56 protein-coding genes, 1 tRNA gene and 1 pseudogene are annotated in these 53644 nt (G+C 66.7%); 28 read left to right on the top strand and 30 right to left on the bottom strand.

Translation table 11 applies throughout. The features are described from left to right. Positions 1-30 precede the first annotated feature (30 nt). On the bottom strand, positions 31-1707 hold the full coding sequence (locus AVAK2825_RS22110) for a hypothetical protein (protein WP_284402590.1): 1677 nt from the start codon (positions 1705-1707) through the stop codon (positions 31-33). 209 nt (positions 1708-1916) lie between these two features. Here AVAK2825_RS22110 and AVAK2825_RS22105 point away from each other — a divergent pair, with 209 nt between their 5' ends. Then, on the top strand, positions 1917-2849 hold the full coding sequence (locus AVAK2825_RS22105; protein ID WP_284402589.1) for a M14 family metallopeptidase: 933 nt from the start codon (positions 1917-1919) through the stop codon (positions 2847-2849). Between the two features lie 80 nt (positions 2850-2929). Here AVAK2825_RS22105 and AVAK2825_RS22100 read toward each other — a convergent pair whose 3' ends face one another. From AVAK2825_RS22100 to AVAK2825_RS22090, 3 genes are all read right to left on the bottom strand, one after another. After that, positions 2930-3187 (bottom strand): hypothetical protein, encoded by a 258-nt coding sequence (locus AVAK2825_RS22100; RefSeq protein WP_272564030.1) that lies wholly within the window; start codon positions 3185-3187, stop codon positions 2930-2932. Positions 3188-3322: 135 nt separating this feature from the next. Then, positions 3323-4228 carry an MFS transporter gene (locus tag AVAK2825_RS22095; protein ID WP_502870589.1) on the bottom strand — a complete coding sequence of 302 codons (906 nt, stop codon included), beginning with the start codon at positions 4226-4228 and terminating at the stop codon, positions 3323-3325. Positions 4229-4294: 66 nt separating this feature from the next. Continuing rightward, positions 4295-4831: a RidA family protein gene (locus AVAK2825_RS22090; protein ID WP_284402588.1), complete on the bottom strand. Its 537-nt coding sequence runs from the start codon at positions 4829-4831 to the stop codon at positions 4295-4297. 114 nt (positions 4832-4945) lie between these two features. Between AVAK2825_RS22090 and soxR the strand changes: the two genes are divergently transcribed. Continuing rightward, complete coding sequence (gene soxR, locus AVAK2825_RS22085) at positions 4946-5554, top strand: redox-sensitive transcriptional activator SoxR (protein WP_284402587.1); 609 nt, start codon at positions 4946-4948, stop codon at positions 5552-5554. 71 nt (positions 5555-5625) lie between these two features. On the opposite strand, the gene AVAK2825_RS22080 is transcribed toward soxR, so the two are convergent. The 4 genes from AVAK2825_RS22080 to pdxR all read right to left on the bottom strand — a co-directional run bounded on the left by AVAK2825_RS22080 (position 5626) and on the right by pdxR (position 8864). Then, entirely contained in the window at positions 5626-5769 is a 144-nt protein-coding gene (locus tag AVAK2825_RS22080; RefSeq protein WP_272564027.1) for a hypothetical protein, read from the bottom strand. Positions 5770-5830: 61 nt separating this feature from the next. Further along, entirely contained in the window at positions 5831-6334 is a 504-nt protein-coding gene (locus AVAK2825_RS22075; RefSeq protein ID WP_272569737.1) for an MgtC/SapB family protein, read from the bottom strand. A gap of 183 nt (positions 6335-6517) precedes the next feature. Next, positions 6518-7288: a pseudouridine synthase gene (locus AVAK2825_RS22070; protein WP_284402586.1), complete on the bottom strand. Its 771-nt coding sequence runs from the start codon at positions 7286-7288 to the stop codon at positions 6518-6520. Positions 7289-7367: 79 nt separating this feature from the next. Continuing rightward, positions 7368-8864, bottom strand: a complete 1497-nt coding sequence (gene pdxR / locus AVAK2825_RS22065) for a MocR-like pyridoxine biosynthesis transcription factor PdxR (RefSeq protein WP_284402614.1) — start codon at positions 8862-8864, stop codon at positions 7368-7370. Between the two features lie 83 nt (positions 8865-8947). Here pdxR and AVAK2825_RS22060 point away from each other — a divergent pair, with 83 nt between their 5' ends. Then, positions 8948-9577 (top strand): FMN-binding negative transcriptional regulator, encoded by a 630-nt coding sequence (locus AVAK2825_RS22060; protein WP_284402585.1) that lies wholly within the window; start codon positions 8948-8950, stop codon positions 9575-9577. 128 nt (positions 9578-9705) lie between these two features. Beyond that, positions 9706-9924 carry a hypothetical protein gene (locus AVAK2825_RS22055; RefSeq protein ID WP_272564024.1) on the top strand — a complete coding sequence of 73 codons (219 nt, stop codon included), beginning with the start codon at positions 9706-9708 and terminating at the stop codon, positions 9922-9924. 32 nt (positions 9925-9956) lie between these two features. Here AVAK2825_RS22055 and AVAK2825_RS22050 read toward each other — a convergent pair whose 3' ends face one another. Continuing rightward, positions 9957-10592 (bottom strand): glycine zipper family protein, encoded by a 636-nt coding sequence (locus AVAK2825_RS22050; protein WP_284402584.1) that lies wholly within the window; start codon positions 10590-10592, stop codon positions 9957-9959. Between the two features lie 161 nt (positions 10593-10753). Here AVAK2825_RS22050 and AVAK2825_RS22045 point away from each other — a divergent pair, with 161 nt between their 5' ends. Continuing rightward, positions 10754-11689 carry a DHH family phosphoesterase gene (locus AVAK2825_RS22045; protein ID WP_284402583.1) on the top strand — a complete coding sequence of 312 codons (936 nt, stop codon included), beginning with the start codon at positions 10754-10756 and terminating at the stop codon, positions 11687-11689. Between the two features lie 94 nt (positions 11690-11783). Here AVAK2825_RS22045 and AVAK2825_RS22040 read toward each other — a convergent pair whose 3' ends face one another. The 5 genes from AVAK2825_RS22040 to AVAK2825_RS22020 all read right to left on the bottom strand — a co-directional run bounded on the left by AVAK2825_RS22040 (position 11784) and on the right by AVAK2825_RS22020 (position 18400). Next, positions 11784-13019: a Fic family protein gene (locus AVAK2825_RS22040; RefSeq protein WP_284402582.1), complete on the bottom strand. Its 1236-nt coding sequence runs from the start codon at positions 13017-13019 to the stop codon at positions 11784-11786. Between the two features lie 361 nt (positions 13020-13380). After that, a complete protein-coding gene (locus AVAK2825_RS22035) occupies positions 13381-14649 on the bottom strand; it encodes a DUF1501 domain-containing protein (RefSeq protein WP_284402581.1) in 1269 nt (422 codons plus the stop codon). Positions 14650-14761: 112 nt separating this feature from the next. Then, positions 14762-16345 carry a DUF1800 domain-containing protein gene (locus AVAK2825_RS22030; protein WP_284402580.1) on the bottom strand — a complete coding sequence of 528 codons (1584 nt, stop codon included), beginning with the start codon at positions 16343-16345 and terminating at the stop codon, positions 14762-14764. Between the two features lie 235 nt (positions 16346-16580). Beyond that, entirely contained in the window at positions 16581-17861 is a 1281-nt protein-coding gene (locus AVAK2825_RS22025) for an MFS transporter (RefSeq protein ID WP_284402579.1), read from the bottom strand. A gap of 110 nt (positions 17862-17971) precedes the next feature. Continuing rightward, positions 17972-18400 (bottom strand): thermonuclease family protein, encoded by a 429-nt coding sequence (locus AVAK2825_RS22020; RefSeq protein WP_502870588.1) that lies wholly within the window; start codon positions 18398-18400, stop codon positions 17972-17974. A 412-nt stretch (positions 18401-18812) separates the two neighbouring features. Between AVAK2825_RS22020 and AVAK2825_RS22015 the strand changes: the two genes are divergently transcribed. Further along, positions 18813-19511: a hypothetical protein gene (locus tag AVAK2825_RS22015; protein ID WP_284402578.1), complete on the top strand. Its 699-nt coding sequence runs from the start codon at positions 18813-18815 to the stop codon at positions 19509-19511. Between the two features lie 63 nt (positions 19512-19574). On the opposite strand, the gene AVAK2825_RS22010 is transcribed toward AVAK2825_RS22015, so the two are convergent. The 4 genes from AVAK2825_RS22010 to AVAK2825_RS21995 all read right to left on the bottom strand — a co-directional run bounded on the left by AVAK2825_RS22010 (position 19575) and on the right by AVAK2825_RS21995 (position 22646). Then, positions 19575-20510 carry a tetratricopeptide repeat protein gene (locus AVAK2825_RS22010; protein ID WP_284402577.1) on the bottom strand — a complete coding sequence of 312 codons (936 nt, stop codon included), beginning with the start codon at positions 20508-20510 and terminating at the stop codon, positions 19575-19577. Positions 20511-20647: 137 nt separating this feature from the next. After that, the gene (locus tag AVAK2825_RS22005; RefSeq protein ID WP_502870587.1) at positions 20648-21331 is read right to left on the bottom strand and encodes a pseudouridine synthase; all 684 of its coding nucleotides are present in this window, start codon (positions 21329-21331) and stop codon (positions 20648-20650) included. A gap of 82 nt (positions 21332-21413) precedes the next feature. Next, complete coding sequence (locus AVAK2825_RS22000) at positions 21414-21602, bottom strand: hypothetical protein (protein WP_284402576.1); 189 nt, start codon at positions 21600-21602, stop codon at positions 21414-21416. Positions 21603-21713: 111 nt separating this feature from the next. Then, positions 21714-22646, bottom strand: coding sequence for a M23 family metallopeptidase (locus tag AVAK2825_RS21995; RefSeq protein WP_284402575.1), 933 nt, complete (start codon positions 22644-22646; stop codon positions 21714-21716). Positions 22647-22935: 289 nt separating this feature from the next. Here AVAK2825_RS21995 and AVAK2825_RS21990 point away from each other — a divergent pair, with 289 nt between their 5' ends. The 4 genes from AVAK2825_RS21990 (at position 22936) to AVAK2825_RS21975 (ending at position 26859) form a co-directional block, all read left to right on the top strand. Continuing rightward, positions 22936-24165, top strand: coding sequence for a GGDEF domain-containing protein (locus AVAK2825_RS21990; RefSeq protein WP_284402574.1), 1230 nt, complete (start codon positions 22936-22938; stop codon positions 24163-24165). A gap of 121 nt (positions 24166-24286) precedes the next feature. Next, positions 24287-25570, top strand: a complete 1284-nt coding sequence (locus AVAK2825_RS21985) for a phospholipase D-like domain-containing protein (RefSeq protein WP_284402573.1) — start codon at positions 24287-24289, stop codon at positions 25568-25570. Positions 25571-25669: 99 nt separating this feature from the next. Beyond that, positions 25670-26374 carry a hypothetical protein gene (locus AVAK2825_RS21980; protein WP_284402572.1) on the top strand — a complete coding sequence of 235 codons (705 nt, stop codon included), beginning with the start codon at positions 25670-25672 and terminating at the stop codon, positions 26372-26374. Then, positions 26374-26859, top strand: coding sequence for a hypothetical protein (locus AVAK2825_RS21975; protein WP_284402571.1), 486 nt, complete (start codon positions 26374-26376; stop codon positions 26857-26859). Before AVAK2825_RS21980 ends, AVAK2825_RS21975 begins: the two co-directional genes overlap by 1 nt. Positions 26860-26888: 29 nt before the next feature. On the opposite strand, the gene AVAK2825_RS21970 is transcribed toward AVAK2825_RS21975, so the two are convergent. The 3 genes and pseudogenes from AVAK2825_RS21970 to AVAK2825_RS21960 form a co-directional block, all read right to left on the bottom strand. Further along, on the bottom strand, positions 26889-27785 hold the full coding sequence (locus AVAK2825_RS21970; RefSeq protein ID WP_284402570.1) for an alpha/beta hydrolase: 897 nt from the start codon (positions 27783-27785) through the stop codon (positions 26889-26891). A 172-nt stretch (positions 27786-27957) separates the two neighbouring features. Next, positions 27958-28235: pseudogene (locus AVAK2825_RS21965) on the bottom strand (DUF2322 family protein). Between the two features lie 176 nt (positions 28236-28411). Continuing rightward, positions 28412-30223, bottom strand: coding sequence for a glutamine--tRNA ligase/YqeY domain fusion protein (locus AVAK2825_RS21960; RefSeq protein WP_284402569.1), 1812 nt, complete (start codon positions 30221-30223; stop codon positions 28412-28414). A gap of 166 nt (positions 30224-30389) precedes the next feature. Between AVAK2825_RS21960 and AVAK2825_RS21955 the strand changes: the two genes are divergently transcribed. From AVAK2825_RS21955 to hmuQ, 8 genes are all read left to right on the top strand, one after another. Next, positions 30390-30761 (top strand): hypothetical protein, encoded by a 372-nt coding sequence (locus AVAK2825_RS21955; RefSeq protein ID WP_284402568.1) that lies wholly within the window; start codon positions 30390-30392, stop codon positions 30759-30761. A 137-nt stretch (positions 30762-30898) separates the two neighbouring features. After that, positions 30899-31342, top strand: coding sequence for a type II 3-dehydroquinate dehydratase (aroQ, locus tag AVAK2825_RS21950; protein WP_272564006.1), 444 nt, complete (start codon positions 30899-30901; stop codon positions 31340-31342). A 2-nt stretch (positions 31343-31344) separates the two neighbouring features. After that, a complete protein-coding gene (locus AVAK2825_RS21945; RefSeq protein ID WP_502870586.1) occupies positions 31345-32280 on the top strand; it encodes an alpha/beta fold hydrolase in 936 nt (311 codons plus the stop codon). Then, complete coding sequence (arfB, locus tag AVAK2825_RS21940; protein WP_272564004.1) at positions 32277-32696, top strand: alternative ribosome rescue aminoacyl-tRNA hydrolase ArfB; 420 nt, start codon at positions 32277-32279, stop codon at positions 32694-32696. The genes AVAK2825_RS21945 and arfB overlap by 4 nt, the downstream gene beginning before the upstream one ends. 118 nt (positions 32697-32814) lie before the next feature. Beyond that, complete coding sequence (locus AVAK2825_RS21935; protein WP_284402567.1) at positions 32815-33657, top strand: DODA-type extradiol aromatic ring-opening family dioxygenase; 843 nt, start codon at positions 32815-32817, stop codon at positions 33655-33657. A gap of 81 nt (positions 33658-33738) precedes the next feature. Further along, positions 33739-34416, top strand: a complete 678-nt coding sequence (locus AVAK2825_RS21930; RefSeq protein ID WP_284402566.1) for an alpha/beta hydrolase — start codon at positions 33739-33741, stop codon at positions 34414-34416. A gap of 225 nt (positions 34417-34641) precedes the next feature. Beyond that, positions 34642-35529, top strand: a complete 888-nt coding sequence (locus AVAK2825_RS21925) for a DUF3014 domain-containing protein (protein WP_284402565.1) — start codon at positions 34642-34644, stop codon at positions 35527-35529. Positions 35530-35660: 131 nt separating this feature from the next. Further along, a complete protein-coding gene (gene hmuQ / locus AVAK2825_RS21920) occupies positions 35661-35963 on the top strand; it encodes a heme-degrading protein HmuQ (protein WP_272564000.1) in 303 nt (100 codons plus the stop codon). Positions 35964-36047: 84 nt separating this feature from the next. On the opposite strand, the gene AVAK2825_RS21915 is transcribed toward hmuQ, so the two are convergent. The 6 genes from AVAK2825_RS21915 to AVAK2825_RS21890 form a co-directional block, all read right to left on the bottom strand. Continuing rightward, positions 36048-36869: a M90 family metallopeptidase gene (locus AVAK2825_RS21915; protein ID WP_284402564.1), complete on the bottom strand. Its 822-nt coding sequence runs from the start codon at positions 36867-36869 to the stop codon at positions 36048-36050. A 53-nt stretch (positions 36870-36922) separates the two neighbouring features. Further along, positions 36923-37711, bottom strand: coding sequence for a UDP-2,3-diacylglucosamine diphosphatase (locus tag AVAK2825_RS21910; RefSeq protein ID WP_284402563.1), 789 nt, complete (start codon positions 37709-37711; stop codon positions 36923-36925). Positions 37712-37748: 37 nt separating this feature from the next. Continuing rightward, positions 37749-38255 (bottom strand): peptidylprolyl isomerase, encoded by a 507-nt coding sequence (locus tag AVAK2825_RS21905; RefSeq protein WP_284402562.1) that lies wholly within the window; start codon positions 38253-38255, stop codon positions 37749-37751. Positions 38256-38315: 60 nt separating this feature from the next. Continuing rightward, positions 38316-38900: a peptidylprolyl isomerase gene (locus tag AVAK2825_RS21900; protein WP_284402561.1), complete on the bottom strand. Its 585-nt coding sequence runs from the start codon at positions 38898-38900 to the stop codon at positions 38316-38318. Further along, positions 38897-40180 carry a L,D-transpeptidase family protein gene (locus tag AVAK2825_RS21895; RefSeq protein ID WP_284402560.1) on the bottom strand — a complete coding sequence of 428 codons (1284 nt, stop codon included), beginning with the start codon at positions 40178-40180 and terminating at the stop codon, positions 38897-38899. Before AVAK2825_RS21895 ends, AVAK2825_RS21900 begins: the two co-directional genes overlap by 4 nt. Positions 40181-40280: 100 nt before the next feature. Beyond that, entirely contained in the window at positions 40281-41375 is a 1095-nt protein-coding gene (locus AVAK2825_RS21890) for a L,D-transpeptidase Cds6 family protein (RefSeq protein ID WP_284402559.1), read from the bottom strand. A 213-nt stretch (positions 41376-41588) separates the two neighbouring features. On the opposite strand from AVAK2825_RS21890, the gene cysS reads away from it, so the two are divergent. The 8 genes from cysS to AVAK2825_RS21850 all read left to right on the top strand — a co-directional run bounded on the left by cysS (position 41589) and on the right by AVAK2825_RS21850 (position 50000). After that, complete coding sequence (gene cysS, locus AVAK2825_RS21885; RefSeq protein WP_284402558.1) at positions 41589-42968, top strand: cysteine--tRNA ligase; 1380 nt, start codon at positions 41589-41591, stop codon at positions 42966-42968. A 62-nt stretch (positions 42969-43030) separates the two neighbouring features. Beyond that, positions 43031-43690 (top strand): DNA-3-methyladenine glycosylase family protein, encoded by a 660-nt coding sequence (locus AVAK2825_RS21880; RefSeq protein WP_272563992.1) that lies wholly within the window; start codon positions 43031-43033, stop codon positions 43688-43690. An 88-nt stretch (positions 43691-43778) separates the two neighbouring features. After that, the gene (locus AVAK2825_RS21875) at positions 43779-44756 is read left to right on the top strand and encodes an acetyl-CoA carboxylase carboxyltransferase subunit alpha (RefSeq protein WP_272563991.1); all 978 of its coding nucleotides are present in this window, start codon (positions 43779-43781) and stop codon (positions 44754-44756) included. Positions 44757-44863: 107 nt separating this feature from the next. Continuing rightward, positions 44864-45814: a tRNA lysidine(34) synthetase TilS gene (gene tilS, locus AVAK2825_RS21870; protein ID WP_284402557.1), complete on the top strand. Its 951-nt coding sequence runs from the start codon at positions 44864-44866 to the stop codon at positions 45812-45814. A 97-nt stretch (positions 45815-45911) separates the two neighbouring features. Continuing rightward, entirely contained in the window at positions 45912-47180 is a 1269-nt protein-coding gene (locus AVAK2825_RS21865) for an aspartate kinase (RefSeq protein WP_284402556.1), read from the top strand. 42 nt (positions 47181-47222) lie between these two features. Then, positions 47223-47315 (top strand) — tRNA-Ser (locus AVAK2825_RS21860). A 223-nt stretch (positions 47316-47538) separates the two neighbouring features. Continuing rightward, positions 47539-48669, top strand: a complete 1131-nt coding sequence (locus tag AVAK2825_RS21855) for a tyrosine-type recombinase/integrase (protein ID WP_284402610.1) — start codon at positions 47539-47541, stop codon at positions 48667-48669. 248 nt (positions 48670-48917) lie between these two features. Then, on the top strand, positions 48918-50000 hold the full coding sequence (locus AVAK2825_RS21850) for a plasmid recombination protein (RefSeq protein ID WP_284402555.1): 1083 nt from the start codon (positions 48918-48920) through the stop codon (positions 49998-50000). A gap of 368 nt (positions 50001-50368) precedes the next feature. On the opposite strand, the gene AVAK2825_RS21845 is transcribed toward AVAK2825_RS21850, so the two are convergent. After that, on the bottom strand, positions 50369-50608 hold the full coding sequence (locus AVAK2825_RS21845; RefSeq protein ID WP_284402554.1) for a helix-turn-helix domain-containing protein: 240 nt from the start codon (positions 50606-50608) through the stop codon (positions 50369-50371). Positions 50609-51103: 495 nt separating this feature from the next. Beyond that, positions 51104-51745 carry a hypothetical protein gene (locus AVAK2825_RS21840; protein WP_284402553.1) on the bottom strand — a complete coding sequence of 214 codons (642 nt, stop codon included), beginning with the start codon at positions 51743-51745 and terminating at the stop codon, positions 51104-51106. A gap of 566 nt (positions 51746-52311) precedes the next feature. Here AVAK2825_RS21840 and AVAK2825_RS21835 point away from each other — a divergent pair. Together AVAK2825_RS21835 and AVAK2825_RS21830 are read left to right on the top strand one after the other, a co-directional pair. Further along, positions 52312-52743, top strand: a complete 432-nt coding sequence (locus AVAK2825_RS21835; RefSeq protein WP_284402552.1) for an STM2901 family protein — start codon at positions 52312-52314, stop codon at positions 52741-52743. After that, entirely contained in the window at positions 52743-53111 is a 369-nt protein-coding gene (locus tag AVAK2825_RS21830; RefSeq protein WP_284402551.1) for a DUF1493 family protein, read from the top strand. Before AVAK2825_RS21835 ends, AVAK2825_RS21830 begins: the two co-directional genes overlap by 1 nt. A gap of 138 nt (positions 53112-53249) precedes the next feature. On the opposite strand, the gene AVAK2825_RS21825 is transcribed toward AVAK2825_RS21830, so the two are convergent. Next, positions 53250-53399, bottom strand: coding sequence for a hypothetical protein (locus AVAK2825_RS21825; RefSeq protein WP_284402550.1), 150 nt, complete (start codon positions 53397-53399; stop codon positions 53250-53252). Positions 53400-53644 lie beyond the last annotated feature (245 nt).

Here is a 53644-nt window from a genome sequence, read left to right as displayed (position 1 = left end):
TGCCTGTATTGCTATTAAATATATAGCAAATCAGGCGGTATCACGGTTCTGCGCCGTACCCCCGTGCGCCGCATGCAGGCGCTGCTCCAGCACTGTGAACCAGCGCAGCAGGCGCGCCGCATGGTCCACGGCGTGGCGCGGCAGCGGGTGGCGCGGATCGGACTGCCGCTGGGCGCAGGTGATGCGCACCACCGGCGGCGCGCCGGGGGCGGCGGCCTCGATCTCCAGCTGGTAGGCGGCGTGCGCGTCGTCGGGCGCGTCGCCCGGCGCCTCGGTGCCGTTGCGCCAGCTCAGCTTGAGGGCCAGGCCCCAGGGCTCGCCCTGGTGCATGCAGGGCTGGCGCACGCCGACCCACACGTCGCCCTCCCACCAGCCGTTGCGCTCGGTGCCCCACCAGTCGTTGTATTGCTCGGTGAACACCGGCAACTGCGCCAGTGCCTCGATGCGCGCGGGGGACAACGCCGCCTCCAGCCGCCGCCACACGGGGTGGCCGGCGCGTGACTGGGCCGCGGCCCGGCGGGCGTGGTCGAGCACGCCGTGCCATGCGCGCAGGCAGGCCTGCAGCGCGGCGGGGTCCCCATCCTCGGCCAGCGGTTCCCAGGGGCCGGGCACGCCTGCGGCATAACGCCTGTGCATGACGGCCAGGCCGTCGCTGCGGGGTGGTGGAGGCGGCGCGCGCAGGCGGGCGGTCATCCGCTGCCACCAGCCCTGGCGTGCGGTACCGTCGTCGATGGACAGGTGAAAGTCCCAGGTCTTCCAGACGGTCATGAACAGGCCGTCGCCGTAGGTGTCGCCCTCGTCGTCCACGTGCTGGCGGCACAGCAGGAAGTCGGTCTGGCCGAACCAGCCGGTGGCTTTCTTGTGGGCGGCATCGAGCAGGCGGGAGCGCAGCAACTGGCGCAGGTGGTTGGCGTGCATGGCGCCGCCCGGGCACAGCGCGGTGTCGCTCGCCAGGTCGGCGGCGATGGCGTCGGGGCTGCGCAGCACGGGCCGGCCGGCTTGCAACGCGGCCCGCACGGCGGCGCGGTCGGGCAGGGCGCCCAGGCGGCCGTCCTCGCCCACGGCCAGGCCGTGCAGGCAGGCCGGATCGAACACGGCGGCCAGTGGCTCGGCAGAGAATGCCGCCAGGTCGTGGCCGCCGAACGGGGCGCCGAAGGGGTAGGCCACCCGGTCCTCGCCGCCCGTGCGCAGGCCGTAGCCGCCGGTGAACAGCGCCACCTGTGCGCCGAGCGAGCCGCCGACCTCCAGGCCGGGCCCGGTTGCACCCGCCTCGGCCGGATCGGCACCGCCGCCCCACAGCAGCCCGTCCACTTGCAGGTCGCCGGTGATGACCACCGGCATGCCCTCCAGCACCGCATGCCCCCAGTGCGCGTGACCGCACACCACCAGGGCCGGTGCGGCCATGCCCGGTGCGGGGGCGGTGACGGCGCCCGCCACGTGCAGGTCGCCCTGCACCAGCAGCAGTGCGGGTGCGGGGGCGCCGGCAGGCAGGGCGAAGGCATCCGCCCACGTGCCGGGCGGCCAGGGCGCTGTCCCGTCCCAGGCCAGTTCGGGCAGCGACAGCGGGCCTTCCACGCAGCACACCAGGCTGGCGTCCGCGAGCGGCGGGGCTGTGCCGTGCGCCTTGGCCAACGCCTCGCGCCAGCCACCGGGCCAGCGCGCATGCGCTTGCGCGAGCGGGAGCCACGTGATGGAGGGCGGGGTCATGAACAGTCGGTGGTTTACGCGGACCGCCCCCAAGGGCGGGGGTCGGTGCCGGCGATCGTACAAGAGCCCCATTCCGGTGTCCGGCATGGCGTGACGGGGACCGCGCCGGGCCCTGCAAAGGCCGCGCGGTGCGGCTACGATGGCCGGCTTCCCCACCACCTTCACCCGGACGGGCCGCCGCAGCCGATGGCGCCCTCCGCCGCACAGCGATGACCCTCACCCCGCCCCTGTTCGAAGTCCTGCCCCGCGACCTGTCCGCCTACCGCGAGGGCAACACCGGCATCCCCTACGTGCACCGTTTCGCCTCGGGCCAGCCCGGGCCGCACGTGCTCATCAATGCGCTCACGCATGGCAACGAGATCTGCGGCATGGTGGCCGCCACGCACCTGCTGGACAGCGGCGTGCGCCCGTTGAAGGGCACGCTCACCATCAGCTTCGCCAACGTGCAGGCCTACGAATCGTTCGACGAAAGCCGGCCGTTCGACAGCCGCCAGATCGACCACAACCTCAACCGCGTGTGGTCTGCGGCCGAGCTGGACGGCAGCCTGGACAGCATCGAGATGCGCCGCGCGCGCGAGCTGCGCCCCATGGTGGCCGCGGCCGACCACGTGCTGGACATCCACTCCACCAGCCAGGACGTCGAGCCTTTCTGGGTGTATCCCGCCTATTCGCGCAACACCGAAGTGGCCTGCGCCATCGGCCGGCCGGGCGTGCACCTGCTCATGCCCAGCGGGCTGGGGTCGGGCACGCCGCTGATCCAGCATGGCCGCCTGGGCGAGGCGGGCGGTGCGGGCACGGGGCTGGTGGTGGAGTGCGGGCAGCACTTTTTGCGCTCGGCGGGTGAGGTGGCCACCACGGCGGCGCTGGATTTTCTGGGGTACTTCGGGCTCATCGAACGCGAGCGCCCTGCGCCCGGTCCGCAGCGCCGCTATGAGCTGCTCCAAACCTGCATGGTGACGACGCCGGAGTTCCGCTTCACGCGGCCGCTGGTGGGGTTCGAGGTGTTTGCCGAGGGCGAGCTGATCGCCACCGACGGTGCGCAGGAGATCCGCGCGCTGTGCGACGGCTGCACGGTGATGATGCCCACGCGTGCGCCCATCGTGGGCCGCGAGGCGGTTTACCTCACCCGCCCCGTGCCCTGAGTCTGAAGTTGATAATGGCGTGCAGCGGCGGCGGGGGCAGCCGCCGCTGCAGCGGTCGGGTCATGAAATGGCGGGGGAGGTCAGGCGCTGGCCGGGGCCACGTGGTCTTCCTGTTCCGCCTGGCCGCCCTTGGGCAGGATCTTGCCGTCCTGCACGTAGAGCTCGTACTGGTCGCGCGGCATGGCGGCCAGGCCGGCGGCGTCATTGTCCGCCGTCCAGCTCAGTGTCACGCTGTCGGGGGCGTGGGCGAGTTCGACCGGGCCCTCGGGAATGGCGATCGGCATGCCGTCGCCTTCGCGGTAAGTGACTTCTCCGCGGATGGTGGCGTGTTGCTTCATGGGATGGTCCTCCTCGGGGTTGCGGGGGCTGCACGGAACCCGCGCAGCTGAAACCCATTACATGGCAGGCGCCAGGGCCGCCGTGTCGGACCCGTTCCCGAATTGCTGCGGTGCAAGAATCGCCGCCCGAAGGCGTCAGGCCGGCGGTGCGGCCGGAGCCGGCGTACCCCGCGCCAGCCGGGCGTCGTGCACCATCGCCAGGGCGTTGAGCCCCGCCACCCCCACGCCGGCCAGGCACGCGGCGCTCCACCCGCCGCGCTGCCAGGCGGCGGAGCCGAGCGCCGAGCCCAGCGCCGCCCCGGTGAAGTAGGTGGTCATGTAGACCGCGTTCAGGCGCGAACGGGCCTCGGGGGCCAACTGGTAGATCACGTTCTGGTTGCTGATGTGCACGCCCTGCAGCGCCAGGTCGATCGCCAGCATGCCCACCAGGAACCACGCGATGGACGTGCCCCCCAGCCACAGCGCCGCCCAGCTGGCCAGCACCAGCAGCACCGACACGCGGGTGGTCAATTGCTCGCGCCCCAGGCCCGACAGCAGGCCGGCCACGCTGCGCGCGGCCAGGATGCCGGTGAGCAGCCCGCTCATCACCAGGCCCACGGCCTGCCCGCTGCGCCCGGGCGCGGCCAGCGCGGCCGCCATGGGCACCAGCACCTGCGCCGCCACCGAGAACAGCCCGGTCATGAGCGTGCCCAGCGCCAGCAGCGCGAAGCGGTCGGCAAACCCGCTCAGGAACAGCCCCGCCGCCGCCAGCACCATGAGCGTGGCGATCAGCCGCCGCCGCTCCAGCTTGTCGCCCAGCGGCACCAGCAGCAGCAAGCCGACCGCGTAGGCCACCTGCGCGAAGGTGACGGTCAGCGCGGCCGTGCCTTCGGACACCTGCAGGTGCACGGCGATGGAGTGCAGCAGGGGCTGGTTGAAGTAGTTGGCGCCCGCGCACAGGCCGCAGGCCACCGCCATCAGCAGCAGCACGGGGGTGGACAGGCCCGCCGACGTGTCGGGGCGGGAGGAGGATGGGGCGGCGGGCAGGGTACGGGGTGGCATGCGGGGCGGGATTCTCGGAGGCGGGCGCGAAGGTGGCGGGATGGAGTGGCTGGAAGCGGCGGCCGGTCAGCCGGCAGGCACGTAGGCGAGGGCGTCGATCTCGAACAGCATGCCGTCGAGCGCCAGGCGCGGTACGGGAATCAGCGTGCAGGCGGGCGCCGGGGCGTCGGCCCACATCGCCATCAGGGCCTGGCCGAAGGTGTGCAGCCGCTGCTCGCTGTGGTCCACGATGAGCACCGTGAGCTTGGCCACGTCCCGGGGCCGCGCGCCGGCCGCGGCGAGCGCGGTGCCGAGGTTGGCCAGGGCCTGGGCGACCTGCTGGGCGAAACCGTCGGCCAGCCGGCCCTGCGCATCTTCACCGCCCTGGCCGGCCACGTGCACCGTGCGCGCCGCGCCTTGCGCCACGGCCAGGTGCGAATAGCCATTGGGGCGCGGGTCGTACAGACCGTCCGGGTTGAGGAAGGACAGGGCGAGCGGGGCGGCGCTCTTGCCGCCGGGTGGCGGAACGTACGCGGCAGCGGCCGGGCCGTGGGGCTGCAGCGCGGGTGCGGATGTGTTGGCGGCGGACGGAGCGGATGGGGCAGGCGCGGTGGCGAGGGACATGGACCGGTGGGGATGAAGTGGAAAGTGGGCAGTATCGAACCTCAACTAAACTTGAGGTCAACCCTGTGCGACTTTTCGACTTTTGCCGTCGCCGCTTCGCTCCCGACGCTTGCCATGCCACCAGCCCAATCTGCCCGTCCGCCCCGTGCCACGCCCCCACCGGCATCCTCCGCCGCGCCCGGCCCCACGCCCGAACTGACGGTCGGCGAAGTCGCCGCGCGCAGCGGGCTGGCGGTGTCGGCGCTGCATTTCTACGAATCCAAGGGGCTCATCGCCAGCGTGCGCAGCACGGGCAACCAGCGGCGCTATCCGCGATCGGTGCTGCGGCGCGTGGCGGTCATCAAGGTGGCCCAGCGCATGGGCGTGCCGCTGTCCGGCATTGCCGAAGCCTTGCAGGCGCTGCCGCAGGGGCGCACGCCGACGGCGGCGGACTGGCGGCGCATGTCCGCGGCGTGGAAGAGCGATCTGGAAGACCGCATCCGCATGCTGACGCAGCTGCGTGACCAGCTCGACGGCTGTATCGGCTGCGGGTGCCTGTCGCTCAAGGACTGCCCGCTGCGCAACGCGCAGGACCTGCTGGCCCAGGCCGGCCCGGGGCCGCATTTCGAGGCGGCCGCGGCCCCTGGGGCTGCCGTTGCCACTGCCGCCGCACCCGGGGCACCCGCCATGCCGCAGTGGATCTGGCCCGCGCCCAAGAAGAAAAAACAGCGGCCTGCGCTGTGAAACCAGGGCAGGCCGCTGTGGGTGGGCCGGGCGGCAGGGCCCGGCTCCGGTGGGGCCGTGGCCCGTTGCCGTTACTTGTTCTTCAGTTTGCCGCGCGGCATCACCGCGGTGATGGGGGCCATGGGGCGGTCGGAACCGCTTCCTTCCTTGGGGGGCGAAGTGTCCTTCTTGGGTTTCTTCGCCATCTTGTTGCTGCGCTGTTCGCCTTTGGCCATGGAGTGCTCCGTTGCGGGTCGCCGGATGGGACCGTGGCGCGATGGTACACGCCGAAGGCCGCTACTTGGTGTCCGGGTGGCTGTCGCGTTCCGTCAGGCGCTGCAGCAGCGGAACGGCGCTGAAGATCGCCAGCGCCAGCAGCGTGCTGAGCACCGCCGTGGCCTCCAGACCCAGGCCGGCCGCCACGCCGATGGCGGCGGTGAGCCAGATGCCGGCAGCCGTCGTCAGGCCCTTGACCTGGCTCTCTCCGTCGCCCTTGAGGATGGTGCCCGCGCCCAGGAAGCCCACGCCGGCCACGATGCCCTGCAGCACACGGCTGTTGTCCCCCGCGCTGATGCCGGCCTGCTGCGCCACCAGCACGAACATCGCCGCGCCCATCGACACCAGCATGTGGGTGCGCACGCCGGCCGCCTTGCCCTTGTTCTCACGTTCCCAGCCCAGCAGACCGCCCAGCAGGCCCGCGATGCCCAGGCGCACCACGATGCGCGTGGCCTGGCCCAGGTCGGTGAGGTCGGAGAATTCGGCAGCCACGGTGGTGGCGATCTGGTCCCACCAGCCCATCATCGACGGGCCCCGCGCGGCAGGGTGGAAAGGGGGCGGGTCTGGGTCATCCGGAAATACCTCATGAAAATGAAAGGACGGGGTGCGGGGGCGCGCCACCGCCGACCAATGTCGGCGCCGCACCGCGCCCCTGCCAGCAGCCACGGGCGACACCGCAGGTAGGACGCGGCCGGTGACAACGGGCGCTCATCCGGCCGCTCGCCAGGGCAGGGCGAGCACGCGCTGCTGCCAGTCGAGCGCATCGCCAGCGGGGTGCGCACCCGTGGCGGCGGTCGGGGGGCTGGCCGCCCACGGGTCGGGCAACCCGCTGTCCAGGGTCAGCCATTCACCCGTGACCGGGTGCGCCAGGCCCAGGTGCCAGGCGTGCAGCCACAGCCGCTGGCGGCCCAGGCGCTCGGCCCACCAGCGGTTGAGCGGGCCCTTGCCGTGCGTGGCATCGCCCAGGATGGGGTGCGCCAGGTGCTTGAGGTGGCGGCGGATCTGGTGGCGCCGCCCGGTGGTGGGCAGGGCCTCCACCAGCGAGGCGCGGGTGCCGGGAAAGCGCGGGTCGGCGGCCTCGGGCAGTTCCAGCCGGGCCAGGCAGCGCAGCGTGGTGTGGGCATCCTGCACGGGGGCGTCGGGCGGGGCGTCGTCGGGGCGCAGGGCGTGGTCCACCTCGGCCGCATCGGGCATCCAGCCGCGCACCAGGGCGAGGTAGCGCTTGCGCACCGCGTGGTGCTCGAAGGCCTGCGACAGCGTGCGCGCCGCGGCTGGGTGCAGCGCCATCACCAGCACGCCGCAGGTGCCCTTGTCCAGCCGGTGCACCGGGTACACGTGCTGCCCGATCTGGTCGCGCAGCGTTTGCATGACGAAGCGGGTCTCGCCCGCGTCCAGCCCCGTGCGGTGCACCAGCCAGCCGGCGGGCTTGTACACAGCGACGAGGTGCTCGTCGCGCCAGAGAATGTGCAGGGGGGACATGCAGTGCGGAAAAAGGGAATGGGGCCGGGGCGGGGTCGGCGGGCAGGATAACCGCACCCTCCGCTTGTCGGCCCGGCCCTCAACGCGGTGGCACCGGGGCGGGCGCCCCCGCGCCCCAGGCGGCCACGATGCGCCCCAGGATCCGGATGCCCTGCTCGATCTGCTCCACCGTGAGGCTCGCATACCCCAGCACCCACCCGCCGGGCCGCGCCGGCCCGCCGCGCTGCGCGTCGGCAAACAGCGGCGACACGGGGTAGATGCCCACGCCCTGCGCGCGGGCGGCCTCGGCCAGGGCGGGTTCGTCCTGCGGCCGGACGAACGGCAGCCACAGCACGCCGTGCAGTCCCGCGGCCGTGCCCGCCAGCTCCGCGGTGGGCGGCAGCTGGCGGGCGATGGCATCGGCCAGCGCGGCGCGGCGGCGTTCGTGCTCGCGCCGGGTGCGCTGCACGTGGCGCTCGTACGCGCCGGTTTCGATCAGCGCGGCCAGCGTGCGCTGCTCCAGCACCGGCGCATGCCGGTCGGCCATGCGCTTGGCCTGGCGGAACACCGCCACCAGGGCCGTGGGCAGCACGAGGTAGCCCAGGCGAAGCTGCGGCGACAGCGCCTTGGAGAAGGTGCCCATATAGATCACGCGGCCATCGGGGTCGATGGACTGCAGCGCGTCGATGGGGCGCTGGCCGTAGCGGAATTCGCCGTCGTAGTCGTCCTCGATGATCCACGCGCGGTGGCGCTGCGCCCATTGCAGCAGCGCCATGCGCCGACCGATGGGCAGCACGCCGCCCAGGGGAAACTGGTGCGAGGGGGTCACATAGGCCAGGCGCACGCGGCCGTCCTCGGGCAGCTGCGCGGTGTCCAGGCCGTGCGCATCCACGGGCACGGCCCGCAGGCCCGCGCCCGTGGCCTCGAAGCACCGGCGCGCCATGAGGTAGCCGGGCTCTTCGAAGGCGAAGGCGTCCCCCGCGTCCAGCAGCAGGCGCGCGCACAGGTCGATGCCCTGCTGGGAGCCGTGCACCACCAGGATCTGCGCGGTATCGCAGGCCAGCCCGCGCGCGCGCCGCAGATAGCCCTGGATGGCGCGGCGCAGGGCGGCATCGCCTTCGGGCGGGATGTAGCGCAGGCTGTGCTGGTGGCGCAGCAGTTCGGCCTGGTAGGCGCGGCGCCAGGCCAGCGCCGGGAAGTCGCGCGAGGCCACCGCGCCATAGAGGAAATCGATGCGCGCGGGCTCCGCAGCGGGCAGCGCGGGCAGGTCCATGCCGGCCAGGCGCTGCCCGAAGGCAGACAACGCCGGGGCGGGCGGGCCCCCGCCGCCCGGGTCGGCCCGGGGCCGGGCGATGGCGGCGGGCGCCAGGGCGACGCGGGCCGCCCGCCCCGGGGCGGTGACCAGAAAGCCCTCCGCCGCCAATTGCTCGTAGGCCGCGGTGACCGTGGTGCGCGACACCGCCAGGTCCGTGGCCAGGGCCCGGGTGGACGGGGCCCGCGCGCCGGCGGCCAGCGTGCCGTCGGCGATCTGCGCGCGCAGCAGGTCGTAGATGCGGCGGCCGGTGCCGGGCGGGGCAGGGGGGTGGAACTGGTCCATTGAAATGGTGAAGAACTGGCTCTTCGGATTGTGCCGGTTCTGCATGACAGTCTCCTGCACCGCATTCCGACCGAGCCCCACCCATGTACATCCCACCGCATTTCGCCGAAAACCGGCCCGAAGCCCTGCAGCGCCTCCTGCGCGAGCACCCCCTGGGCACCCTGGTCACCCATGGCGAAGGGGGCCTGGACGCCGACCACCTGCCGTTCGAGTTCGACCCGGAGGTCGGCCCGTTCGGCCGGCTGTCGGCCCATGTGGCCCGCGCCAATCCGCTGTGGCAGCGCCGCCCCACGGGCACGCCGGTCATGGTGGTGTTCCACGGCCCCCAGTCCTATATCTCTCCCAACTGGTACCCGAGCAAGCACGAGTCGCACCGCCTGGTGCCGACCTGGAACTACGAGGTGGTGCACGCGCACGGCGTGCTGACCGTGCACGACGACGAGCGCTTCGTGCGCCGCATCGTGGCGCGCCTGACGCGCCAGCACGAGGCCGCCGAGCCCAGGCCGTGGAAGATGGGCGACTCGGCGCCCGAATTCATCAACGGCCTGCTGCAGCACATCGTGGGCATCGAGATCGCGCTCACCGCGCTGGTGGGCAAGTCCAAGCTGAGCCAGAACCGCGAGGCGCGCGACATCGCCGGCGCCGCCGACGCGCTGCAGTCGCGCGGCCAGGGCGACCTGGCCGGGAGGATGCGCCCGCTGCCCGCCCCCTGACGCGCAGCGTGGCCGCGAGCGCCCCCGGCCGCTTGACCTGGGCGCTCATGGCACCATGTGGTCCATACCACCCCGGGCATTTCGCCCCGGGGGTGCCGGAATGGCCCCTGCCCAGGAATCGAATTGCAATGAAGACCATCGACGAGATGCTGAACCTTGACCTGCTGACCCACGAGCAGCACTTCCAGATCAGCGCATGGATCGCGCGCTCCAGCTCGCCGGAGGACATCCTGCAGATGCCCGCGCCGTTGTGGCAGGCGGTGGAACGCGCCAGCCAGACCATGGGAGTCAACGAAGACCTGCTGCGCCCTCCGGCGCTGGATGCCGGAAACGCCGCGCTTCCCTGACGTGCCGCGGGCCCTGCGCTGCCGGCCGCGCCTCAGCGCAGCACCCGGCACTGGCCGAATTCGCAGCGGATCGCCAGGGCGTCGCCGTTGCTGCAGGGCACGGTGTAGGTCTCGAAACCCGGCCCCTTGGCGGCCAGCCAGGCCATGGGCGTGGCGGTGCAGGACTGGTCGCGTGCGAGGCGCTCGGCGTTGAACGTGTCGGTGCCGATGGCGCGGGCGGGCAGGGGCGTGTAGTCGGCGTGTGCCGAGCGGGCGGGCTGGTTGGGCTCCGGCACGGCGGCCACGGCCGGGTAGGTGCTGCCGGCGTACCCGCGCCCGGCCATGCAGTTGGCGACGATGCCCTGGCGCCGCTCCAGCGCCTGCACGCCCTGCGTGGCGCCGAGCGCCCCGCCGATCAGCGCTGAATCCTGCACCGCGTTGCGGCTGCCGCCCAGCGCCCAGACCACGGTGGCGGCCAGCACAGCGCCGGCGACCAGGCCGTCCACGGTCTCGCTGGCCACCCCGATCTGGCTGGCGTAGCGCTGGCAGTCGGCCAGGTCGGCCGACTGGCGTGCGGGATCGGCGGGATGACCCGCGCTGCCGGGCGCGCCCAGCGAGAGGCTGTCCGCGCCGCGCGTGGCGCAGCCGGCCAGGAACAGGGCCAGGACGCAGAGGGACAGCTTGCGCATCGAAAACTCCTTGCGGATTCGGTCGTACACCCGGCAGCAAGCCCGCATGGCACCGGGCGCCGGCCCAGGGGCATTGGACAGCCAAACCGCTCCCGCTGCCAAGCCCCCGCCCCGGGGGGCTCCGCGCCAGTGCCCAGGCCCAGTGCCCGACAATGCGCCCCATGACGATCCCCACGAAGAAAACCCTCCTGCCCCTGCAACTGCTGGTGCACCCGGACAAGAACGATCCCAACCCCCTGGTCCTGTACCACGGCCGCTGCGCCGACGGCTTCGGTGCCGCGCTGGCCGCCTGGCGCTACTACGGCGGCCAGGCCGAGTGCGTGGGCCTGTCGCACGGGCAGGTGCAGTCGGTGGACGACCTGCCCGCGCTCGAAGGCCGGGCGGTGTACATCCTCGACTTCTCTTTCACGCCCGAGATATTGACCGCCATCGACGAGCGGGCCACCAAGCTGGTCATGCTGGACCACCACAAGAGCGCTGCCGAAAAGCTCACCGGCTTTGCCTGCCGCTGCGGCGTGGTGCATTTCGACATGGACAAGTCCGGCGCGCGGCTGGCGTGGGAGTTCTTCTACCCCGACACCCCGCTGCCCGACCTGGTGCGCTACGTGGAAGACCGCGACATCTGGGCCTGGGCCTACCCCGAGAGCGCCGGCTACCTGGCCGCGCTGGACATGGAGCCGTTCGATTTCGCCCGCTGGGAGGCCATCGCCGCGTTCACGACCGAGCAGTCCACCGCCTTCATCGCCCGCGGCAATGCCATGGACGAGAAGTTTCGCCACCTCGCCGCTGACGTGGCGGGCGGCGCGCAGTCGATCACGTTCAACGGCAAGCAGGGCCTCATGGTGAATGCCCCGGGCGCCTTCCACAGCCTGATCGGCGAGATGCTGTCCAAGCAGTGCGGCACGTTCGCGCTGATGTGGATCGTCAGCAAGGAGGGCAAGGTGAAGGTGGGCCTGCGCTCGCAGCGCAACTTCGACTGCTCGGTGCTGGCCGAGAGCATGGGCGGCGGCGGCCATGCGCAGGCCTGCGGTTTCCGCATGGGGGCAGAGCGCCTGCCCGAGCTGCTGTCAGGGACGTTTGGCTCGGCAGGCGGATGAACCCATGCTCAAGGAACCCCGTGGCGCGGCGAGCAGGCACTGGCACTTCTTGCAATGCAGCGTATGCGGCCGTCTCCGCTTGGCCGCAATGCGCTCATGAAGCCGCGATACAGTAGCGCTTGAACAAGGTTTGTCCCCGCTGGATGTCCTTTGCGAGTTCGTTGGCCGAAAGACCGTCGAAGTGGTTGGGATCGGCGATCAGCGTGGGTGCGAGTCCGTTTTCCAGCAGGAGCTTGTTGACGACCAGGAAGCCCGTAGTCCGTGCGTTGCCGTCCATGAAGAGGTGGGCCTGCTCCAGTCGCTGCGCGCAGCGTGCGATGGCCCGCAACTTTTCCTTTTCGGAAGATGCCTTGGCGACGTCCGTGCGGTATTCGCGCAGGATCAGCGATGCCTTCTCGGCATTGTCGCTACGGTCCAGGGCAGGGGTCGCCAAGCGCACCAGATGGGTGCCCGGGTGCCATTGATGCGCGGCCGTGAGGCGGTGTCGCTCACTGCGATCATTCCTGTCGACGAGCCACAGGCCATTGCGCTGGTCTGCCGGCATGGCACGTTCGTTCTTCAGTAGCTCCTTCAATCCCTCCGAGCTGACGTTGCCGACGTCTGCGTCCAGATGGAATTCGACATCCTCGCAGTGGCGGAGTCCGGACGGCAGTTGTCCTTCCACACGGGTGGGAGAAGCTGCCAGCGGTTTGAATGAAGGAATGTCATCCACGTCATGGACGTTCTGGTCCAGCGCACCCCGGCGGAATACACCCGCCGTGCACGCATCATGCAGATCTACCAGCATTTCGGTATCGAGTTCCCGGCCCTGCCGCTGGTGCACCAGCATTTTGCGCAAACCGTCCAGCATGCCGCCCATGTAGCCGGGCTCGTTCTCGTAGCGCAGGCCAGCTGCAGGCCCTTCGGTCCAGGCGGCATGGTCCAGAACCATGCGCCATGCCTCCTGGGCCGCCATGCCTCTGAACGCAGGCACGCCCTGCAGGCAGGGCTTGAGTTCTTCTTGCGCGCGCGCCGCCTCGCGCATGCCATAAAGCGTATGCAAAAGCGTAGACCGGTCGGACAGGCTGAGTTGCGTTCCGATGGAGCCGTAAGCGACCGCCGACATCATGGCATCGCTGGCGCAAGCCCTGGCCATCGGCATGCCGAGCCGGCTGTGGGAGGCCAGCGCGTCCACATCTTCGGCAAGCGCACCCATGTAGCGGCCCAATGCAGGCCCCTGAAGGTCCTGGTAGGCAGAGCCTTTGGGCATTGAGTCAAGAAAGGCCGCAGCGCTGGACGGGGTAGCGCAGTAGCCGGAGCGTTGCAGCCGCAATGCTTCTTCGCGCAACATGGAAGGAGTGGCCGCCTGGTTCGCCAGGGATGCACGAGGCGCCAGCCCACCGCCCGGTGATGACGCCCTGGATCGGGGCGAGATTGCCGGCGACTCCACGTCGGAGGCCGCCGGCGTTGTGGCTGGGGATGCAGGCGTGCTGGACACGTAGGCGTGCCGGGGCGAAGAGTTGCTTCGCAATGAAGATCCACAAAGTCCCATGTTTTTCCATTGAAGTGGAGCCATGCCGCAGCCATGCAGGCCAGCGGCACTGGATGGCCGATGGAAAATTCTAGGAACTGTCCGAGCCGGCGCACATGCGCCTTGCGATGCAAGGGCTGGAAATGCGAAGCCGGTCCCAACCATCAGCTTCCGCCTGCGCTCACACCAGCTTCAAATCCTTCGGCCGGGTCTGCGGGAACACGCGGGCCAGGGCCGCGGGCGACAGCCCGTAGGTGCGGGCGAACAGGCCGCCCAGCACGGCGCGGTAGTCGTTCAGCACCGGGTAGTCGCGGTTCTGGAACAGGGTGGTGGCCGTCAGCGCCTGCTGCTCGCCCGCGATGCGCCCGCCCGCTATACCCCCGCCCAGCACCCACATCACGCTGCCGTGGCCGTGGTCGGTGCCGCGGTTGCCGTTCTCGCGGAAGGTGCGGCCGAACTCGCTGATGGCGACGACCGTGGTGCGGTTCCACGCCGGCCCCATCTCGTCGGCGAAGGCCGCGAGGCCCCGGCCCAGCTCCTCGAAGCGGTTGGCCAGCGCGCCCGTGGCGTTGCCCTGGCCCACGTGCGTGTCCCACCCGCCCACGTCCACGAACCCCAGGTTGTAGCGCGACTGCATCAGCCGGGCCATGCGGCGCGCCGTGCCTTCGAAGCCCTTGGTGCTCAGCGCGTTGCGGCTGGCGGCATCCATCTCGCCCTGCATGGTGCGCGCCACCTCGTCGCGCGTCTGAAAGCCCTCGGCTACGGCGGCGGCCAGCGGCGTGCCGCCGTACATCGAGGCGATCAGCCCGGCCTGCCGGTCGTCGATGCCGGGCTTGGCCGCGCCCGCGGCGCCCAGGGCGGTGTTGGGCACGTCATAGCCGCCACGCAGCACCAGCGGCAGCGTGTCGGTGAAGGCCATGGGCGACAGGTGGTCGTGCCAGCGCGGCTGCACGCCCAGTTCGGTGGCCAGGCGGTTGAGAAAGCCCGAGCGGTAGTCGCGTCGGCCGCCCACGGGCTGGCCCAGTTCGATGCTGTCCTGCGTGTCGAAGTGGCTGCGCGTGAGGTCTTCGGTGCCCGAGAACGGCACGAACGCCACCTGCTTTTTTTCATACAGCGGCATCAGCGAGCCCGCCAGCGCCGGGTGCAGGCCCCAGTCGGCGGTGAGCGGCAGCGCACCCCCGGCGTCGCCTGGCTTGGCGATGGCGATGTTGGGCCGCGTCTCGTAGTAGTAGCTGCTGGAGGTGGGCACGAGCAGGCTGGCGCAGTCGTACCCGCCGCGCAGGAAGACCAGCAAAAAGCGTGCGTCCACCGCCTGCGGCGTGGCCGCGAGGCTGGCCTGCAGCACGCCCGGTGCGGCGAGCGCGGCCAGCGCCTGCAGGCACTGGCGGCGGGTGGGGGTGGGGCCGGCCCCGGAAGGGCCGGGGCGGCGGGGGGCGGAAAAGTGCGTCATGGCGAGGCCTTTCAGCGGAACAGCGGAACAGCGGAACAGCGAAACAGCGAAACGGGGGGGCGAGGCGGGCGATGGGCTGCAGGTGGCGGAGCACGCCGTGCGGCCGGGCCGCTCAGGCGTACATGAACTCCGGCGCGCTGAGCAGGAAGGTGTTCCATTCCAGCGGCGAGGCCGCGCGCGCCAGCGCCACGCGGGTGGCCGGGGCCAGCTGCGGCTCCAGCGCGCGGTAGTAGGCGCTCTGGGCCAGCGCCGGGGGCGCCACGCGCGGCGGCGGTGCGCCGTCGGGGCGGTAGAGCGCGGCGGCGCCCGCGCCGGCCAGGGCCCGCGCCACCTCGAAGCGCACGGCCATCTGGCCCGAACTGGTCCACGCGGCCGAATCGAGCGGGTAGCCGTCGGGGGTGGCGCGGCCATACAAGGGCTCGGCCAGGCGCTGCAGCCACGACAGGGCCGGATCGGGGTTGGCCAGCACGCGGTCGGCATAGCCCATGCGCAGGCCGGCCATCACGTACTGCACCGGGTCGCGCAGCCGCTTGCCCAGCGAGGCCTGGAACGGCGCGCTGGCGAACAGCGTCTGCAGCACGGCGGCGATGTGGCCGTCGCTGCGGGTGAACGACTCGGCCATGGCCTCCAGCAGCGCCGGGGGCGGCGCATCGCCCACCAGGTAGGTGGCGAGCTTGCGCGACACGAAGCGCGCCGTGGCCGGGGCGCGGGCCAGGCGGTCGAGCGCCTCGTCCAGCTCGGCCATGCCCTGGCCCTGCAGCGGCTGGCCCAGCAGCTCCTTGGGGCCCCAGTCGTGGCGCTGGGGGTGGAATTCGTACAGGCCGTGGCGGACGTACTGGCGCGTCCACTCGGCTTTGAGCTTCGGGGGCGGCTCGCCCAGCGGGCGCAGCGACACGCCGTGGCCGGTGAGCACGCGCGCCATCTCCTGCACGTCGCGCTGGCTGTAGCCGCCGTCCACGCCCAGGGTGTGCAGCTCCATCAGTTCGCGCGCGTAGTTTTCGTTGATGCGGTTGGCGGCGTTCTGCGCGTTGTCCAGATAGCGCAGCATGGCCGGGTGGCGCACGGTGGCGCCGAGCAGGTCCCGAAAGCGCCCCAGCGCGTGCGGGCGGATGGCGCGGTCCTCGTAGTCGCCCACCATGGCGCGGATGTCGGCCTTGCCGGCGAAGACGCTGAAGTGGTTCATCCAGAACCAGGTCATCTTCTCCTGCAGCTGCGCTGGCGAGTACACGGCCCGCAGCACGAAGCGGCGCTCGGCCTCGCGCTGCAGCGCCCGCATGTCGCGCTGGTAGGTCTCCTGCGCGGCCTTGCGCGCATCCTCGTCGGGCAGGTCCTTGATGGCCTGCTGGCGGCCCTGCATGTCGATGGCCAGCACCTCCATGGGGGTGCGGGTGATGGCCATGGCGTCGATCTGGGCCTGGGCCTCGGGCGGCAGGGCCGCGGGGGCGGAATGCAACTGCGCGGCCAGGTAGCCCGCCATGCCGGCCTCGGCCAGCGCCTGCTGCGAGGCCGCCGTGGCACCCCACGAAAGGCGGTCCAGCAGGCGCACGCTGCCGGCATCGTCCAGCCCGGGTGGCTCGCCCCCCGGACTGCCGGTGGCCCAGGCACTGCCGCCGGCGGCGAGCGACACGGCGGTCCATCCCAGCCAGTGCCTGCGGGTGAGGGGCAGGGCGGTCGAAGCGGAGGGCGAGGGTTTCATGGCAGGGCTCCATGGGGAAAATGGTGCCCATGGTGCAGCGCGGCGCGGGGCGCGGCAAGGGGGGCCGCAGGGGTTTTACGCCCGGGATACAGATGTATCCGCGGCGGCCAAAAAAGCTTCAAGCCAAAACCGCCCGCAGCGCAATATCCACTAGGGCATATTGCTATCGAAATATGAGCGAATGGGCGGGCTGCGGACTTTTTGGTAACCGCTGTCAACCGCCGGGCGTTCAGCGTCAGCGGCGCTGGCGTTCCTCGCTCGCTTCCTCGAAGCGGTCCACGTCGCGCAGGGGCTTGAACAGGAGCGTCCAGGCGCCCACCACCGCCAGGGTGCACAGCCCGCCCGCCACGGCGGCCGGCACGGCGCCCAGCCACGCGGCGCTGGTGCCGGCGCGGAACTCGCCCAGTTCGTTGGACGAGCCGATGAACAGCATGTTGACCGCGTTCACCCGCCCGCGCATGGCATCGGGCGTGGAAAACTGGACCAGCGCCCCGCGGATGTACACGCTCACCATGTCGGCCGCGCCGGCCACCATCAGGGCCAGGAACGACAGCAGGAACCAGTGCGACAGCGAGAACACCAGGTTGGCCGCGCCGAAGATGGCCACCGCGATGAACATGCGCCGCCCCACGTGGCGGTTGAAGGGCCGCATCGTCAGGAACAGCCCCGCGCCCACCTCGCCGATGGCGATGGCGCTGCGCAGCGCGCCCAGGCCCTGCGGTCCCACGTGCAGCACCTCGTGCGCGTAGATGGGCAGCAGCGCCACCACGCCGCCCAGCAGCACGGCGAACAGGTCCAGCGAGATCGTGCCCAGGATGATGGGGCGCGTGCGGATGAAGTGGATGCCCGCCCCGAAGCGGTCCCACATGCGGCCCTGCGTCGGCGAGGGCGGCGCGGCGTATGCCACCGTCACGCGCGACAGCAGCAGCGCGCCCAGCGCGAAGCCCGCGCAGCACACGGGGTAGGTGAGCGAGGCGCCGCCGGTGGCATACAGCACCCCGCCGATCAGCGGCCCCGTGATGCTGGCCAGGCGCATCAGCATGCTGTTGGTGGCCATGGCCTGCGCCAGCTGGGCGCGCGGCACGATCTGCGGCAGCAGGCTTTGCAGCGCCGGCCCCGAGAACGCCCGCGAGCAGCCGAAGAGCACCAGCGCCGCATAGATGCCCGCCACGCCCGCCGTGCCGTGCCCCGACAGCCACCACAGCAGCGCGCTGCACACCGCGCCCACCGACCAGCTCACGGCCAGGATGTGCCGGCGGCTGGCGCGGTCGATCAGGTCGCCGGCCGGCAGCAGCAGGCACAGCATGGGCAGGAACTGCGCCAGGCCCACGTAGGCCAGGGCGATGGGCTCGCGCGTGAGGTCGTACACCTGCCAGGCCACGACCACGGCCTGCACCTGGGTGGCGAACACGGCCACCAGGCGGGCGATCAGGAAGGCGAGGAAGCCGCGGTGCCGGTAGACGCTTTCGGTGGCAGGAACGGGGGGAGCGGGGGAGGCGGTGGGAAGGTCGGGCACGGCGCTGGGGAGGCTGGAGGGTGGCTGGCCGGAGCCTGCCCGGCCAGCGGACGGGCGGACGCGGCGGGCGGCTCCAACGGTGTGGGAAGTCAGCGCCGCATGCTACCGGTTTATCCGCGCGGGTGCTGTCGCCGGTAGTCCCAGGGGGCGCGCGGGCGCTTTTGCGACCACAGCCCGGTGTGGCTGGCCTGGGCCTGGCGCTGCAGCGCCGCCAGTTGCGGGTAGGCGGCCGCGCGCGGCGTGTACACCCAGGCGAGCCCGGCGCGCACCTGGGCCGTGGCCGCATCGCCCTGGCCGCAGCGCACGTGCGCCACGGTGCGGCCGTAGGCGTCGCGGGCCACGGTCTGCAGCGTGGCTTTCTGCCGCAGGCACAGGCGCGTGAGGTTCTGGCGGGACGGCGGGCCGAACGCCTGGCGGCGCTCGGGCGCATCGATGGCGGCCAGGCGCACCTGGATCGGGCGGCGGTCGCCGCAGCGGGCGGTGAGGGTGTCGCCGTCGCTGACGGCGACGACCAGGCAGAGCAGGGTGGCGATGGGCACGGGGATCGGAGCGGGGAGGGAGTGCAATGAAGGCGGGCGCAGGGGCCGCGCCGGCCGCGCACTATAGCCGCACCCCGGAAAGGCGCCGGCCGCGCCTGGCCGGCACTGCCCAAAATGCAGGCACCGGGCTGCAAGCCACTGCCTGCGCCGATCCGGCGGGTTGTCCCTGGGGTTGTCCACAGAACGGCCCACAGAGGGCGGGCATAACTTCGGCATGCGGTGGAGGGGCGCTCCCAACGCAGGCGATCAAGGCGAAAAATGCTCCCAGGACAATCAGTACTAGGGCATTGTGCTATCAAAAAAGTAGCGTTTTGCCGGCCAGCCTGAAACCACTGGATACACTGCCGTCCGCATGCGCCGCCGGACCTGGCGGCGCAAGGCCGACAGCACACGACACCAAGGACACGAGGGCATGGCAACGGGGCACGACACATCCACATCCACAGTCGATTTCGCGCGGGCGGCATGCCGCCGTGGCTGGGTCTTGGCGGCCGGCATCGCGCTGGCGGGCCTGGGCGCGCTGGGTGCGGCGTCGCTGCCCGCCCAGGCCAGCGGCGCACCGCAGCCCTGGGGCCAGCGCCTGGTGGAAACCCAGGAACTGCCGGCCGAAGCGTTGGCGAAGTTCGCGCTGTTCCAGGACCGGAAAGACACCGCCGATTCGGCCCGCTCCGCAGGCGCACCGCCCCAGACCCAGGCCTGGACGGGCGAGGAGATGGTGCTGCCCCGCAGCGGCAACCCCTACACGCTGGTGGTGCGGGTCTCGGGCGTGGCGCTGGCCGACGGGGATGTCGGCGCGCGCTGGATGGCGGGCTGGTCCATCCATGGCGCACCGCGCGTGGGTGCCGTGCCCCAGGTCGCCGCGCGGGGCGTGCGCGCCGGCCAGGTCGTGGAGATGGCCGGCGCCGCGGCGCCCTTGAGCTTCAAGGAAGACCGCACGGTCCCGCCGGTGCTGGAGTTCGCAGGGGTGAGCAACCTGCGCATGGACCGGGTGCGGCTGGAGGTGTGGTCGGGCATGCGCTCGTCCAACCCGGCGGAACGGCTCATGCCGTGGATGCCCCTTCTCACCGGGGCCGTGTTTCTCGGCCTGATGCTGTGGTGGCGCCGCCGTTGAACGGGTGGCGGGACAGCGACGGAGCGACGGCGGCGCCGGGCCTTGGGTCCCGCGCGCGTCCAGTCACAGGTCCAGCGGCTGCCCGGGCTTCCACGCATCGGCGCGCCGCCGCGCTTCGGCGATATCGACCGGGCCCATTCTGCGGGCCAGCAGCTGAAGGTGCACAGCCCCGTAGCGGGGCAGGGTGAGCGGGTCCTCCGGGTTGCCGCGGCCCAGGCGGTCGGCCAGTTCCAGCAGCATGTAGGCGGCAACGGGCCGCTGGGCCACGGTGGCCGCGCCGTTGGCATAGAGATCGCCCAGCCGGTACAGCCCGGCCGCATCACCCTGGCGCGCCGCGCGCAGGTACCAGTTCTCGGTCAGCGACATCTGGCGGGGTTCTCCGCCACGGCCCTCCTGGTAGATGGCGCCCAGCCGCACCGCCGCCAGGCTGGAGCCCTGGTGGGCGGCCCGGGTCAGCCACTGCATGGACTCGGCATGGTCCCTGGGGATGCCGTTGCCCTCGTCCAGCATGGCCGACAGCAGCACCATGGCCCGCACGGTGGGCAGAACGTCCAGGCCCTGGCCGCGGCGCCACTGGGTCTCGGCCGCACCGAGCCGGGCCAGTTGCTCCATGCCTTCCCGCTGCGTTGCGATCTGCAGGGCGCGCGCATCGCTTTCGGCGCGGGCGATGCGTTCGGCGGCCTGGGCCTTGTCGTGGTTCCACTTCCAGCCCATCAGCGCTATCAGCACCACCACACCGCCCGCCAGGACGATCAGGGTCCAGGGCTTGTCGCCGGGGGCGGCGGCCGGCCGGGCGCGGGCGCCCTCGGGCTTTTGCCGCGCCGCCACGCTGGTGGGGAGCACCTTGTCGTAGGCCACCTCGCACCGGGGGCATTGCCAGGCCGGTGCGGTATCGGTGGCTTGGCGGGTGTGGCTGCAGCGCGGGCACACGCGCACGGCAGCGGCGCGGACGGCCTCGGGCGTCTCCACGGGTTCGAGCGAAAGATCAGCGGCGTTCACGGTTCCATTCCTTTTTGGGGAGCGATTGTGCTGCGCTGCCCGGCCCGAAACGCCAGCGGCTCGAATATTCGGCAAAAAGGCCGCCAGCACAATGAAATCTAGGGCATGTCGCTATCAATTAAGTAGCAATTTATGCGCTATCCCCCAGGCTCTGCGGGCACCGCTGCCGCCGCCTGCCAGGTCCCCGGCGCCAGCCCGTCCAGCGAATAAGGCCCGATGGCGGCGCGGATCAGCCGCAAGGTGGGCAGGCCGACTGCCGCGGTCATGCGCCGCACCTGGCGGTTGCGGCCTTCCCTGATGACCAGTTCGATCCAGGCGGTGGGGATGCGCTGGCGCACGCGGATGGGCGGATCGCGCTCCCACACGGCGGGCGGCGGCTCCATGCGGCGCGCCCGGGCCGGGCGGGTGGGGCCGTCGTTCAGCTGCACGCCGTCGCGCAGCGCGGCCAGGGCGGCTTCGTCGGGTGTGCCCTCCACCTGCACCCAGTACGTCTTTTCCATCTTGAAGCGCGGATCGGCAATGCGCGCCTGCAGCGCGCCGTCGCTGGTGAGCAGCAGCAGCCCTTCGCTGTCGGCGTCCAGCCGGCCCGCCACGTACACGCCGGGCAGGTCGATGAAATCCTGCAGCCCGCGCCAGCGCCCCTCGGGCGTGAACTGGCTCAACACGCCGTAGGGCTTGTGAAATCGGATGAGGCGGGGCGTACCGGGGGCGGCGGTGGCTGCCGCAGGGGATCGGGCGAGGGGGCGTGCGACCGGCGGCCGGAGCGGGCGGGATGGGCGCAAGGGGCCAGGAGCGCGCGGGGAGCGGGGCGGGGTCGGCATGGGGCGGCAAGCATAGCGCGGTGGGCGGCCAACGCCGTGGTGACCGGCGCGGTACGGCAGGGCGTGCCGCTCGCGCAGGCTTTCAGTCGCTGCCGCCCGCCACGGCGCGCACGCCGGCCGCGCCCACGTCCACCGCCGTGCCCACCACGGTAACGCCGACCTTCACCGTGGTCGCCACCACCGTCACCGCGGCATCGCCCACGGCCACCACGGCGCAGCCGCTGCACAGCACCGCCATCGCCGCGAGCGCGGCACCCAGAAAAGATCGCATGGAAACCACCCAAAAAGGCCAGGGGATCGAAGGCAGAAATTGTCGCTGCCCGCTCCGCGAAGCGGCCCGTTCTTTACCTGCCCGTGTCGGCCCGGCGCAACGCCCGCCGGTTCAGACGGGCAGGAACAGCGCCGGGTCCACCATCGTGCGGTTGAGCATCACGCCCCAGTGCAGGTGCGGCCCGGTCACGCGGCCGGTGGCGCCCACCGCGCCCAGGCGGTCGCCGGTCTGCAACTGGTCGCCCACCTTGGCGTCGATGGCGCTCAGGTGGGCATAGACAGTGAGCAGCCCGCCGCCATGGTCCAGCCACACGGTGCCGCCGCTGAAGAAATATTCGCCGGTGTCGATCACCCGGCCCGGCAGCGGCGCGACGATGGCCGTGCCCTTGGCTGCGGCGATGTCCATGCCGCTGTGCGGATTGCGCGGTTGCCCGTTGAACACCCGCCGCAGCCCGAACGAGCTGGACCGGGGGCCCGGCACCGGGACGTGCATGCGCAGGTCGGCCGGCTTGGGCAGCGGTGTGGAAAACGCCGCCGTCACCTGCCGCTGGTGTTCGCGCTCGCGCTCGAAGCGGGCGTTGTCCTCGGCGGAGAGGTCCACGGTGCGCGGCGCGACGCTCAGGCGCTGCTCGCGGTACTTCTTGGGCGCGATGGTGTAGGGCACCTTGCGCGCTGCATCGCCCTCGGTGGCCGAACCCCGCACCACGATCCCGGCGGCCCCCGCCTGGGCCGCCAGCGGGATGCCGACGATGGCCGTCCACTCGATCGCATCGCCCAGCACGAGCACCGGCACGTCGCCCGCGCCTTCGTCCACGTGCGCCACCGGCCGCGTGGCTGCCGGCCCCAGCGACAGGCGCGCCACGCCGCCGGGCACTTGCGATGCGCGGGGCCAGACGGATGGGGAGGGCGCTGGCGAAGGCGCGCTGGCCCGGGGCTTGGCCGCTTGGACGGGGCCCTGCCAGGCCAGCAGGCCCAGCGTGGCCACGAGGGCGGTGCGCCGGCTGGCCTGCAGAGAAAGGGAGGGGGGAGTGCGGTGGTCTGCCATGGCGCGGGCGAAGGGAAGAGGGGATGCCGGCAGTTTAGCGACGGCGCCTGCGCCCGCGCCCCCCAAGCCCTGGCATGTGCGGACGGCTCCGGAGATACCCTGCCTTGGCCACGCCAGGGCCGCCGGGCGGCGCCGGCCCCGGTACGATGGCCTGCATGCGCCGCGCATGCCCGCTTCCGCCCTGCCATTCGGTTGCCGCGGGCCCTTGGCCGGGTCTGCTGGCACCGCCGTCAACGGCGCAGGCGCTGCCCTCCGGCCTTCGCCCCTTCAGCTCCTGAATTGCTGCGCCATGCCGTCTGCCGCCCGCCCCCATTCCCCGCCGCCCGGCGGATCGCCAGCGCGCCGCGCGGCCGATGGCGTCCTGCCGCCACCCCCGGGCCTGCGGGGCCGCATCGACCGGGCGCTGTTCGGCCAGAGCAAGCAGGTGCGCATCCGCATGTCGCAGTGCCTGCTGGCGTTCGGCCTGCTGTGCCTGATCGCCCTGGTGCAGCAGGCCGAGGTGATGCTGGGGCTGGTGGACGCCAGGCAGGCCTATCCGCTGACCGCCTTCGCGCTGGGCACCAGCTTCGTCTGCTGCGTGCTCGTGCGCAGCGGCCAGGGCCGGCGGCTCGCGCCGCACGATCCGTCGCTCTCCATGCTGCAGTCGGTGCTGGCGGCCACAGCGCTCGGCTGGGCCTATGCCATCACCGGGCCGGCGCGCGGTGCACTGCTGGGCCTGCTGGCACCGCTGTTCCTGCTGGGCGGCATGTTCCAGTTGCGGGCCGGGCAGACGCGCGTGCTCATGGCGTATTGGCTGGTGCTCGTGACCGGGGTCATCCTGTGGCGCACGTCGGGCGATCCGCCGCGCTACGACCCGCGCGTGGAGGTCATCCACTGGGCCTTCTCGCTCATCGTGGTGACGGCGGTGGCCGCGCTGGCCATCCGCATCGGCCGCCTGCGCAGCCGCCTGGCCCGGCAGAAGGCCACCCTCACCGAGGCGCTCGAGCTGAGCCGCAAGCTCGCAGAGCACGATGCGCTGACCGGCCTGCTGAACCGGCGCGCCATGGGCGACCTGCTCACCCTGCACTGGACGGTGGGCGCCGCGGTGCAGCCGCAGGACGGCCGGCCGGGCGAGCCCGCCACGGCGCCGATGGCCATGGCCATGATGGACATTGACCACTTCAAGCAGGTGAACGACACGCACGGGCATGCGGTGGGCGACGCCGTGCTGCAGCGCTTCGCCGAGATCGCCCAGGCCGGCGTGCGCGGGCGCGACGTGCTCTCGCGCTGGGGCGGGGAAGAGTTCCTGCTGCTCATGCCCGGTACCGGCCAGAGCGGTGCGATGCGCGTGCTGGAGCGGCTGCGCGGCCAGATGGAGCGCGGCGGCTTCGAGGCGCTGGCCCCGGGCCTGGCGGTGACGTTCTCCGCCGGCGTGGCCAAACGCGTGCCCGGCGAGCCCCACGCCGCCACCGTGGAGCGGGCCGACAAGGCGCTCTACCGCGCCAAGCACAACGGCCGCAACCGCTTCGAAGCCGGCTGACCGCCGCAGGCCGGCGGCACGCACGCCCCCGCGCAGTGCGCTGCCACGGCCCCCGTGCGCTGGCAGACTTGGAGGCGTGGGCTTACAAGCGCGCACCCGGCGCCCACCCACAATCGCGCACATGAAAAAAACAGGCCGCACCCTGCTCACCGTAGCACTCACCTTCGTGGCCACCACCGCCATCGTGCTGTTCGCACTGAACTTCACCGCCGGCGAGAAGAAAGTGCAGCACCAGATCCCGCGCCTGTACACCACCGCCCAGCCCCAGTACGAACGCGCCATGGGCAGCCTGCTGGGCCCGGGCATCACCAGCGGCAACGAGGTGGTGGAACTGCTCAACGGCGACCAGATCTTTCCGCCCATGCTGGCCGCCATCCGGGCCGCGCAGAAGAGCGTCACCTTCGAAACCTACATCTACTGGTCCGGCGACATCGGCAAGCAATTCGCCGATGCCCTGAGCGAGCGCGCCCGTGCCGGCGTGAAGGTGCATGTGCTGCTGGACTGGGTGGGCAGCTCCAAGATGGACGAGAGCTACTTCACCGAGATGAAGGCGGCTGGCGTGGAGATCGAGAAATTCCACAAGCCCCACTGGTACAACCTGGCCCGCCTGAACAACCGCACGCACCGCAAGCTGCTCGTCACCGACGGACTGGTGGGCTTCACCGGTGGCGTGGGCATCGCGCCGGCATGGACCGGCAACGCGCAGGACCCCGACCACTGGCGCGATTCGCACTACCAGGTCAAGGGCCCGGCGGTCGCGCAGATGCAGGCCACCTTCCTGGACAACTGGCTCAAGGTCACGGGCAAGGTGATGCACGGCGAAGCGTACTTTCCCGCCATTGCCCAGAGCGGCACGCAGAAGGCGCAGATGTTCTCCAGCTCGCCCTCCAGCGGCAGCGAGAGCATGCAGCTCATGTACCACCTGGCCATCACCTCGTCCGAGCGCAGCCTCGACCTGTCGGTGGCGTACTTCGTGCCTGACGACCTGACCCGGCAGCTGATGCTGGACGCCCTGGCGCGCGGCGTGCGCATCCGGCTCATCACGCCCGGCGAGCACACCGATACCGAAACCGTTAAGGCCGCCTCCCGCGCCACCTGGGGCGAACTGCTGCAGGCCGGCGCCGAGATCTACGAGTACGAGCCCACCATGTACCACTGCAAGGTCATGATCGTGGACCAACTCATGGTGTCGGTGGGCTCCACCAACTTCGACAACCGCTCGTTCCGGCTGAACGACGAGGCCAACCTGAACGTGTACGACGCCCCTTTTGCCCAACGGCAGACGGTGGTGTTCGAGGACGACCTGAAGCGGTCGCGGCGGGTGACCCATCAGGACTGGCTGGACCGGCCGATGAAGGAGAAGCTGGCCGAGCGGATGGCGAGTTTGCTGGAGACACAGCTGTAGGTTGCATGACACCGCTGCAAAACGGCTTTCCTCGGGCGTTGCATCTTGGGCTTTGAGTACACTGCGTGACAATAAAGCAAGTTGCAAAGGAGAGGTTTCATGAATGACGTGTATGACAGAACTGCGCTCGATGGATCGATTTCTCAACTGGAATCCGTCACCGCCAATTTTGCCCAGCGTTTCATTCAAGACGGAAAAGTGCGGAAGAGTTACATCGAGCAAACCCGCCAGTTGGCACAGGAGTATCGGGCCCGGGTGGCATCAGGAGCACTCTCGGCCGACGATGCGGCCCGGCAGGTTCAATCCATTCGTAACGACATTCTTGAAGCCCAGCGACTGCGATCCACCGATATCGGCCGCGCCAGAGCGATCAATTTGAAGAAGGTGGGCCTGAGCTTGGCCGACCTGACCGAAAAGTACGCCAGAGACAAATTCGGAAAGCCGTTCACCTCACTGGCGTCCAATCAACAGAACCTCGTGTATCTCGAAATCATCGACAGCGCAGGGCGCCAGCGGCCGTCCGTCAATGCGGCAGCCATGCGTTACACCGCATTGGGTAGGGCATTGGTGTTTGTCTCGGTCGGTGCCGCTATCTACAACATCGCGTCGGCCGAAGACAAAGGCAAGGCCGTTGCGCGCGAAGGGGTGGTGATCGGCGGCGGATTTGCTGCTGGGGCCGCTGGCGGTGCGCTCGCTGGGCTGGCGTGCGGCCCCGGTGCGCCCGTCTGCGTTACGGTGGGCGTGTTCGTTGGCGGCGCCTTGGGCGCGCTGGGTGCCGATCTTTCGTTCGGGTGGATTTTCTAATGACGCTCCGAACGTCAAAGGCTTTCCAGGTGGAGCATCGCCGCCTGGCTGAAAAAGAAGCGCCGACCCTCGTGTTGAGGCATGTGCGGAGTGCAAACAAGGTCGAGCTGCACGGCGGGGTTCTGGAGGCGCAATTCGAAGACGAACGTGGATATCTGGTTATCTCGACGGAAGGCAATCCGCAGGAAGAGGCGCTTTTCATCCATTGGTTGAACCCTGCGCTGCAGATCAAGGATTCGCTGGAAATCTCTGCCGACTACACCCCGGGCATCTTTAAAAACCCGCAGATCGCACCAGAAGCGCAGGCCGTCGGTTTTTCTTTTTTTGACGATGGAAAGCGCTGGTTGGTGACCGTTCTCCAAACGCCTCGGTGGCTGAGGCACGAATACCCCGTCAAGCGCAAAACGCCGTTCTGGAACCGTTCTTGGCTGATGGTGCGAAACGGGCTCGACGATCAATCCTTGGGGGATTTCTCCTCCCGTTGAAGAGGCCGGTGCAAGCCGGCGAGGCGAGTTTACTGAGCCGGCGGCGTCGCCTGAATGAACGCCTCCACATCGTCCACCACCGGCGCGACCCAGCGCAGCGGCCACGCGAATGCGCCGACGAGCGTGGTGTGGCTGGCCCGGGGATACGACTTCAGCGTGACCTGCACGCCAGCGGCCTGCAGCTTCTGCGCCATCTGCTGGGTGCTGCGCTCCGGGCTCACGAGCCGGTCGTTGACCGGGGCCGCCAGGAAGGTGCGCGGCGCACCGGGGTGTGCGAACTCGATGGGCTGGGCCTTGGGCGGGTAGTTCGGGTGAAAAAACACCGGCTGCGCTTGCGGGTTGTCGGTGGGAAAGAAGTCGTACGGCCCCGCCAGGCCGATCCAGCCGGCAAGCTCGTTCGGCGTGTGGCCCGTGGGCTGCAGCCAGCGCGGGTCCAGCGCCAGCATCGCCGCGTTGTAGCCGCCGGCACTGTGGCCCATGGCGAACACCCGTTTCGGGTCGCCGCCCCACTGCGCCGCATGGTCCAGGCCATAGGCCACGGCCAATGCGCTGTCGTGCAGGAATTCGGGGTAGCGCACCTCGGGATAGAGGCGGTAGTCGGCCACCATCGTCAGCACGCCGCGTGCCGCTAGCGCTTCGCCCAGGAACAGGTAGTCGCCGCGCTCGCCGCTGTTCCAGGAGCCGCCGTAGAAGAACACCGCGACCGGCCAGCCGGCTGCTGGTGCCGTCGTTTTCGGCCGGTAGATGTCCAGTTGCTGGCGCGGCAGCGTGCCGTAGGCCACACCGGCCTGGACGGTGTGGCTGTCCTTGGCCGTGAGCGCATTGAGCGTGCCGACCGCGGAGCAGCCGGTCAGCCACGCGGCCAAGGCCAGGATGCCGGTGACTTGCCATGCCGCGCGGGCCCATGAACGGTGAGGGTGTTTCAATCGCGCCTCCAAGTGGGTGGTCCGGCGATCGGGCCGGGACACAGGCGACAGGCCGGTGCCGGGCGGATTATGGTTGGCGCGCCAGCGCCGTGGCCGTCAGAGATGACGCCGCCATGGAGCGGGTGTCACTGCCGAAATCGCGATGCTTTCGAACCGGCCTTGCCCGCGGATGTCAGGCGGCGGCCGGGAGCGCTGGTACCCGCTGCGCACGGTAGCTGGCCGTGCCGGACGCCCAGGCCACCAGACGGTCGATGTTGGGGTGCTTGCCGGGGTGGGCGTGTGCATCGGCCGTGTGCTCTGCGTACCATTCCAGGCCCAGGCTGGCCGCTGCGGGCGTGATGGTGCCGCCGTACAAGGTGGACAACGCGTTGTAGACGGCCAGGGAGCCCGCTTGTCCGGCTTGTTTTCCAGCGTGGCGATGACCTGTCCGTCCGGGTCCAGCAGGTGCAGGGCAGAGAGGTCGGCAACGGAAGGGAGTTATTGAAGGCGCGAGGAAAAGTTCATTCTCGAAATCGGGAGTGCGATGCGCCCCTGGCGCTGGATGGCCAGGGGCTGCCATCGTTGGATAGATGGACAGGCCCGCGACGGCGATGGCCGCCGTTGTCCGGGCCGGCTGTTGCGTTGGCTTACTTGCCCCAGGAGTCCTTCAGACCCACGGCCAGGTTGAACACCGGCTTGCCAGCCGCGTGGTCCTTGCTGTCCGCCACGAAGTACCCGTGCCGCTCGAACTGGAACTGGTCGCCCGGTCGGGCGTTGGCCAGCGAGGGCTCCACGATGGCCGTCACGACCTTCAGGCTGTCCGGGTTCAGCAGCGTGAGGAAGTCTTTCCCGCCGGCATCGGGCTGCGCATCGGTGAACAGCCGGTCGTACATGCGCACCTCTGCCTTCACGCCATCGGCCACGCCCACCCAGGTGATGGCGGCCTTCACCTTCACGGTGTCGGCGCCGGGGGTGCCGCTCTTGGTGTCGGGCACCACGGTGGCCAGCACTTCGGTGATGCGGCCGTCGGCGTCCTTGTTGCAGCCCGTGCATTCGATCACGTAGCCGCCCTTGAGGCGCACCTTGTTGCCGGGGAACAGGCGCTTGTAGCCCTTGGGGGGCACTTCCTCGAAGTCTTCGCGCTCGATCCACACCGCCTTGCCGATCGTGAAATGGCGCAGGGGCGATTCGGTGCCTTCGGGCGGGTGGGGCAGGGCGGGCAGGCTGCAGGGCTCCAGGTGGCCGACGCCCATCACCTCATCCCAGTTGGTCAGCACCAGCTTGACGGGGTTGAGCACCGCCATGCCGCGGTGGGCCTTGGCTTCCAGGTCTTCGCGCAGGCAGCCTTCCAGCGTGCTGTAGTCGATCCAGCTGTAGTCCTTGGTCACGCCGATGCGTTCGCAGAACAGGCGGATCGATTCGGGCGTGTAGCCGCGGCGGCGCAGGCCGACGATGGTGGGCATGCGGGGATCGTCCCAACCGGTCACGATGCCGTTGTCCACCAGGTGCTTGAGCTTGCGCTTGCTGGTGACCACGTAGGTGAGGTTCAGGCGCGCGAACTCGTACTGGCGCGGCTGCGGCGCGGCGATGAGGCCGCCTTCCACCAGGCGGTCCATGAGCCAGTCGTAGAAGGGGCGCTGGTCTTCGAATTCCAGCGTGCAGATGCTGTGGGTGATGTGCTCCAGCGCGTCCTCGATGGGGTGCGCGAAGGTGTACATGGGGTAGATGCACCACTGGTTGCCGGTGTTGTGGTGCTCGGCGTGCTTGATGCGGTAGATGGCGGGGTCGCGCAGGTTGATGTTGGGCGAGGCCATGTCGATCTTCGCGCGCAGCACGGCGGCGCCGTCGGGCAGCTTGCCCTCGCGCATTTCGCGAAAGCGCGCGAGGTTCTCGGCCACGGTGCGGCTGCGGAAAGGGCTGTCCACGCCGGGCTTGCCGAAGTCGCCGCGGTTGGCGCGCATCTCGTCGGGGGTCTGCTCGTCCACGTAGGCTTTGCCGTTTTCGATCAGGTACTCAGCCGCGCGGTACATGAAGTCGAAATAGTTGCTGGCGTAGTACAGGTGGTCGGCGCCATCACCGCTGGCCTTCCAGTCGAAGCCGAGCCAATGCACGGCGTCGATGATGGCGTCCACGTACTCCTGGTCTTCCTTCTCCGGGTTGGTGTCGTCGAAGCGCAGGTGGCACACGCCGCCGTAGTCGGCGGCCAGGCCGAAATTCAGGCAGATGCTCTTGGCATGGCCGACGTGCAGGTATCCGTTGGGTTCGGGAGGGAAACGCGTGCGGATCTTCGCCGGGTCGGGCTGCCCGCCGGCATGGTGGGCCGCATCGCCGGGCGTGCCGCCCCAGCGCGCCTGGGCATGCGTGCCCTTGGCGAGATCGCTCTCGATGATCTGGCGAAGAAAATTGCTGGGCTTGGCCGCGGCGTTGGAGGAGGGGTCGAGGGGGGCTGGGGAACTCATGGCGGCATTCTAGGCGGCGGTGCCGGGGGCGTTACCGGGTGAAACACAGCGCGCTACGTCCAGAAACAACATTGCAGGGGGTTTGTGCCATCCTTTCGGACATGTGATGCGTTGAGCATCCACGGGCGTTCCGCGATGGCGGGGCTCCCATCCAAAGGAGATTTCCATGACGAACAGCCGCTCTCTCTCAGCCATGGCCGCCACCGCCGGCCTGGCGCTCGCCCTCCTGGCGGGCACCGGTGCCGCCCAGGCACGCGATATTTCCTGGTCTGTGGGCATCGGGTCGCCCGGCGTGGCGGTCGGTGTCGGGGGCGGCGGCTACCCCGTCGTGGTGGCGCCGCCGGCCTACTACCCGCCCCCCCGTCCCGTCTATTACGGCCCGCCCCCGGTGGTCTATGCCCCCCCTCCCGTCTACTACCCGCCGCCACGGCCGGTGTACTACGCGCCCCCGCCTCCAGTGGTGGTCACCCCCTACGGGTACTACGGCGGCGGTCGCCACTGGCACGGACGGGACCGGGGCTACTACTACGGTCGCTGAAACCCATCGCTGTCCCCCTGGCTGCCCATGCAGCCCCCACGGCCCCTCGGGGCCGTTTTCTTTGGGAGCGCCACGCATAATTCGCCCTGTTCGCGTTCGCCGACTGGCGGCGACGCCTTGCCTGGAGTGCTGGCCCTGTGAAAACCGTCTTTGTCCTCAACGGACCCAATCTGAACCTGCTCGGCACGCGCGAGCCCTCGGTGTACGGCGTGCACACGCTGGCCGATGTGGAGCGGCTGTGCGCCCAGGCGTGCGAGCGCCATGGGTTTGCGCTGCAGTTCCGCCAGAGCAACCACGAGGGCGACCTGGTGGACTGGATCCATGAGGCCGGCCGCCTTCACGGCGCGGGCGAGCTGGCCGGCGTGGTGCTGAATGCCGCCGCCTACACCCACACCAGCGTGGCACTGCTGGATGCCGTCAAGGGCACGGGCGTGCCGCTGGTGGAGTTGCACATCAGCAACGTGCATGCCCGCGAAGCCTTCCGCCACCATTCCTATCTGTCCGGCGTGGCGCGCGCGGTGATGTGCGGGTTCGGCGTGCAGGGCTATCCGCTGGCCATCGACGGCCTGGCGGGATGGTGACGGTGCCCTCTGCCCCAGCGGCCCACCCCGGACCTGCCGGGGCTGCGGCGCCCGATGGCACCCCGCCCGAAGTGCGGCGCCTGCAGGCGCTGGCCGCGCGGCACACCACGCCTTGCGGCGACGGCGATCTGGTGTGGCACGCCTGGGGCCCGGCCGTGCCGGAGCAGCTGCCTCTGGTGCTGCTGCACGGCGGCAGCGGCAGCTGGACCCACTGGGTGCGCAACATCGAAGACCTGGTCGCGGCGGGCCACCAGGTCTGGGTGCCGGATCTGCCCGGTTTCGGGGAGTCCGGTCTGCCCCCGGCCGGCGCCGATGCCGACGCGCTGGTCGAGCCGCTGTGCGAGGGCATGCGCGCGCTGTGGGGGCCGCAGCCCTGCGATCTGGTGGGGTTCTCTTTCGGCGGCATGGTGGCGGGCCTGCTGCTGGCCGACCACCCCGAGCTGGCCCGGCAACTGGTCATCGTTGGGGCGCCGGCCATGGGCGTGGTGCCGCACCGCCAGTTCGAACTGAAAGGCTGGCGGCACCTGCCCGCGGACCAGCAGCCGCAGGTGCACCGCCACAACCTCGCCGTGCTGATGCTGCAGGATCCGGCGCTCATCGAAGGGCTGGCGCTGGGCCTGCACGTGGCCAATGCGGTGCGCGACCGCATGCCGCGCCGCCGGCTGGCGCACACCGACATCCTGGCGCGCTCGCTGCCCCGGGTGACCTGCCCGGTGCATGCCATCTATGGCCGCAACGATGCGCTCTACAAGCGCTGGATCGTGGAACTCGAGGCGGCGTTTCGGGCCGTGGTGCCGGACTTCCGTGGCCTGGACTTCATCCCCGAGGCCGGCCACTGGGTGCAGTTCGAGCAGCCCCGGCCTTTCATGTCCGCGTTGCTGGCCGCGCTGGCGGACGGGGCACAGCCGGCTGCCGCATCCCTGGCGGCCGGCCGATGACCGCGCCGCCGGCGGCCTTCGTGCCCCAGGTGGACGAGCGTGAGGTGGAGATCACCGCCATGCGGGCGCAGGGCGCTGGCGGGCAGAACGTCAACAAGGTGTCGAGCGCGGTGCACCTGCGCTTCGACATCGCGGCGTCTTCGTTGCCCGACGGCGTGAAGGAGCGCCTGCTCGCCCTGCGCGACAGCCGGATCACGCAGGAGGGCGTGCTGGTCATCAAGGCCCAGCAGTACCGCAGCCAGGAAGCCAACCGCCTCGACGGACTCCAGCGCCTGCAGGCCCTGGTGGCCAGCGTGGCGCAGCCGCCGCGCACCCGCCGGGCCACTAAGCCGACCTACGGCTCCAAGCAGCGGCGCCTGGAATCCAAGAGCGTGCGCTCGGGCATCAAGGCGCTGCGCGGCCCGGTGCGCGATTGAACGCGGGGCCGCCGCGGCAAGCGGTTAGCTGGCCCGTGATGGCACAACGCTGAGGCGATCGCCGCAGGGGTTGGAACCGCCGCCACCGACCCCATCTGTCGGCAACCGAGGAATCTTCATGTCCGATCTGGAACGGGCCCGCGCACCCACCGACAGCGGCAGGAATGCCGAACTCCCCGCGCTGTATCTCTCCCATGGCGCCCCGCTGTTCGCGGTGGATGCCGGCGAAACCGGCCCGGCCCTCACCCGCTGGGGCCAGGAGGTGCAGGCGCGCTTTCCGCACCTTCGCGGGGTGGTGGTCATGTCGCCACACTGGATGCCGCGATCGCCGAAAGTGATGACCGGGCCGCAGCCCGCCACGTGGCACGACTTCGGCGGATTTCCGCCGGCCCTGTATGCCTTGCGCTACCCGGCCGCAGGCGCCCCGGCCCTGGCTGAAACGGTGCTGGCGCGCCTGCGTTCGGCCGGCATCGCGGCCGAAGGCGATGCGGAGCGGCCCTTCGACCATGGCGCCTGGGTGCCGCTGATGCACCTGTTCCCTGATGCTCACTTTCCCGTGGTGCAGGTGGCGCTGCCGTCCACCGCCGGCCCAGCCGAGGTCTACGCCATGGGCGCCGCGTTGCAGGGCCTGCGCAGCGAAGGCGTGCTGGTGGTGGGCTCCGGCAGCATGACGCACAACCTGGCCGAGTTCTTCGGCGGCGCCAACGAGCCCTTGCCCTATGTGTCCGAATTCAGCCGCTGGATCGAAGACGCCGTGCAGCGGCGCGACTGGCCCGCGCTGCTGGACTACCGGCGGCAGGCCCCACATGCCGAGCGCGCCCACCCCAGCGAAGACCATTTCCTGCCCTTGTTTTTCGCCCTGGGCGCCGCCGGCCCCGAGGCGCAGGCGCACTACCTGAGCCGGGAGGTCCGCTATGGCGCTCTGGCCATGGACGCCTTCGCCCTGCAGTCCGCGGCATGAACTCCCCGGCCCCCGTTCCACTCCAACCCCGATTCGCAACCCTTCATCCCTGCCTTGAACGCCTTTTCAGGGCACCCATCGATGCTTGATCTGCCGCTTCCCTTCCTGAACCGCCCCGCCGCGTCCCATACCCCCTCTCCCTGGCTGCTCGTCCTCATGCACGGCGTGGGCAGCAACGAGGGCGACCTGTTCGGCCTGGCCCCCTACGTTCCCCCGCATTTCCATGTCGTGAGCCTGCGCGCGCCACATGCCATGGGGCCGGGCTCCCATGCGTGGTTCGAATTTTCCGTGCTGCCCGATGGCAGCCGTTCCATCCACGAGCCGCAGGAGGCGGCCAGCCGCTCGCTGGTGGCGCTCACGGTCGAGGCCGCTGCGCTGCAGTTGGGTGTGCCGTCCGAGCGGGTAGTGGTGGGCGGTTTCAGCCAAGGCGGCATCATGGCCTTGTCCCTGCTGTTCACCCGGCCGGAACTGCTGCACGCCGCCATGGTGTGGCACAGCCGGCTGCTGCCCCAGGCGATGCCGTTCGCCGCCGCGGCCGAGAGCCTGCACGGCAAGCCGCTCTGGGTGAGCCATGGCGTGCAGGACAACGTGATTCCCCTGGCCCAGGCCCACGCCATCCGCGACCATGCCCGGGGGCTGTCGCTGGACCTGACCTACCGCGAATACCCCGGCGCGCACGAGATCCGGCAGGCCGAACTGACCGATGCCATGGGATGGCTGGGCGGCCTGCAGCACCCGCAGCCGCAGGCCGCGCGCTGAGCGGCTGACCGACGGGCCCCGTACGGGCCGACCGTTCCTTGCGTGGACCCCGGCCGGCTTCCACCAGCCACCGCGCAGTGCAAGCCTTGCCCATGCCATCGGTGACCGGACCCGTCACACGGCGTTACGGCCCGGTGGAGTGCATCGCTTCCAATCGATGGGCGGCCGCGGGGCATCTTGTCTTTCTACCGCGGCTTTCCCGAAACCCAAGAAAAGGAGGCATTCATGCCTGAACGTGACACGGTGGAGTTGCGGCCCGCGCAGCAGGCTTCGCGCGCCTGGATTCCATGGGTGCTGGTCGCTGGCGCGCTGGGCGCCGGCGCGGCCTGGTGGTTCTGGGGGCGCCCGGCGTCCGAGCCGGTTGCATTGCCGCCCGTGGCCAGCCAGTCCGCGTCCGAAGCCGCCGCGCCGCCCGCATCCGCGGCCTCCGGACCCCAGAACCCCATGGACACGGTGCAGCCGCCCGACACCAAACTCCCCACCCTGGCCGAATCGGACCGCCCCCTGACCGAGGCGGTCACGGGATGGGTGGGGGCGGACTCGGTCGCGGCGCTGCTGCGCATGGACGGCTTCGTGCAGCGCGCGGTCGCCACGGTGGACAACCTGTCGCGCCAGAGCGCGCCGTCCCGCCTGTGGCCCGTGCAGCCCATGCCGCAGCGGTTCCTGGTGGATGGCGAGGGCAGCGAGACGGAGACGATCGCCGCCACCAATGCGGGCCGCTACCGTGCCTTTGTCATGCTGGCCGAAGCCATTCCGCAGGACCAGGCCGTTGCGCTGTACGCCCGGCTGTACCCGCTGTTCCAGCAGGCGTACGAAGAACTGGGCTTTCCGCGCCGCTACTTCAACGACCGGCTGGTGGCCACGCTGGACAACCTGCTGCAGGCGCCCGAGCCCACCGGCCCGGTGCAGGTGCAGCTCACCAAGGTGGCCGGTGAGGTGCCCTCCACGCGCCCCTGGGTGCGCTACGAGTTCGCCGACCCGAAGCTGCAGGCCCTGTCCAGCGGCCAGAAGATCCTCGTGCGCATGGGCGTGGAGAACGAGCGGCGGATGAAAACCGTGCTGGCCGAGCTGCGCCGCCGGGTCGCGACGGGCGAGATGGCGCGCAAGCCCTGAGCGCCACGGGCGCGCCGGCCCTGCTGCGGCTGGCGCGCGCCGCGCTTCGCCGTCCCGCGAACGCGGCCCCTTCCCGCGGTTTCACTTCTGCGGTTTCATTTCTGATCTTTCACTTCGAGGAGCTTCCCACCATGTTCGTTGCCATGAACCGATTCCGCATCGCCCCCGGCCGTGAGGAGGAGTTCGTCGAGATCTGGCGCCAGCGCGACAGCCATCTGGCGCAGGTGCCGGGCTTCCAGTCCTTTCACCTGCTGCGGGGCGACACGACGCCCGAGCACACGCTGTTCGCATCGCACACCGTCTGGGCGTCGCGCGCGGATTTCGAGGCGTGGACCCGCTCCGACGCCTTCCGGGCCGCGCACGCGGGCGCGGGGCAAAAGCGCGATCTGTACCTGGGGCCGCCGCAGCTGGAACTGTTCGAATCCGCGCTGTGAGCGCCCGTGCCGGCCAGGTGGGTAATTGCTATGTAAATAATAGCAACGAGGGCAATGAAATCTAGGGCGTGAAGGGGTTTTGACTCACAATCCCCGGCGGTAGAAGGCGTCCAGCGTGGGCATCAGGTCCGGGAACTCGGCGGCGAACGTCGCCCGGTCCACGAAGTACGCCTCGCACGCCACGGCGAAGAACTCGGCCGGGGCCGTCGCGCCGTAGGCATCCAGCCAGGGCCATTCGCCGCCAAAGCGCTCGGCGATGATCACGCGCTCCCGGAAGGCGTCGTAGGCCGGCTGCCACGCCGCGCGCCAGGCCTGCCGCGCTGCCTGCGCGCCGGTGGTGCCCAGAAAGCCCGGTGGCAGGGGCGGGTAGCCGTCGGCATTGCCGTTGCGCATGTCCAGCTTGTGCACGAACTCGTGGATGACCACGCTCATGCCCCGGTCCTGGCCGCTGCCCGCGCTGTCCACGGCCGGCCAGCTCAGCATGACCGGGCCCCGGTGCATGGCCTCGCCCAGCAGCACCTCGGTGTAGTCGTGCACCACGCCGGCCTCGTCGGTGGACTGCCGGCGCGCCACGGCCTCGCCGGGGTGGACCACGATGCCCACGAAATCGTCGTACCAGTCCAGTGCCTGGGCGGGCGTGCCCCAGTGCAGCACGGGCAGGCACGCCTGGGCCGCGATGGCGACCGCCATGGCATCGGTGACCTGCAGGCCGTGCGCGCCGGTGAATTCCTTGCGCTGCAGAAAGAGGGCGCTCAGCGCCCTCAGCTTGGCCTGGTCCTGCAGCGGCAGGGCGGACAGGAACGGGTAGCGCTGCAGGGTCTGCAGCCAGAGCGGGGCGGAGATCTCCGGCACGGGGGCGACGGTCGCGCGCACGCGGTGCCAGAGTTTGTTCCAGAGAGCAGGCATGAAAGAGGGGGAGGGCCTGCTCGCGCACTCCCTGGCGGAAAAAGAGATGCCGCCTACATGGGGACGGCGGCGAGCCGTTCCAAGCCCCGGCCGGGCGACAGGCGCAGCACCTCGGCGCGCGGCGGGCGAGCGGCCGCGTCCCAGTCGCTCAGCACCACGCGCTGCAGGCCCGGGCCCACGGCGTGGATGGCGGGGCGATGCGTGTGGCCGTGGATCAGCGTGCGGGCGCCGGCGGCCTGCAGCCATTGCCGCGTGGCCGGGCCGTCCAGATCGGCGTAGGCGGCCTCGCCGGACTGCTTGCGCGCCTCGCTCTGCTCGCGGATGCCGCGCGCCTGCGCGCGCCGCACGGCCAGCGGCTGGGACAGGAACCGCTGCTGCCACTCCGTGCTGCGGGCCTGCGCACGAAAGCGCTGGTAGTCCACGTCGTCCAGGCAGAGCAGGTCGCCGTGGCTGAGCACGGTGCGTTCGCCGCCGAACTGCAGCACCGTCGGGTCGTGCAGCCCGGTCAGGCCGCAGTGGGCCAGAAAGCGCTGCCCGACCAGGAAGTCGCGGTTGCCGTGCATGAAGAACACCGGCCGCTGGCGGGCCGCCTCGCGCAGCAGGGCGCCGCATTCGGCCTCGAAGGCGCCCTCGGCGTCGTCGATGCAGTCGTCGCCCACCCACACTTCGAACAGGTCGCCCAGGATGAACACCGCGCTCGCGTCGGTGGTCCGCAGGTAGCGTCGCCAGGCGTCGAACGTGGCGGGCTCGCTGGCCTGCAGGTGCAGGTCGGAAATGAATTCGACCGTGCGCCAGTCCGAAGGAGCGGCAAGCTCCTCGAACCGGGGCACGGTCGTGGTCACGGGGCGGGCGGGGATGGGTGCGCCGCGGTCGCCGCGATTACAGGGCGACGGCCTTCTCGATGATCACGTCGTCCTTGGGCACGTCGTCATGGAAGCCCTTGCGGCCGGTCTTCACGCCCTTGATGGCATCCACCACTTCGGTGCCCTTGACCACCTTGCCGAACACGGCATAGCCCCAGCCCTGGGCGGACGGCGCGGTGTGGTTCAGGAAGCCGTTGTCGGCCACGTTGATGAAGAACTGGGCGGTGGCCGAGTGCGGATCGCTCGTGCGGGCCATGGCCACGGTGTAGTTGGCGTTCTTCAGGCCGTTGTTGGCCTCGTTCTCGATCGGGGCTTCGGTGCCCTTTTGGTTCATGCCGGGCTCGAACCCGCCGCCCTGCACCATGAAGCCGGGGATCACGCGGTGGAAGATCGTGTTGTCGTAGTGGCCCTTCTTCACGTAGGCCAGGAAGTTCTCGGTGGACTTCGGCGCCTTTTCGGCATCGAGTTCGAGGGTGATGACGCCGTGGCCGGCGATGTGCAGTTCGACTTGGGGGTTGCTCATGGGATTCCTTGGAAAGCGTTGGGGGCCGGGAGGGCCGTGGTGAAGAGGGGCCGGCGGGCTTTACTTGACCACGGTGGCGGAAGTGATGACGACGGGCGTCGTGGGCACGTTCTGGTGCATGCCCTTGTTGCCCGTGGACACGGCCTTGATCTTGTCCACCACGTCGGTGCCCGAGACCACCTTGCCGAACACGGCGTAGCCGTTGCCTTCACCGGTGGCGTTGAGCATGGCGTTGTCCTTCACGTTGATGAAGAACTGCGAGGTGGCCGAGTCCGGATTGCCGGTGCGGGCCATGGCGATGGTGTAGTTGTCGTTCTTGAGGCCGTTGTTGGCCTCCAGCGGAATCGGTGCCTTGGTGGGCTTTTGCTGCATGTCGGGCGTGAAGCCGCCGCCCTGGATCATGAAGCCGTTGATCACGCGGTGGAAGACGGTGCCGTCGTAGTGCTTGTCCTTCACATAGGACAGGAAGTTGTCCACCGTCTTCGGGGCCTTGGCGGGGTCGAGCTGGACCACGATGTCGCCCAGCGACGTGGCGAGCTTCACCTTGGGGGCCGCCGCGTCCTGCGCCTGAGCGGGTGCTACGGAAACGATAGCTGCCAGCGCCATGCCGGCCAGCGCCAGGGTCGAATTTCTTCTGGAAATCATCCAATCACTCCTTCGAAAAATATCTGCCATTGGTTGCCCTTGCGGGTCCAGTATTGGCGCTTGACGGGGCCGGTGCGGGCCCCTTCGATGACCTCGCCGAACGTTACCACCATGGTGTCGGAGGCATCCGTCCAGCGCAGCAGGGTCTTGTCCTTGAGCTGGATCGGCCGCCCGCGCAGCGCGCGCGTTTCCGCGCCCAGCTGCTTGGAAAACTCCTGCAGCGGCATCTTGCCGTAGCTCTGGAACGTGGGGGCGTAAAACCCCATCAGGCGCTGCAGGTCGCCCTGCGACTTGGCGGTGCGCCAGGCATCCAGCACCGCATCGAACGCCTTGCGGTCGGCCTGCACGCTATGGGGCGGTACCCATTGCAGCTGCCGTGCGATCACCACCGGTGTGGAGCGTGGCTCCACCGTGCGCAGGATGCGCTCCAGGTCCGGGTTGGCCAGGGCCAGGCACCCGTCGGTGGCCAGCGGCGCGCGCGAGAACTGGTCCGGCGGCGTGCCGTGCAGCCAGATGCCGCTGCCCGTCTTGCCGCGGCTCTGGTCCAGCGGATTGGGGTAGTTGATGGGCAGGGCGCCGGCACCATAGAAGTCCTTGAGCGTGGCCGGGTCCAGGCGGCTCGTGATGAAGTACACGCCCAGCGGCGTGCGCTGGTCGCCCTCGATGAGCTTTTCGATGCCGAGCTTGCCCACCGAGGCGTAGTAGTCGGCCACGAGCTCCAGCCCGTTGGGCGTGTTCTCGAACAGATAGAGCCGCGAGCGCGACGCATCGACCGCGATCGCGTGCCGTGAACGCAGCGACAGCTCGATGAACTGGGCGGGAATGGTGCGCGCCTGGGGGCGCACCCGCAAGGCGTCCGTGCGCTGGCGCGACTCCGCGCGCAGCTCGGCCAGCACGTCGGCGGCTTCCTGGGGTGGCGGGGCATCGCCCTGGCCGGCCGGTACGTCGCCCATCTGCCGCAGGGGGCGCGTGCGGGCCGACAGCAGGTCGCCCAGCGCCAGTTGCGCGAGCTGGAAGTTGGGGTGGTCGCGCACCAGGCTCTCGGCCTTGGCCAGGGCTTCCCGGCCCTTGCCTTCGCCGGTGAGGCGGTAGACCTCCATGAGGCGCTTTTCCGCCTGCCCATCGGCCAGCGGGGCGATGCGCACGGGCGCCGTGCGCGCGTTCTTGCCGACGCCGCGCAGCTTGTCGCCCTGGGCGTGCGCGGGCCAAGCTGCCGCCAGCAGCGACAGCGCCATGCCCGCCGCAATGCCGCGGCTCCAGGGGGAACGTCCCGCAGGCATGCGAGGCTTCAAGCGGGAACGAATGCGGCGCGGTGCGCCAGCAGAGGGCAAGGGAGCATCCCGAAGGCGATGGTGGAGCGCGTCAACGAAACGATCGCCATCAACCGCCGGTGGCCTCGCGCACGATGGTCCACTGGCCGCCGGTGTTCACCAGGTCCAGGGTCTTGCGGCTGTTCACGCTGTAGCTGCCGGAGCTGTAGCCCTGGCGAAAGCGCGCCTGCGCCTTGTTGCCGTTCACGGAAATGCGCAGATCGTTCACGCTGACATTGATCTTGGCGCGGCCGACGATGCGGTCGCGGCGCTCTTTTTCCCAGGCGGCGTGGCTTTGCTTGCCGTTGGGCGTGTAGTTCTTGTCGTAGGCGCCCAGGTAGGCGTTCATGTCCTGGCTCTCCCAGGCCTTGGCCCAGGCGTGCACTGCAGCGGACACTTCCCGTTCCGCCGCGGCGGCGGCGCTGGAGGCGGTGTTGCCCGTCACTGCGGGAGCGGGGGCCGGAGCCGGGGTGGGCGCCGGTGCAGCGGCCACGGCCGGTGCGGCCGGGGTGGGTGCGGGGGCCGGCGCAGGGGTGGCAGGCGCCGGGGAGGCCGCCACGGGCGCGGGTGCCGGTGCAGGGCGGGGAGCCGCTGCTGCCACGGGTGCAGCCGCGGGCGCCTTGGCGGTGGAGGCCTTGGCCTCGGTCGAGAACAGGTCGCGGATCAGAGCCAGCTTGGGCTTGACCGAGCTTGCGTGCGTGGCATCCAGCTGCAGCGCCTTGTTGTAGGCCTGGCTGGCCAGCTTGGCGTAGATGTCGCCCAGGTTTTCATGCGCGGTGGCATAGCTGGGGTTGGTGCGGATGGCCATCTCGAGCGCGGTGCGCGCCTTGTCGAGCTGGTTCTGGTTGGCGTACAGCACGGCCAGGTTGTTGTAGGGCTCGGGCAGCTCGGGATAGTCTTCCGTGAGCTTCGTGAAGGTGGCCACCGCTTCGGTCTGCTTGCCCGAATCCGCCTGGGCCACGCCGCGCAGGAAGCGCAGTTGCGGGTCGCGGGGGTTGGCGGTGAGCCGCTGGTCGGCCTTGGCCAGGGCATCGGCCGGCTTGCCTGCCTTGAGCAACTGGGTGATCTCGGCATAGTCGTCCGCGTGTGCCAGCGGGGCACCCAACAAGGCCGACAGGGCAATCAGGCGCAGGAGATGGGCAAGGGTGCGTTGTGGATGCTTCATGGGCGGACGGGAATGGTTGGAGGTGTCAAGCCGTAACGGGGGCTTATACTGCGGCGGATTGTAGCTGAGGGGTTTGTCATGCCGGTACGCTGTTGCCGCTCCTGATTTTGCATGTGCGCACCGCCGCGCACGGCCCTTCCGGGAGGCTCCCGCCTCTTTGCGCAGCCCCTGCCAGGGCGCCGGCTGCACCATCCACCCCTTGACTGAATTTCCATGAGTTTGCGTATCTACAACACGCTGTCGCGTGCGCTGGAGCCTTTTTCTCCGCTGGAGCCCGGACATGTGCGCATGTATGTCTGCGGCATGACCATTTACGACCTGTGTCACATCGGCCACGCCCGCATGATGATGGCGTTCGACGTGGTGCAGCGCTGGCTCAAGAGCAGCGGCCTGCGCGTGACCTATGTGCGCAACATCACCGACATCGATGACAAGATCATCCGGCGCGCGGTGGAGCGCGGCATCACCATCCGCCAGTTGACCGACGAGATGATCGCCGCCATGCACCAGGACATCGGCGCTTTGGGCATCGAGCCGCCCTCCATCGAGCCGCGCGCCACCGAATACGTGCCGCAGATGCTCGCGCTGATCGGCGCGCTGGAAGACAAGGGCCTGGCCTACCGTGCCAGCGGCGGCGACGTGAACTACGCGGTGCGCAAGTTCGCGGGCTACGGCAAGCTGTCCGGCAAGTCGCTCGACGAGCTGCGCGCGGGCGAGCGCGTGGCCGTGGCCGACGGCAAGGACGATCCGCTGGACTTCGTGCTGTGGAAGTCCGCCAAGCCCGAGGAGCCGCCCGAAGCCAAGTGGGACAGCCCCTTCGGCGCCGGCCGGCCCGGCTGGCACATCGAGTGCTCGGCCATGAGCTGCGCCACGCTGGGCGAGAGCTTCGACATCCATGGTGGCGGCGCCGACCTGCAGTTTCCGCACCACGAAAACGAGATCGCGCAGAGCGAAGGCGCCACCGGCAAGCCGCTGGCGCGCTTCTGGGTGCACAACGGCTTCGTGCGCGTGGACAACGAGAAGATGAGCAAGTCGCTCGGCAACTTCTTCACCATCCGCGACGTGCTGGCCAAGTACGACGCCGAGACCGTGCGCTTTTTCATCGTGCGCGCCCATTACCGCAGCGCCCTCAACTACAGCGACGCCCACCTGGACGACGCGCGCGCCGCACTCAAGCGCCTGTACACGGCATTGAGCCTGGTCGCGCCGGCGCCCACACCCTCGATCGACTGGACCGACCCCTACGCGGCCCGGTTCAAGGCCGCCATGGACGAAGACTTCGGCACCCCCGAGGCCGTGGCCGTGCTGTTCGATCTGGCCGGCGAGGTCAACCGCACGCAGTCGCCGCAGACCGCCGGGCTGCTGAAGGCGCTGGCCGGGTGCCTGGGCCTGCTGCAGGGCGATCCGCAAGCCTTCCTGAAGGCCGGGGCCACGCTGGACGAAGCCGCCATTCAGGCGCAGATCGCCGCGCGCGCCGCCGCCAAGGCCGCGAAGGACTTCGCCGAGGCCGACCGCATCCGCAAGGCGCTGCTGGAGCAGGGCATCGTCCTCAAGGACTCCGCCGCCGGCACGACCTGGGAGGCGGCGCAGTGAGCGGTTCCTGGATGAAGCGGCCTTTGGCGGCGGTGAAATTTCTGGTGCGGGCGGGATAAGCGGTGGCTGCGACGAAAAAGACAGCCCATGACGGGCCGCAACTGATCGCGCCCGCGTACTGGGCCGAGGCCTGCAAGCACCTCGTCAAGAAAGACCGCGTGATGAAGCGGCTCATCCCGCAACTGGGCGACGTGGCCCTGCGCCAGCGCGGCGATGCGTTCACCACGCTGGCGCGCAGCATCGTCGGCCAGCAGGTGTCGGTGGCATCCGCGCAGAAGGTGTGGGACCGTTTCGCGGCCCTGCCGCGCACCATGACGCCGGCCAGCGTGCTCAAGCTCAAGGTGGACGACATGCGCGGCGCGGGCCTGTCCGCGCGCAAGGTGGACTACCTGGTTGATCTGGCGCTGCACTTCGATACCGGCAAGCTGCACGTCAAGGACTGGGATGCGATGGACGACGAGGCCATCACGGAGGAGCTGATCGCCATTCGCGGCATCGGCCGCTGGACGGCGGACATGTTCCTCATCTTCCACCTGGCCCGCCCCAACGTCATGCCGCTGGACGATGCCACCCTGATCCAGGGCATCAGCCAGCATTATTTTTCGGGCGATCCCGTGAGCCGCAGCGATGCCCGCGAAGTAGCTGAGGCCTGGAAGCCCTGGTGCAGCGTGGCGAGTTGGTATATTTGGCGGTCGCTCGCCCCGTTGCCGGTGGACTATTGACGCCCTCGCGGGAGGGCGCGGCAACCGATGCTGCGTCCGTGCCCGTGGTGCTGGCCTGAACAGGGCGAGGAGCCCAAGGAGAATTACGTTGGCGAAAAAAACCTTTCTGGATTTCGAGCAGCCGATTGCCGAGCTCGAAGGAAAAATCGAAGAACTGCGCTACGTGCAGACCGAAAGCGCCGTCGATATTTCGGAAGAGATCGACCAGCTCAGCAAGAAGAGCCACCAGCTCACCAAAGACATCTACAGCGATCTGTCGCCCTGGCAGATCACCAAGATCGCCCGCCATCCCGAGCGTCCCTACACGCTCGACTACGTGCGCGACATCTTCACCGACTTCGTCGAGCTGCACGGCGACCGCCACTTCGCCGATGACCTGTCCATCGTGGGGGGCCTGGCCCGCTTCAACGGGCATGCCTGCATGGTGCTGGGCCACCAGAAGGGCCGCGACACCAAGGAGCGCGCCGCGCGCAACTTCGGCATGAGCCGCCCCGAGGGCTACCGCAAGGCCCTGCGCCTCATGAAGACGGCCGAGAAGTTCAAGCTGCCGGTGTTCACCTTCGTGGACACGCCTGGCGCCTATCCCGGCATCGATGCCGAAGAACGCGGCCAGTCCGAGGCCATCGGCCGCAACATCTTCGAGATGGCGCAACTGGAAGTGCCCATCATCACCACCGTGATCGGCGAGGGCGGCTCCGGCGGCGCGCTGGCCATCAGCGTGGCTGACCAGGTGGTGATGCTGCAGTACTCCATCTACTCGGTTATCAGCCCCGAAGGCTGTGCCTCCATCCTCTGGAAGACCAGCGACAAGGCGCAGGACGCGGCCGATGCCATGGGCATCACGGCCCACCGCCTCAAGGCCCTGGGCCTCGTGGACAAGATCGTGAGCGAGCCCGTGGGCGGCGCCCACCGCGACCACAAGCAGATGGCCGCCTTCCTCAAGCGCGCGCTGGGCGATGCCTTCCGCCAACTGGCCGATCTCAAGCCCAAGGAACTGCTGGACCGCCGCTACGAGCGCCTGCAAAGCTACGGCCGATTCACCGACACCAAGGCCGAGACGCGCTGAAGCACAGGGCTCCGGCACCACGCCCCATGCCATGAACCCAGCGGCCCTTCGGGGCCGTTTTGCATGGAAGTCGCCGCCATCACAGCCCTTTGAAACGTCCCTTTGGCATGACGCAATCCTTCGACGCCGCCATGGCGGCCTTCGCACCGGCCCTGCCGTTGGCCGTGGGGCTGAGCGGCGGGGCCGACTCCACCGCGCTGCTGCTGGCCTGCGCAGGGCGGTGGCCCGGCCAGGTGCATGCGTTCCATGTGCACCATGGGCTGCAGGCGGCGGCCGATGGCTTCGAGCGCCACTGCGCCGACCTGTGCCAGCGCCAGGGCGTGCCGCTCCAGGTGGCGCGCGTGAACGCACGCCCCGCGCCGGGCCAAAGCCCGGAAGACACCGCCCGCCGGATGCGGTACGAGGCTTTTGCGGGCCTAGCGCAAGTAACACTAGGGCATGTCGCTATAAAAACAATAGCATTGGCCCAGCATGCCGACGACCAGGCCGAGACCCTGCTGCTGGCGCTGTCTCGGGGCGCTGGCGTGCCGGGTCTGGCGTCCATGCCTGCGCACTGGCAGCGCGATGGCCTCGACTGGCATCGGCCCCTGCTGCGGGTGGCCGGAGCCGATGTTCGCGCCTGGCTGGTGGCGCGGGGCGAGGCGTGGGTGGAAGACCCCACCAATGGCGACGAGCACTACACGCGCAACCGGATCCGCCACCGGCTGCTGCCGGCGATCGATGCCGCTTTTCCCCAGTTCCGCGACACCTTCGCCCGCAGCGCCGAGCATGCCGCGCAGGCCAGCGAACTGCTTCAGGAACTGGCCGAGGCCGATCTGGTCGCCGTGGGCGTGCCGCCGCGGCTGGCGGCCTTGCAGGCGCTGAGCCGGGCCCGGCAGGCCAACGTGCTGCGCCACTGGCTGCGCAGCGTGCACGGCACCACGCCGGCCGCGGCCCAACTGGCCGAGCTGCTGGATCAGATCGCCGCGTGCACCACGCGGGGGCACCGCATCCGCATCAAGGTCGGCCGCGGCTTCGCCGTGCGCGAAGCCCAGGTGCTCGGTTGGTACAATTCCTAGGTTTTGGTCCCCATCCCTGCACGAAAAACGGCGGCGCGCCAGAACAATTTTTCTCCTTTCCCTGCGCCGTCTTGCGTTTCGTCATTCCAGATATCCAATGGCACTGATCGTTCATAAATACGGCGGCACGTCGATGGGCTCCACGGAGCGCATCCGCAACGTCGCCAAGCGCGTGGCCAAATGGGCGCGGGCCGGCCACCAATTGGTGGTGGTGCCCAGCGCCATGAGTGGCGAAACCAACCGCCTGCTCGGGCTGGCCAAGGAGCTGGCGCCTTCTCGCGCCACGTCCGCCTACCACCGTGAACTCGACATGCTGGCCTCCACCGGAGAGCAGGCGTCTTCCGCGCTGCTGGCGATCGCGCTGCAGTCCGAAGGCATGGAGTCGGTGAGCTATGCCGGCTGGCAGGTGCCGATCCGCACCAACAGCGCCTACACCAAGGCCCGCATCGAATCCATCGACGACCAGCGCGTGCGCGCCGACCTGGCCGCCGGCAAGGTCGTGATCGTGACGGGCTTCCAGGGCATCGATGAGCACGGTCATATCACCACGCTCGGCCGTGGCGGCTCGGATACCTCCGCCGTGGCCGTGGCCGCAGCGATGAAGGCCGCCGAATGCCTGATCTACACCGACGTGGACGGCGTGTACACGACCGATCCGCGCGTGGTGCAGGAGGCGCGCCGCCTGGCCACCGTGAGCTTCGAGGAAATGCTGGAGATGGCCAGCCTGGGCAGCAAGGTGCTCCAGATCCGCTCGGTCGAGTTCGCCGGCAAATACAAAGTGCCCCTGCGCGTGCTGTCCAGCTTCACGCCCTGGGACATCGACATCAACGAAGAAGCCCGCTCCGGCACGCTGATCACTTTTGAGGAAGACGAAAAAATGGAACAAGCCGTTGTATCCGGCATCGCATTCAACCGCGACGAGGCCAAGATCTCCGTGCTCGGCGTGCCCGACAAGCCCGGCATCGCCTACCAGATCCTGGGGGCCGTGGCCGATGCGAACATCGATGTCGACGTGATCATCCAGAACCTGAGCAAGGACGGCAAAACGGACTTCAGCTTCACCGTGAACCGCTCGGACTACGCGCGCACGATCGATCTGCTCAAGGAAAAGGTCGTTCCGGCATTGGGCGCGCAGGAAGTGGTGGGCGACGCCAAGATCTGCAAGGTCAGCATCGTCGGCATCGGCATGCGCAGCCATGTGGGCGTGGCCGCCAAGATGTTCCGCGTGCTGAGCGAAGAGGGCATCAACATCCAGATGATCTCGACCTCCGAAATCAAGACCTCCGTCGTGATCGACGAGAAGTACGTGGAACTGGCGGTGCGCACGCTGCACAAGGCGTTCGAACTGGACCAGTCGCCCGCTTAACGAGTCAAAACCGCCTTCAATCTGAGGCATAATAGCCGGATTGGAAACGTGACCGAGTGGCCGAAGGTGCTCCCCTGCTAAGGGAGTATGGGGTGTAGAGCCTCATCGAGGGTTCGAATCCCTCCGTTTCCGCCACAATGAAAAAACCTAGCTAGATCAACGATTTAGCTAGGTTTTCTTCTTTGGACTGGTAGCACTTCTGGTAGCAAACCAAGTGCTCACACTGCCTGTCTATCTTCGTGGTCAGACCTACTACCTACACACTAGGGTAGGCCGCCACCAGTTCAAACGCTCTCTCAAAACTGCCGATCCAGTGCTTGCTAGACTGCGAGCATTGGAACTTTTGCGAGTGATCGAGATGAGTAAACCGAAGCTATCCGATTTCAATTTTGATAGCAAAGAACTAAGGCGCTACGAAATTGAACTTGGAGGCGTTCGGATTAAATCCGATGGGCCAGACGATCACCAACGAGCCTTGGAAGCTATTGCAGCTTTGAAAGGTGTTACCAGTGCTACGCAGAATATTCAGCCTGCGGCTGTACCCTTTGAACAGGTCCCTGTTCATTCGCCTAACGGCCTTACAGTCACAGAGCTATTGAATCGCTATTTGCAAATGAAGCAACTAGCCCCAGGTTCAATTTCAGCAGTTCAAAATACGGTATTGCAGTTTGCTACCTTCGTGGGTAAAAAGAAAACCATTGATCAGATTTTGAAAATCGATGTAACTCGGTTCGCTGAGAAGATGAAGGCTGAGGGTCTGGCCCTCCAAACTGTTCAGACCAAGATTAACCTGCTAAAAGCAGTGTTCAATTTTGCAAGGGAGTATAGCTACCTCAAAGGTGAAAATCCTGTGAGCTTGAAGGTGATTACCAAGGCTCAGAAAATGGCAGCAGGCTATGATATTTTCGATGATGGTGATATTGTTGCAGTCTATGCAAAGAGCTATTTTGACCCCCAGAAAATCAAAGACCCAGATTATTACTATGCGTGCTTAATTGCTGTGGTTACTGGTTTGAGAATCGGAGCAATCACAAGCCTATGTAAAAATGACATTCAAAAAACAGATTCTGGAACCTGGTTTTTGAGAATTCGAGATGACAAAACAGCCAATGGTAAGCGTGATGTTCCTGTAATTCCTGAGCTACTGAACTCGGGTTTTGAGGCATATATTGCAACCAAAGTGGGGCCAATTTTTAAATACAGTGAGTTGGCTGGCCGGGGTAAAGGTAACGCAGTAGGTAAGAAATTCACCCGACGATTGGAAGAGTTGGGGCTTAAAAATCGCAAGCTGGTATTCCATTCGTTGCGAAAATATGCAAACGATTACTATGCCAAGGCAGGTGTTGTTCTTGAGGCTCGGAGCCAATTTTTCGGACATGAGCTGGATAACACCAATGTTAACTACTACACCAAACCATACTCAATCGATGCACTTTTTGAAGTTGTGGCACAAGCTCAGTTGAAGATTTTTGGTAAGCTCTACCAGTAAATGAGCTTGACAAATCCATATAATCAACTACCCAAAGGGTCGATGACCGCCCAATAAAAAGAACCAACCGTGAGGTTGGTTTTTTTATGGGTGGAAGGTATTTGGTATTACCCCCGGAGGGCTCACCCAACCCCGAAGTGGGTTGGTATAGTGAGTGATACCAACCCCCGTTGGTATCAGACTTGATTATCCAGCAAAACCTGTTAATATTAAATGACAAGAAGAAAAATAACAGGAGACATAAAACCATGGCAGAACTGAGCTGCATATTAAGAACGGCCAAAATAAAAACCAGAGGAAAAATTACGCAAGCGGTGGAGCATAATCTCAGGTTGCGGTTTCAGCCAAACATTAATACAAAGCTAACCCCGACTAACAAAGTTGTCTTCAATTCATTAAATGCAAGTATCACGGATGCGGCAGACTTGCAAAAGAAGTTGAGTGCTTATTATGATGGATTGGGAGTGAAGGAAAAGAGTGATAACGTACTGATGATGGAATTTGTGGTCAGTGCGTCACCCGCCTTTTTCAAACCGAGAGATGATAAGAAAATTGACGCCTGGACAAAATCCCAACTGGATTTCTTTAAGAAGGAATATGGCAGCCAATTAAAGATGGGGGTTCTACACCTGGATGAAAAAACACCCCACCTGCATTTTTTTATAAGCACAGAGATGAAGTCTGTGAAAAAATACAGGAACCAGAAAGGGGAGTTTTTTAAAGAGAGCTGCTCTCTAAATGCAAAGAGATATAACCAGATTTACCTGAGAGATTTGCACGACCGTTATGCCAAGCACAATGCACACTTTGGATTGATAAGAGGTGTTAGAGGCAGCAAGAAAAAACATAGAGAGCTAAAAGAATTTTACGATCTTGTGGATGAGGCGCTGGATACAGACTACCAAAAGATTGTTGGTCAGCTTTTATCTTACTTCATACAAGGCCTCGGCCTTGTAAATACCAAAACCAAAGTGCAAGAGTTATTTAAAACGAGGGTAACCCCTCGTCTTCAACTCCTTGTAAAAAACCATTTGGCATTGAAAAAGGATACGAAGGCAAACAGAGAGAGGGAATACGCACTACTGCAAACACTGCAAAAGCGTGCAGAAAAAGAAATTGCCGAGGCACTTGCACAGCAAATGCACTACGGCAAAGGATTAAAAACGATAGCAGACTTAAGAAATGAAAATAAAGAACTGCGCGCTGAAAATAACCTGCAAAAGGCCGTTATCACCTCGCAGGCAAAGAAAATAATAGAGCTAGAACGTGCGCGGACCGTTGAAAACGCTGGTGCTGGCCAAGCCGGAAGAAAAATAAAGCTTGACAAATGATTGGAAATCCTTAAATTTGGATTATTTAAGGATTTTTATGGTTCCTATGCTATTTTTCTATTTTGAAATGGTGATAATAAACACCTTATTGATCACAGCCATTTGTCTTGCCATTTCGTTACTGCCCAAAAAAATGCTCGTAAACATTCCGGATCGGATTGTTAGAAATAAATTCGCAACCTCTTTGCTTAGGCTTCACGCTGCTACGAACTGAATTAACACTAGAATATGGAATGGAGTGCAAACCGTTTCCATAATCTATCATTTTGCAATTTTTACTCCAAACGGGAAAATATGTTGCATGTATGGAGGCAATTATTATGGTGATGAAGATAAACACCAATAAGCCAACCTTTTTTTGTTGATTTTCATAATAAAAAGCTGATTTGTTGAATTGCGATATCCGCAGAAGTTTCACACGCCTTGCACCAATCGATGTACAGAAGTACATCCACGTAGCGCTCACCTCTCTCTATCTTGGAAACGTATGACTGGTCCAGAGATAGCCTCTCTGCAAGTTGGACCTGGGTCAAGCCAGCACGTTTCCTAAGCTCCTTCATGTGTTGCCGTAACGCAACGTAACGACCATGGTAGATGGACTGAATCATCCATCCACGCTATAGGCCAGATCGGAATAGGTCGAATTGACCTTTTTTGAGTAGGATGAGGCCATCAGGTTGAGAGGTTCAACCTGAACTACCTACCTATGAGGAAGCTATGGAAAGCAGTGTTCAGAAGGCCTATGAACGTGTAACGAACGAAGATGGGACTATCGACCTTAAATTTGAAGGCAAACGGTTTGGCCAGGGTGCCGCAGCGTCTGGATTTATCCTTGCACTCGTCATGTTCCCTGTGTCGTGTACAGTGACTTCACCAATCGTTGCCATTCCAAAGAATTCGTCTGCTGGGCTTGTAATCGTTTGGTTTGCAGTGTCATTTATTCTTTGGTATCTGGTCATGTTGTGGATTTCCACTACTTCACACACCATTAAACTCCGTCCAGGTGTGGGATTGGAGTTTGATTCTGTTCGGTTGCCATTTCATGAGATTAGTCATTTGGGAACAATGACTGACCACCAAACCGCTTATATTTATGCGACTTCTCATGGAACGGAAGTTCGCCTTGGGAAATTCTTGAAACCAGCACTGGCTGATTCCATCGTGAGTGAGATTAAGGCAGTTTCTGGGACGACTTGGAGTTGACCAGGGAATAATTCACCCGCAATTTTTGAGTCTTCGTCAAGCTCAGCATTATTGATTGCTACCATTTTTGCAGCAGTTTTCTTCACAATGTTGAGCTTGACCCCGATGTTATCTTCAAGCTCTTTGATTCGTTTAGCGTGAATATTGAAGTCTTCAACATTCTGTTCTATTGCAGTGCAAAGTGATTGCAGAGTAGCCGAAGGGTCTAAGGAGATGATTAGTTCTTTTGGAGGTGGCTTCATTTTATTCTTAGTTTTTGACTCGATTTCTCTACTCTGGAACAGTACTTTTACTAGCCCAGCGTGTTCAAGCCGTCGCACTGACCTTTGCAGATGATCTATCTGCTTGCGGTCATTTGTTAGCTCTTCTACCGCCTTGGCTAGCGTGTAGTAGGTTTGACGGGAGTAAACACCCCATACTCGATGTTTAAACGTTGCATGGGCACATAATGTGCCGTAGACCTTCCGATCATACTCTGTGATATTTCTACTGTGAAGTTTCTTGAAGACTTCGACTTCGATATTAATGTATTCTGATGCCATTTTAATTCCTAACTCTGGTATTTTCAAAATAGCAGAGAAAATGAAAATGTCAAGTTATAAAAATTCGACACTTTTATTTTCTTAGTTTTAGAGAGAGTGAATCTACTTATTCTCCATACAACTAAGGTTTTGCTTAACTGTAATACCTAATTGTCATCAATGATGTATCACTAATAGGTCGGCTTGGTTTGGGATCGTCTTGAAACCCGCGCCAGCATTAGGTTTCTTTGGTTTGGCCTTGACAAATCGACTTTTAGGTGCTGGTTTGGGTATGCCTTGAAACCCAATACTGGCGCGGGTTGTCGTGGTTTGGTTTTTGGTTTGGCTCTTATAATCTGGACAAATCGATTTTGTTCTTATAATTTTCAACAATAAAACTTGACATTTGATTTATTTTTACGTATTATATTTTTAGCTCAAAATCCTTTCTTCTGGTAGAGAATCTGTTGGCCTGAGCAAATGAAAAAGCCCCTTCTAAGGGGCTTTTTTGTTGCCTGTTGCAAAATGATGCAGAAATTTTGCCTCGGTAATGAAAAAATAGAAGTCTTTAACAAAGGGAGTTTGGGTTGAGTAATACGTATACCTACGGCATTCATCAGCAATTGCAGCCGCAAGAATTGTTATTCTTGGTGTTCGTAGACACCGCAGCAAGTCACTTCGGAATAGACGACGTTACGGCAATAGGTGCGGTTATCGCAGGCTATCCAATGCTACCCACACGAGGGAAGTTTGCGGGAGCAACGAAAGGAACTTCTATCGCCTCGGTTGTTTCTCGGAAGGTGCTTCCCTTTGAGTTGAAGCACAGAATACTCCCCACAGTTACCTGGAAGAGTATGTTGCAATTGAAGGTGCTATTGGTAAAAAATATAGGAACATTTGTAGGCAGAACAATTCCTGTGGTTGGAGTGGTTATGCTCGCCTATGATGCATACAAAATATCCACTGAATCTGTGCGGGCTTATAATGAGCTGGTACAAGAAGAGGATAAGGTTTTCTGATGGCAATCAATTCCATTGCAGAAATTGAGGATTTTGTCAGGAAAGAGTCTGGAATATTTCCTGGCAAAAAAATTAATCCCTCTACCACAATTGAGGATGATCTTCATATCACAGGAGATGACGCAATAGAGTTCATGGAGAAATTCTTTGATAAATTTGAGGTGGATTATAGTAGCTTCGATTTTCAAAGATACTTCAACGGTGAAGGTTTTAATCCGTTCAAACTATTGCTATTGCCATTCCCAAGTTTCCGAAGGAAATTTCAACAAGAGGCTGAAAAGGTTCCGTTAACCCTGGGTATGCTTGCAAAAGCTGTCGAGTTGAAGAAGTGGGACGCTGAAAAGATCGAACAGCACCAATTAAATTAATTGCATGCTTGACTGGTAACAGGTTTGGTAGCGAAATTTAGATTTTAAACGCTGCTAAGTCCTTGATTTTGCTGGGTTTTCGGTTGGGAATTCATTGTCCCTCCGTTTCCGCCAGGTACAAAAGCCCCAAGTGATTTTTCACTTGGGGCTTTTTCCTTTTTGCGCGGCCGCTTTAGCATAGGACGGAGCATCGATGCCGCTACTTGCGCCCGCGATAGCGTTCTTTTCAAAACCCGCTTCGGCGGGTTTTTCGTTTCGACCGGTTTGCCGTTTTTTTGAACGCGCCATGCCTGCGCCGTGGCGCAGATTTCGATCCGTACCCTGCCAGAAATGACCTGGGTCAAGTAATTTGCCGCGATTGCGTGTCGTCCGACATCCACGCGGTGTTCGGGACGGCGAGGCGAGGGGGAGCCTCTCACAACCCCATGTTTGACGAATCCGAATAGGGAGGAGTGGGCGCCAGTAGCCGTTTGAGCGTGATGAGGCCCAGCAGCGGTCTGCGCCTGGGTGCATGAGGGGCCTTGCAGGCCCGG

It is taken from the genome of Acidovorax sp. SUPP2825, from assembly GCF_030158995.1.
Taxonomy (GTDB): Bacteria; Pseudomonadota; Gammaproteobacteria; order Burkholderiales; family Burkholderiaceae_C; genus Paracidovorax.
Note: the sequence above shows the minus strand (reverse complement) of the source record. Positions and strands in the feature narration are given on the sequence as shown.

Bases quoted from the DNA above. Each gene is read 5' to 3' on its own strand.
- AVAK2825_RS21905 (WP_284402562.1), bottom strand. From the start codon at position 38,255: ATGAGCAACCCCCAAGTCGAACTGCACATCGCCGGCCACGGCGTCATC.
- AVAK2825_RS22045 (WP_284402583.1), top strand. From the start codon at position 10,754: ATGACGATCCCCACGAAGAAAACCCTCCTGCCCCTGCAACTGCTGGTG.
- AVAK2825_RS22050 (WP_284402584.1), bottom strand. From the start codon at position 10,592: ATGCGCAAGCTGTCCCTCTGCGTCCTGGCCCTGTTCCTGGCCGGCTGC.
- AVAK2825_RS22030 (WP_284402580.1), bottom strand. From the start codon at position 16,345: ATGAAACCCTCGCCCTCCGCTTCGACCGCCCTGCCCCTCACCCGCAGG.
- AVAK2825_RS22090 (WP_284402588.1), bottom strand. From the start codon at position 4,831: ATGTCCCTCGCCACCGCGCCTGCCCCATCCGCTCCGTCCGCCGCCAAC.
- AVAK2825_RS21895 (WP_284402560.1), bottom strand. From the start codon at position 40,180: ATGCCTGCGGGACGTTCCCCCTGGAGCCGCGGCATTGCGGCGGGCATG.
- AVAK2825_RS22095 (WP_502870589.1), bottom strand. From the start codon at position 4,228: ATGCCACCCCGTACCCTGCCCGCCGCCCCATCCTCCTCCCGCCCCGAC.
- AVAK2825_RS22100 (WP_272564030.1), bottom strand. From the start codon at position 3,187: ATGAAGCAACACGCCACCATCCGCGGAGAAGTCACTTACCGCGAAGGC.
- AVAK2825_RS22070 (WP_284402586.1), bottom strand. From the start codon at position 7,288: ATGTCCCCCCTGCACATTCTCTGGCGCGACGAGCACCTCGTCGCTGTG.
- soxR (WP_284402587.1), top strand. From the start codon at position 4,946: ATGCCACCAGCCCAATCTGCCCGTCCGCCCCGTGCCACGCCCCCACCG.
- AVAK2825_RS21980 (WP_284402572.1), top strand. From the start codon at position 25,670: ATGAATGACGTGTATGACAGAACTGCGCTCGATGGATCGATTTCTCAA.
- AVAK2825_RS21890 (WP_284402559.1), bottom strand. From the start codon at position 41,375: ATGAAGCATCCACAACGCACCCTTGCCCATCTCCTGCGCCTGATTGCC.
- AVAK2825_RS22040 (WP_284402582.1), bottom strand. From the start codon at position 13,019: ATGTTGCGCGAAGAAGCATTGCGGCTGCAACGCTCCGGCTACTGCGCT.
- AVAK2825_RS21960 (WP_284402569.1), bottom strand. From the start codon at position 30,223: ATGAGTTCCCCAGCCCCCCTCGACCCCTCCTCCAACGCCGCGGCCAAG.
- AVAK2825_RS21930 (WP_284402566.1), top strand. From the start codon at position 33,739: ATGCTTGATCTGCCGCTTCCCTTCCTGAACCGCCCCGCCGCGTCCCAT.
- AVAK2825_RS21990 (WP_284402574.1), top strand. From the start codon at position 22,936: ATGCCGTCTGCCGCCCGCCCCCATTCCCCGCCGCCCGGCGGATCGCCA.
- AVAK2825_RS22005 (WP_502870587.1), bottom strand. From the start codon at position 21,331: ATGCCGACCCCGCCCCGCTCCCCGCGCGCTCCTGGCCCCTTGCGCCCA.
- AVAK2825_RS21845 (WP_284402554.1), bottom strand. From the start codon at position 50,608: ATGATTCAGTCCATCTACCATGGTCGTTACGTTGCGTTACGGCAACAC.
- AVAK2825_RS21915 (WP_284402564.1), bottom strand. From the start codon at position 36,869: ATGCCTGCTCTCTGGAACAAACTCTGGCACCGCGTGCGCGCGACCGTC.
- AVAK2825_RS22035 (WP_284402581.1), bottom strand. From the start codon at position 14,649: ATGACGCACTTTTCCGCCCCCCGCCGCCCCGGCCCTTCCGGGGCCGGC.
- AVAK2825_RS22075 (WP_272569737.1), bottom strand. From the start codon at position 6,334: ATGATGGGCTGGTGGGACCAGATCGCCACCACCGTGGCTGCCGAATTC.
- AVAK2825_RS21900 (WP_284402561.1), bottom strand. From the start codon at position 38,900: ATGATTTCCAGAAGAAATTCGACCCTGGCGCTGGCCGGCATGGCGCTG.
- AVAK2825_RS22055 (WP_272564024.1), top strand. From the start codon at position 9,706: ATGAAGACCATCGACGAGATGCTGAACCTTGACCTGCTGACCCACGAG.
- AVAK2825_RS21935 (WP_284402567.1), top strand. From the start codon at position 32,815: ATGTCCGATCTGGAACGGGCCCGCGCACCCACCGACAGCGGCAGGAAT.
- AVAK2825_RS21975 (WP_284402571.1), top strand. From the start codon at position 26,374: ATGACGCTCCGAACGTCAAAGGCTTTCCAGGTGGAGCATCGCCGCCTG.
- AVAK2825_RS22060 (WP_284402585.1), top strand. From the start codon at position 8,948: ATGTACATCCCACCGCATTTCGCCGAAAACCGGCCCGAAGCCCTGCAG.
- AVAK2825_RS21925 (WP_284402565.1), top strand. From the start codon at position 34,642: ATGCCTGAACGTGACACGGTGGAGTTGCGGCCCGCGCAGCAGGCTTCG.
- pdxR (WP_284402614.1), bottom strand. From the start codon at position 8,864: ATGGACCAGTTCCACCCCCCTGCCCCGCCCGGCACCGGCCGCCGCATC.
- AVAK2825_RS21955 (WP_284402568.1), top strand. From the start codon at position 30,390: ATGACGAACAGCCGCTCTCTCTCAGCCATGGCCGCCACCGCCGGCCTG.
- AVAK2825_RS21825 (WP_284402550.1), bottom strand. From the start codon at position 53,399: ATGGCGCGTTCAAAAAAACGGCAAACCGGTCGAAACGAAAAACCCGCC.
- AVAK2825_RS21840 (WP_284402553.1), bottom strand. From the start codon at position 51,745: ATGGCATCAGAATACATTAATATCGAAGTCGAAGTCTTCAAGAAACTT.
- AVAK2825_RS22015 (WP_284402578.1), top strand. From the start codon at position 18,813: ATGGCAACGGGGCACGACACATCCACATCCACAGTCGATTTCGCGCGG.
- cysS (WP_284402558.1), top strand. From the start codon at position 41,589: ATGAGTTTGCGTATCTACAACACGCTGTCGCGTGCGCTGGAGCCTTTT.
- AVAK2825_RS22105 (WP_284402589.1), top strand. From the start codon at position 1,917: ATGACCCTCACCCCGCCCCTGTTCGAAGTCCTGCCCCGCGACCTGTCC.
- AVAK2825_RS22000 (WP_284402576.1), bottom strand. From the start codon at position 21,602: ATGCGATCTTTTCTGGGTGCCGCGCTCGCGGCGATGGCGGTGCTGTGC.
- hmuQ (WP_272564000.1), top strand. From the start codon at position 35,661: ATGTTCGTTGCCATGAACCGATTCCGCATCGCCCCCGGCCGTGAGGAG.
- AVAK2825_RS21830 (WP_284402551.1), top strand. From the start codon at position 52,743: ATGGCAATCAATTCCATTGCAGAAATTGAGGATTTTGTCAGGAAAGAG.
- AVAK2825_RS21865 (WP_284402556.1), top strand. From the start codon at position 45,912: ATGGCACTGATCGTTCATAAATACGGCGGCACGTCGATGGGCTCCACG.
- tilS (WP_284402557.1), top strand. From the start codon at position 44,864: ATGACGCAATCCTTCGACGCCGCCATGGCGGCCTTCGCACCGGCCCTG.
- AVAK2825_RS22080 (WP_272564027.1), bottom strand. From the start codon at position 5,769: ATGGCCAAAGGCGAACAGCGCAGCAACAAGATGGCGAAGAAACCCAAG.
- AVAK2825_RS21985 (WP_284402573.1), top strand. From the start codon at position 24,287: ATGAAAAAAACAGGCCGCACCCTGCTCACCGTAGCACTCACCTTCGTG.
- arfB (WP_272564004.1), top strand. From the start codon at position 32,277: ATGACCGCGCCGCCGGCGGCCTTCGTGCCCCAGGTGGACGAGCGTGAG.
- AVAK2825_RS21850 (WP_284402555.1), top strand. From the start codon at position 48,918: ATGGCAGAACTGAGCTGCATATTAAGAACGGCCAAAATAAAAACCAGA.
- AVAK2825_RS22110 (WP_284402590.1), bottom strand. From the start codon at position 1,707: ATGACCCCGCCCTCCATCACGTGGCTCCCGCTCGCGCAAGCGCATGCG.
- AVAK2825_RS21855 (WP_284402610.1), top strand. From the start codon at position 47,539: ATGAGTAAACCGAAGCTATCCGATTTCAATTTTGATAGCAAAGAACTA.
- AVAK2825_RS21995 (WP_284402575.1), bottom strand. From the start codon at position 22,646: ATGGCAGACCACCGCACTCCCCCCTCCCTTTCTCTGCAGGCCAGCCGG.